The sequence below is a fragment of the Photorhabdus australis DSM 17609 genome (assembly GCF_000711895.1).
In the GTDB taxonomy this organism is placed as follows: Bacteria; Pseudomonadota; Gammaproteobacteria; order Enterobacterales; family Enterobacteriaceae; genus Photorhabdus; species Photorhabdus australis.
On the sequence record NZ_JONO01000009.1, the window covers coordinates 1 to 57671 of the forward strand.

General features: G+C 45.7%; 65 protein-coding genes (1 of these 65 running past the window's edge). 19 read left to right on the top strand and 46 right to left on the bottom strand.

From position 1 onward, the window contains the following. The 42 genes from BO26_RS04285 to BO26_RS04485 form a co-directional block, all read right to left on the bottom strand. Nucleotides 1-475, bottom strand: a 475-nt coding sequence (locus tag BO26_RS04285) for a tail fiber protein (RefSeq protein ID WP_036769149.1), incomplete at its 3' end; no start/stop codon positions are given. 2 nt (nt 476-477) lie between these two features. Beyond that, on the bottom strand, nt 478-1065 hold the full coding sequence (locus tag BO26_RS04290; RefSeq protein WP_036769151.1) for a YmfQ family protein: 588 nt from the start codon (nt 1063-1065) through the stop codon (nt 478-480). Further along, nucleotides 1056-2129 carry a baseplate J/gp47 family protein gene (locus tag BO26_RS04295; RefSeq protein ID WP_036769153.1) on the bottom strand — a complete coding sequence of 358 codons (1074 nt, stop codon included), beginning with the start codon at nt 2127-2129 and terminating at the stop codon, nt 1056-1058. The genes BO26_RS04290 and BO26_RS04295 overlap by 10 nt, the downstream gene beginning before the upstream one ends. After that, entirely contained in the window at nt 2130-2570 is a 441-nt protein-coding gene (locus BO26_RS04300; protein WP_036769155.1) for a phage GP46 family protein, read from the bottom strand. Further along, nucleotides 2567-3109, bottom strand: a complete 543-nt coding sequence (locus BO26_RS04305; RefSeq protein WP_036769157.1) for a phage baseplate assembly protein V — start codon at nt 3107-3109, stop codon at nt 2567-2569. The genes BO26_RS04300 and BO26_RS04305 overlap by 4 nt, the downstream gene beginning before the upstream one ends. Beyond that, nucleotides 3106-4188: a phage baseplate assembly protein gene (locus BO26_RS04310; protein WP_036769159.1), complete on the bottom strand. Its 1083-nt coding sequence runs from the start codon at nt 4186-4188 to the stop codon at nt 3106-3108. Before BO26_RS04310 ends, BO26_RS04305 begins: the two co-directional genes overlap by 4 nt. Beyond that, nucleotides 4181-5539, bottom strand: coding sequence for a DNA circularization protein (locus BO26_RS04315; RefSeq protein WP_236637303.1), 1359 nt, complete (start codon nt 5537-5539; stop codon nt 4181-4183). The genes BO26_RS04310 and BO26_RS04315 overlap by 8 nt, the downstream gene beginning before the upstream one ends. After that, entirely contained in the window at nt 5539-7389 is a 1851-nt protein-coding gene (locus tag BO26_RS04320) for a hypothetical protein (RefSeq protein WP_036769160.1), read from the bottom strand. The genes BO26_RS04315 and BO26_RS04320 overlap by 1 nt, the downstream gene beginning before the upstream one ends. Continuing rightward, complete coding sequence (locus BO26_RS24425; RefSeq protein WP_268870601.1) at nt 7390-7521, bottom strand: hypothetical protein; 132 nt, start codon at nt 7519-7521, stop codon at nt 7390-7392. It abuts the gene before it with no gap. Nucleotide 7522: 1 nt separating this feature from the next. Continuing rightward, nucleotides 7523-7873 (bottom strand): phage tail assembly protein, encoded by a 351-nt coding sequence (locus BO26_RS04325; protein ID WP_036769162.1) that lies wholly within the window; start codon nt 7871-7873, stop codon nt 7523-7525. A 2-nt stretch (nt 7874-7875) separates the two neighbouring features. Then, entirely contained in the window at nt 7876-8238 is a 363-nt protein-coding gene (locus BO26_RS04330) for a phage tail tube protein (protein ID WP_236637309.1), read from the bottom strand. A gap of 9 nt (nt 8239-8247) precedes the next feature. Beyond that, nucleotides 8248-9720, bottom strand: a complete 1473-nt coding sequence (locus BO26_RS04335; protein WP_036769167.1) for a phage tail sheath subtilisin-like domain-containing protein — start codon at nt 9718-9720, stop codon at nt 8248-8250. Next, complete coding sequence (locus BO26_RS04340) at nt 9721-9900, bottom strand: DUF2635 domain-containing protein (protein WP_036769171.1); 180 nt, start codon at nt 9898-9900, stop codon at nt 9721-9723. Continuing rightward, nucleotides 9897-10451 carry a DUF1834 family protein gene (locus tag BO26_RS04345; protein ID WP_036769174.1) on the bottom strand — a complete coding sequence of 185 codons (555 nt, stop codon included), beginning with the start codon at nt 10449-10451 and terminating at the stop codon, nt 9897-9899. Before BO26_RS04345 ends, BO26_RS04340 begins: the two co-directional genes overlap by 4 nt. Beyond that, nucleotides 10451-10903, bottom strand: a complete 453-nt coding sequence (locus BO26_RS04350; protein ID WP_036769176.1) for a gp436 family protein — start codon at nt 10901-10903, stop codon at nt 10451-10453. The genes BO26_RS04345 and BO26_RS04350 overlap by 1 nt, the downstream gene beginning before the upstream one ends. Next, nucleotides 10900-11181 carry an HI1506-related protein gene (locus BO26_RS04355; RefSeq protein ID WP_036769179.1) on the bottom strand — a complete coding sequence of 94 codons (282 nt, stop codon included), beginning with the start codon at nt 11179-11181 and terminating at the stop codon, nt 10900-10902. The genes BO26_RS04350 and BO26_RS04355 overlap by 4 nt, the downstream gene beginning before the upstream one ends. 59 nt (nt 11182-11240) lie before the next feature. After that, on the bottom strand, nt 11241-12164 hold the full coding sequence (locus BO26_RS04360) for a Mu-like prophage major head subunit gpT family protein (RefSeq protein WP_036769182.1): 924 nt from the start codon (nt 12162-12164) through the stop codon (nt 11241-11243). Further along, on the bottom strand, nt 12164-13372 hold the full coding sequence (locus BO26_RS04365; RefSeq protein WP_036769185.1) for a phage protease: 1209 nt from the start codon (nt 13370-13372) through the stop codon (nt 12164-12166). Before BO26_RS04365 ends, BO26_RS04360 begins: the two co-directional genes overlap by 1 nt. A 164-nt stretch (nt 13373-13536) precedes the next feature. Next, nucleotides 13537-14013, bottom strand: coding sequence for a phage virion morphogenesis protein (locus BO26_RS04370; protein ID WP_036769187.1), 477 nt, complete (start codon nt 14011-14013; stop codon nt 13537-13539). A gap of 135 nt (nt 14014-14148) precedes the next feature. After that, complete coding sequence (locus tag BO26_RS04375; RefSeq protein WP_036769189.1) at nt 14149-15474, bottom strand: phage head morphogenesis protein; 1326 nt, start codon at nt 15472-15474, stop codon at nt 14149-14151. After that, on the bottom strand, nt 15458-16975 hold the full coding sequence (locus BO26_RS04380) for a DUF935 domain-containing protein (protein WP_236637335.1): 1518 nt from the start codon (nt 16973-16975) through the stop codon (nt 15458-15460). The genes BO26_RS04375 and BO26_RS04380 overlap by 17 nt, the downstream gene beginning before the upstream one ends. 56 nt (nt 16976-17031) lie before the next feature. After that, a complete protein-coding gene (locus BO26_RS04385; RefSeq protein ID WP_110882673.1) occupies nt 17032-18591 on the bottom strand; it encodes a terminase large subunit domain-containing protein in 1560 nt (519 codons plus the stop codon). After that, the gene (locus BO26_RS04390; RefSeq protein ID WP_036769191.1) at nt 18591-19163 is read right to left on the bottom strand and encodes a DUF3486 family protein; all 573 of its coding nucleotides are present in this window, start codon (nt 19161-19163) and stop codon (nt 18591-18593) included. The genes BO26_RS04385 and BO26_RS04390 overlap by 1 nt, the downstream gene beginning before the upstream one ends. A 2-nt stretch (nt 19164-19165) precedes the next feature. Continuing rightward, nucleotides 19166-19453 (bottom strand): VpaChn25_0724 family phage protein, encoded by a 288-nt coding sequence (locus tag BO26_RS04395; RefSeq protein ID WP_036769409.1) that lies wholly within the window; start codon nt 19451-19453, stop codon nt 19166-19168. 8 nt (nt 19454-19461) lie between these two features. Further along, on the bottom strand, nt 19462-19734 hold the full coding sequence (locus tag BO26_RS23910) for a DUF2730 family protein (RefSeq protein ID WP_036769193.1): 273 nt from the start codon (nt 19732-19734) through the stop codon (nt 19462-19464). A 13-nt stretch (nt 19735-19747) separates the two neighbouring features. Then, nucleotides 19748-19975, bottom strand: a complete 228-nt coding sequence (locus tag BO26_RS23915; protein WP_036769195.1) for a TraR/DksA C4-type zinc finger protein — start codon at nt 19973-19975, stop codon at nt 19748-19750. After that, nucleotides 19972-20571: a hypothetical protein gene (locus BO26_RS04410; RefSeq protein WP_036769198.1), complete on the bottom strand. Its 600-nt coding sequence runs from the start codon at nt 20569-20571 to the stop codon at nt 19972-19974. Before BO26_RS04410 ends, BO26_RS23915 begins: the two co-directional genes overlap by 4 nt. Then, nucleotides 20564-20824 carry a hypothetical protein gene (locus tag BO26_RS04415; RefSeq protein WP_036769201.1) on the bottom strand — a complete coding sequence of 87 codons (261 nt, stop codon included), beginning with the start codon at nt 20822-20824 and terminating at the stop codon, nt 20564-20566. Before BO26_RS04415 ends, BO26_RS04410 begins: the two co-directional genes overlap by 8 nt. Further along, nucleotides 20818-21075 (bottom strand): hypothetical protein, encoded by a 258-nt coding sequence (locus BO26_RS04420; RefSeq protein WP_036769204.1) that lies wholly within the window; start codon nt 21073-21075, stop codon nt 20818-20820. Before BO26_RS04420 ends, BO26_RS04415 begins: the two co-directional genes overlap by 7 nt. Next, complete coding sequence (locus BO26_RS04425; RefSeq protein ID WP_036769207.1) at nt 21075-21584, bottom strand: glycoside hydrolase family 108 protein; 510 nt, start codon at nt 21582-21584, stop codon at nt 21075-21077. The genes BO26_RS04420 and BO26_RS04425 overlap by 1 nt, the downstream gene beginning before the upstream one ends. A gap of 99 nt (nt 21585-21683) precedes the next feature. Next, nucleotides 21684-22106, bottom strand: coding sequence for a Mor transcription activator family protein (locus BO26_RS04430; protein ID WP_036769210.1), 423 nt, complete (start codon nt 22104-22106; stop codon nt 21684-21686). Between the two features lie 13 nt (nt 22107-22119). Then, on the bottom strand, nt 22120-22428 hold the full coding sequence (locus tag BO26_RS04435) for a hypothetical protein (protein ID WP_036769213.1): 309 nt from the start codon (nt 22426-22428) through the stop codon (nt 22120-22122). Further along, nucleotides 22421-22936 (bottom strand): hypothetical protein, encoded by a 516-nt coding sequence (locus tag BO26_RS04440; RefSeq protein ID WP_036769216.1) that lies wholly within the window; start codon nt 22934-22936, stop codon nt 22421-22423. The genes BO26_RS04435 and BO26_RS04440 overlap by 8 nt, the downstream gene beginning before the upstream one ends. Further along, a complete protein-coding gene (locus BO26_RS04445) occupies nt 22933-23457 on the bottom strand; it encodes a gp16 family protein (protein WP_036769219.1) in 525 nt (174 codons plus the stop codon). Before BO26_RS04445 ends, BO26_RS04440 begins: the two co-directional genes overlap by 4 nt. After that, nucleotides 23450-23824, bottom strand: a complete 375-nt coding sequence (locus BO26_RS21490) for a hypothetical protein (RefSeq protein WP_051690871.1) — start codon at nt 23822-23824, stop codon at nt 23450-23452. The genes BO26_RS04445 and BO26_RS21490 overlap by 8 nt, the downstream gene beginning before the upstream one ends. Nucleotides 23825-23911: 87 nt before the next feature. Further along, nucleotides 23912-24100: a hypothetical protein gene (locus BO26_RS04455; RefSeq protein ID WP_036769223.1), complete on the bottom strand. Its 189-nt coding sequence runs from the start codon at nt 24098-24100 to the stop codon at nt 23912-23914. A gap of 1 nt (nt 24101) precedes the next feature. Then, the gene (locus tag BO26_RS04460; RefSeq protein WP_036769227.1) at nt 24102-24734 is read right to left on the bottom strand and encodes a DUF3164 family protein; all 633 of its coding nucleotides are present in this window, start codon (nt 24732-24734) and stop codon (nt 24102-24104) included. Next, nucleotides 24724-24921 (bottom strand): hypothetical protein, encoded by a 198-nt coding sequence (locus BO26_RS04465; protein ID WP_036769232.1) that lies wholly within the window; start codon nt 24919-24921, stop codon nt 24724-24726. The genes BO26_RS04460 and BO26_RS04465 overlap by 11 nt, the downstream gene beginning before the upstream one ends. 12 nt (nt 24922-24933) lie before the next feature. Further along, nucleotides 24934-25194 (bottom strand): hypothetical protein, encoded by a 261-nt coding sequence (locus tag BO26_RS04470; protein ID WP_036769235.1) that lies wholly within the window; start codon nt 25192-25194, stop codon nt 24934-24936. Continuing rightward, on the bottom strand, nt 25191-26144 hold the full coding sequence (locus tag BO26_RS04475) for an AAA family ATPase (RefSeq protein WP_051690872.1): 954 nt from the start codon (nt 26142-26144) through the stop codon (nt 25191-25193). Before BO26_RS04475 ends, BO26_RS04470 begins: the two co-directional genes overlap by 4 nt. 14 nt (nt 26145-26158) lie before the next feature. Next, complete coding sequence (locus tag BO26_RS04480) at nt 26159-28141, bottom strand: transposase domain-containing protein (RefSeq protein WP_036769414.1); 1983 nt, start codon at nt 28139-28141, stop codon at nt 26159-26161. A gap of 20 nt (nt 28142-28161) precedes the next feature. Continuing rightward, nucleotides 28162-28383: a helix-turn-helix domain-containing protein gene (locus BO26_RS04485; protein WP_036769237.1), complete on the bottom strand. Its 222-nt coding sequence runs from the start codon at nt 28381-28383 to the stop codon at nt 28162-28164. A 163-nt stretch (nt 28384-28546) separates the two neighbouring features. Between BO26_RS04485 and BO26_RS21495 the strand changes: the two genes are divergently transcribed. From BO26_RS21495 to BO26_RS23395, 6 genes are all read left to right on the top strand, one after another. After that, nucleotides 28547-29170, top strand: a complete 624-nt coding sequence (locus tag BO26_RS21495; protein ID WP_051690873.1) for a helix-turn-helix domain-containing protein — start codon at nt 28547-28549, stop codon at nt 29168-29170. A 224-nt stretch (nt 29171-29394) separates the two neighbouring features. After that, nucleotides 29395-30306 (top strand): PTS sugar transporter subunit IIC, encoded by a 912-nt coding sequence (locus BO26_RS04495; RefSeq protein ID WP_420864682.1) that lies wholly within the window; start codon nt 29395-29397, stop codon nt 30304-30306. A 15-nt stretch (nt 30307-30321) separates the two neighbouring features. Beyond that, nucleotides 30322-30645, top strand: coding sequence for a PTS lactose/cellobiose transporter subunit IIA (locus BO26_RS04500; protein WP_036769239.1), 324 nt, complete (start codon nt 30322-30324; stop codon nt 30643-30645). Then, complete coding sequence (locus tag BO26_RS04505) at nt 30642-31949, top strand: 6-phospho-beta-glucosidase (protein WP_036769241.1); 1308 nt, start codon at nt 30642-30644, stop codon at nt 31947-31949. Before BO26_RS04500 ends, BO26_RS04505 begins: the two co-directional genes overlap by 4 nt. A gap of 238 nt (nt 31950-32187) precedes the next feature. Further along, complete coding sequence (locus tag BO26_RS04510) at nt 32188-32631, top strand: hypothetical protein (protein ID WP_036769243.1); 444 nt, start codon at nt 32188-32190, stop codon at nt 32629-32631. Next, a complete protein-coding gene (locus BO26_RS23395) occupies nt 32615-32785 on the top strand; it encodes a hypothetical protein (RefSeq protein WP_157835526.1) in 171 nt (56 codons plus the stop codon). The genes BO26_RS04510 and BO26_RS23395 overlap by 17 nt, the downstream gene beginning before the upstream one ends. A 396-nt stretch (nt 32786-33181) precedes the next feature. On the opposite strand, the gene uraA is transcribed toward BO26_RS23395, so the two are convergent. Then, nucleotides 33182-34474 (bottom strand): uracil permease, encoded by a 1293-nt coding sequence (uraA, locus tag BO26_RS04515; protein WP_036769245.1) that lies wholly within the window; start codon nt 34472-34474, stop codon nt 33182-33184. A 68-nt stretch (nt 34475-34542) separates the two neighbouring features. Beyond that, on the bottom strand, nt 34543-35169 hold the full coding sequence (gene upp, locus BO26_RS04520; RefSeq protein WP_036769247.1) for a uracil phosphoribosyltransferase: 627 nt from the start codon (nt 35167-35169) through the stop codon (nt 34543-34545). 238 nt (nt 35170-35407) lie between these two features. Between upp and purM the strand changes: the two genes are divergently transcribed. From purM to ppx, 5 genes are all read left to right on the top strand, one after another. Continuing rightward, complete coding sequence (gene purM, locus BO26_RS04525; protein ID WP_036769250.1) at nt 35408-36448, top strand: phosphoribosylformylglycinamidine cyclo-ligase; 1041 nt, start codon at nt 35408-35410, stop codon at nt 36446-36448. Next, entirely contained in the window at nt 36445-37083 is a 639-nt protein-coding gene (gene purN / locus BO26_RS04530) for a phosphoribosylglycinamide formyltransferase (protein ID WP_036769252.1), read from the top strand. The genes purM and purN overlap by 4 nt, the downstream gene beginning before the upstream one ends. Before the next feature lie 209 nt (nt 37084-37292). Further along, nucleotides 37293-37838, top strand: coding sequence for a spermidine N1-acetyltransferase (gene speG / locus BO26_RS04535; protein WP_036769254.1), 546 nt, complete (start codon nt 37293-37295; stop codon nt 37836-37838). A gap of 157 nt (nt 37839-37995) precedes the next feature. Beyond that, the gene (gene ppk1, locus BO26_RS04540; RefSeq protein WP_036769256.1) at nt 37996-40065 is read left to right on the top strand and encodes a polyphosphate kinase 1; all 2070 of its coding nucleotides are present in this window, start codon (nt 37996-37998) and stop codon (nt 40063-40065) included. Nucleotides 40066-40068: 3 nt separating this feature from the next. Beyond that, complete coding sequence (ppx, locus tag BO26_RS04545; protein ID WP_036769258.1) at nt 40069-41601, top strand: exopolyphosphatase; 1533 nt, start codon at nt 40069-40071, stop codon at nt 41599-41601. A 524-nt stretch (nt 41602-42125) separates the two neighbouring features. Here ppx and BO26_RS04550 read toward each other — a convergent pair. Beyond that, nucleotides 42126-42704, bottom strand: a complete 579-nt coding sequence (locus BO26_RS04550; protein WP_338049093.1) for a nucleoside hydrolase — start codon at nt 42702-42704, stop codon at nt 42126-42128. 306 nt (nt 42705-43010) lie between these two features. Here BO26_RS04550 and BO26_RS04555 point away from each other — a divergent pair, with 306 nt between their 5' ends. The 8 genes from BO26_RS04555 (at nt 43011) to BO26_RS04590 (ending at nt 56829) form a co-directional block, all read left to right on the top strand. Next, complete coding sequence (locus tag BO26_RS04555; protein ID WP_036769261.1) at nt 43011-44234, top strand: MdtA/MuxA family multidrug efflux RND transporter periplasmic adaptor subunit; 1224 nt, start codon at nt 43011-43013, stop codon at nt 44232-44234. Next, a complete protein-coding gene (locus BO26_RS04560) occupies nt 44234-47380 on the top strand; it encodes an MdtB/MuxB family multidrug efflux RND transporter permease subunit (RefSeq protein ID WP_036769263.1) in 3147 nt (1048 codons plus the stop codon). The genes BO26_RS04555 and BO26_RS04560 overlap by 1 nt, the downstream gene beginning before the upstream one ends. Beyond that, nucleotides 47377-50460 carry a multidrug efflux RND transporter permease subunit MdtC gene (gene mdtC / locus BO26_RS04565; protein ID WP_036769265.1) on the top strand — a complete coding sequence of 1028 codons (3084 nt, stop codon included), beginning with the start codon at nt 47377-47379 and terminating at the stop codon, nt 50458-50460. Before BO26_RS04560 ends, mdtC begins: the two co-directional genes overlap by 4 nt. Further along, a complete protein-coding gene (gene baeS / locus BO26_RS04570; RefSeq protein WP_036769267.1) occupies nt 50457-51845 on the top strand; it encodes an envelope stress sensor histidine kinase BaeS in 1389 nt (462 codons plus the stop codon). Before mdtC ends, baeS begins: the two co-directional genes overlap by 4 nt. Further along, a complete protein-coding gene (gene baeR / locus BO26_RS04575; RefSeq protein ID WP_036769269.1) occupies nt 51842-52546 on the top strand; it encodes an envelope stress response regulator BaeR in 705 nt (234 codons plus the stop codon). The genes baeS and baeR overlap by 4 nt, the downstream gene beginning before the upstream one ends. A 97-nt stretch (nt 52547-52643) precedes the next feature. Next, the gene (locus BO26_RS04580) at nt 52644-52988 is read left to right on the top strand and encodes a YegP family protein (RefSeq protein WP_036769271.1); all 345 of its coding nucleotides are present in this window, start codon (nt 52644-52646) and stop codon (nt 52986-52988) included. A gap of 196 nt (nt 52989-53184) precedes the next feature. Beyond that, on the top strand, nt 53185-54552 hold the full coding sequence (trhP, locus tag BO26_RS04585) for a prephenate-dependent tRNA uridine(34) hydroxylase TrhP (protein ID WP_036769274.1): 1368 nt from the start codon (nt 53185-53187) through the stop codon (nt 54550-54552). 1449 nt (nt 54553-56001) lie between these two features. Then, complete coding sequence (locus BO26_RS04590) at nt 56002-56829, top strand: sce7726 family protein (RefSeq protein WP_036769276.1); 828 nt, start codon at nt 56002-56004, stop codon at nt 56827-56829. Between the two features lie 34 nt (nt 56830-56863). Here BO26_RS04590 and BO26_RS21500 read toward each other — a convergent pair whose 3' ends face one another. Continuing rightward, a protein-coding gene (locus BO26_RS21500; RefSeq protein WP_051690874.1) for a beta family protein crosses the window boundary here: on the bottom strand, nt 56864-57671 show its 3' portion. Its footprint extends 281 nt past the window's final position; only the last 808 of its 1089 coding nucleotides appear in the window; its start codon lies beyond the right edge, outside the window — the gene reads right to left on this strand; it ends in the stop codon at nt 56864-56866.

The following is a 57671-nucleotide window of genomic DNA, read 5'->3' on the forward strand; positions in this document are numbered from 1 at the left end:
ATGTATTGAGATTTACAGAAAGAGAAGACGCATAAACAGGCAACGCATTTTTCGCCAACACCACCGTATCCACCAAACCGAGGTTTTTCACAAACTCACTTTTGTTGGGAATGTCTGCGCCGTTTTGGTTTTTTGCCAGCTTACTATTGGCATTGTTATTAACTTCACTAACCAGCTTTTGTGATGCGGCTAATGCACTACTATTGCCGAGTTTGTCTGTCAGTCCAATGCTCTTTTCAGTGACAATACTTTTAATGGCTACAGCAAGTTGATCTAATTTGCTCTTGTCGGGCCTAACGTTTGCGGCTTGCAATACAGACAACAATTCAGCTTGCACAATGTTAAACCATTCTTGGCCGGGGTAGCTGACAGCAAGACCCGCGCCGCCCTCAGTAAACCAGAGCGGTGTCGGATTGCTTGCCGGGGTGACGGGCGGCATCACACTAACGCCAGAGGGGTTATCAAGTCCAAACATCGTTAATCCTCATGATAAATAAATACAAATTCAGTTTCGGCGGGGACATAGCGTTCTAATAAACACTCAAGGTCTGCCGCGTCAGCAACACGCAAGCGTTGCTTACAATTATCAAGCACAGTTGAAAAGCGCGAGGTTCTTTCAAAGACATGAACAAAAACACGAAACCAATTTTTTTCTGGATAAATGGGATAGTTGCATCCACGCAGGCAGTGATGAGGGTAATGCTCCTCGATTTTAATACGATAGCCGCGTTCTGCCGCTAAGTGCTCATAAAATTGATTGCAGAGACTGCCTGACATGATTAACTTTGCTTTTACTGCCTGCCGGCGACTGTCAATCGTTGACTCATCGTCAATACTGCAATCGGGAAGCCCGGCAAAGTCTTCCCAATCTTCAAGCAGCATAAAAGCCCGGTCTGCATAAATTTCATTTAAGATAGCGTCACTAATCACATCCACGCGGGCAAATTCTTCGCCTGATGCAAGCATTAATTTACCCAGATCGCTATCGGGATCTCTTACCCAGGCTTTGCCTGGGGGCAATAAATCAAGACCGGATTTTTGATAGTCTTTTGCTGTCATTGCCATTCGATATCTCCCAGGACAAAAATTTCATGTTCGGCGGCATACACGTCCGCAACAGGTGACATCACGGTGTTATCAATTTCACCCGGCGCGTTAGAAATGGTTGCCCGCATTTCTGACAGTAAAGCCAGTCCACCTGGCGGCAGATTTTCCAGATAACCTTTCAAATTGGTTTTTACAGCCTGTCTGACGACTTCTGTATTCGGCGATAAACGAATGCGAAAATTAATGACTTTAGCAACAGGACTTTCCACAATTAATTCCGCACCTGTTGTTTTGCCTTCTGCTTGGTTGGTCACCGGGTTGATATGCCCGGTCAGGTATTCTTTCACACGCACAAGATCCCCTGGTCGTGGAAATATATTGGTTTCTTCGTCCATCACGAATAAAACACCGACTGACCCATAGCCACGGTAGCGCGGGATACACCACGCACGAGTGACCCCTGCACATTCCTTAGCCCAGCGTTCATAGTCATATTTATTGCCCCCGGATGGCGGGTATTGCACTCTGAACAACAAACGAGAACGCAGTGAATCAATCGATTCCAGTTCTGCACCACCGCCAATGTAATGAGTCATGGCTTGGGTTTTCACACCGACAACCGGCGAAACCAATTCAAATTCAACCCCGGCTGCTGTATTTCCCCGCCTGCCGGGTTCGATGGCAATAACAGAAACTGGGTTCTCACCCGATGCGGCATACACATCATCAGTAGACTCAAACACAACCCCATCCGGGCGCTGAAAGCGTGTGCCTTTCGGTATCACGGTTTTATTTAGCACAGTCACTGTAATACTGCCTGTTGCCTGAGTGGCGGGTTTACGCCATACCCCCCAGAACTCACAATGTTCCAGGAGTTTGTCATCGTCTGAAAGATGAGGGACAACCTGCCGACTGGTCCATGCAAGATGATCATGCAATCCGGCTGCGTTACCCGCGTTAGCAAAAGCAATTGCCCCCGTGGTACTGAATGCAGAACGGGCAAATGTGCCGGGTAAACGACTCTCAATATCTGACTGAGTACGAGCCAGTAACGCGCTAAGAGATGGGGCTTTATACGGCATTTAAATCACACTTAAATGAGCTTTAAACGACAGGGGCAACACACTGCCGTTGAATAGGGTAATATTCACTGTCAGCAATAAAACCCCGCGTTCGGGTGCTGTTGCGGCAACAGTGATTTGCTTTGCATGGTTATCTTCAATCAGCCATGTCAGCGCTTCTTCTGCATAAGCTTTGGCACGATGCAAAACAGATGACAACTGTTTCTCTCGTGATAACAACCATAACCGGCTGCCGATTGGCCGCGCATTAAATGAGTCTCCCCACCAACCTCGTTTGTCAGTACCAGCCCCCGAAGGAAGTTCGTCAGAATCCAGCGCCCGACGGTCAGTAAATAATGAAATAATGACCGCAGTCGCTAATGAGTTATCCAGCACAATATCCGCGTGCTTGATAGCAATGTCTGCGTTGTTGGTTTGCCATTGAAGCGCAATGTCATTCATCTCGGTTTGCTCGTGCTGTATCCGTCATGCTCTGTGTGAATGTGGTCTTTACCGCTGGTTGAACCTGACATATGATTGTCAGCCGTACTGACACCTTTTATATCAACATTGCCGGTAAAGCGGGTTTGGGGAGCATCAAACACAATTTCATCCGCCACGACTTCAAGACGCTTGCACTGAATGCGAACAACCCCATTTTCAGTCAGTAAAACATGATGCCCTTCCTGGTGATAAAGCGCACTGTCACCCGCCTTTAACTTACCCATACGACTGTTTTTATTGTCGACGGCAATCGCAACCAGGTGCTGGCGAACGCCGCTCACCGACAATACAATCGCTTCACTGCCGACGGGCGGAACGCTACTGTGACCATAGTTTTGAAATCGTTCTACATCGTCAGCAGCTTCATCAGCCAGCAACGAAACTTGCAAGTTTTGCTGCTTCAGCGAGTCATTGACAATATTAACCACGCCACGCGAAATCAGCAGCCGGACCCGGCGCTGAATGCTGGCGGTGAGCTTATTAAGCTGATTAATCATTTCCATACCCCGTCATTGGTTTTAGGTTCAGGCTGTGCGGGTTCGTTAAAGCCGTCACTCGGCATCAGTTCGAGCTTTGTTACCGTGCCCGTATCGTTATCAAGTGTATGATTCACTGAGACAATCAACAGGACTTTCTCATTCAAGCCGGCTGGCTGGGCGTTTAACGTCACCAATTCGTTAGGCTGCCAGAGCTGACCATTTGGTTTGAACCAGCCAGTGACGCCAACTGTTGCAGTCATACCATGCGCCAATGCCCGTTTCTGTTCCCACGAGCCACGCGCATTGCCTTGGGCGGTAGTCAGGTTATCGTCAGCAAGAATAATAGTGGGGCGATAGCGGGTAATTTCAGCATCACGCACATCAATATTAATCGCGGTAGATTGTGCCGGGGTTTGGGTTTCTCCCCATAAGCCACCGGCGGCATTACTGCCTTTAACACGATACAGGCTGAACCGGTCAATCCAGGACAGATAAGTGTCAATCGTTTGAATTTTCACTCCCTGATTGTCTGCTGGTCCCAGCACTAAAATACCGGCTTTTTCCGTGCCAGCAGTGGTAAAAACCAGTTCACCCAGCGCATTACTGGTTACCAGCACCCCGCGATGCCGGGCAGCGCGTGACAAGTTATCAAACACGGTTTCGCCGGGTTCAATCTGCCATTGTTTGAATACGGTTGCCGCCGACACCGTTTTGACTTCCCAACGAACGGTGACACCGAACGGCTTGCATAAGTCTTTGGCGATAGTTTCCAGGGTGACATTACGCCACTGGCCTTTACCATGAATGGCCGCACAATCAACTAAATCACCAGTTTTATCCCGACCCGATACGGTAATGGTCCTTTCATCATCAATACTGGTTTCCACCGTATCCACATAACCGGTAATTACCCGCTGACCATTCATTTCAAGCTGGCATGATTGACCAGGTAAAAGCACAAGCGGAGAATCACCGCTTTTAACTGTGACGCCTAATGAGAATTGTCCTGCCATATCTTCAATGCTGCGGGTCACATCCAGCGTTTTCCAGCCGGAATAGATTTTATTACCCAAAATTAATTCGATGGTATTAGCCATTAATCACCTCAATGTCTACGCCGCCGGTGACGAACGCCGGGTGTCGGATACCGTTGCGGCGGATAAAACGGGCAAGTTGATGCACCTCGCCGGTTTCGCGATAAAGCGTGACTAACGCTGGCTCTGTTCCTGCCAGCGCAATATGTCTGGCGGTCGGTAACGCCCCCGCCGTGGCCTGCATTTGCTGCACAAAGGTAATGCGAAAATCCCGGAGCTGATTTGAGGTCTCGAACCAGCCCAGATCCCCGGTCGCTATCAGTAATTGCATCAGCTCATCATCCAATTGGGTACTGGCTTTTCGGGTATCATCCAGCGTTTCAATCAGCGGAATGGAAGTTACCGGGAGTTCAGCCCCAGACTTGGATGACTGAGCATCAACGGCTGACGAAGAAAAAACGGTGTAAGACGTTCCGGCCAGGGTTAATGAAGGCGCAGGCGGTTTGGTTTTCGCGGCTTCTGTCGCCGCATTTAACACTAACCCGGCAAGTTGAGCCGCAATAAAAACCGTGGTGGTGGTATTCACTACATGTTGTAAATGCGCCACTGCCGGCACATTCGATTTGGATTGCACCTGAATACTGCTGCCGGTTTTACGTAATGCCCGGCTGGCAACGGCAGGTGGGGCAACTTCCGCCATGCCGCTGACCAAATTAGCGATATCATCAAAGAGCTGATGCGGGGCATTAATCAGATTCTTTAAGGAGCCTTTCAGCGCCAGTGCGGAACCCAATAATTGGTTCATACCGGAGGTAGCCGGTAAGCTGCGAATACCATTAACTAGGGTGTTAACCGTCGCCTCAACGGTATTCAGCGTCTCGGTGACTTTAGCCATTGCGCCGGTTACGGTGTCCCATGCCGCTGTGACATCGGACAGAACGCGGTTCGTCAGGCTATCGCTGTTCAGTTCGGGCTTGTGCGCTTCAACCGGGGCGGTTTTATCCGCCGCCGGCACAAAGGTGACAGAAAACATCGCAACCCCACCGGTATAGCAGGATTCCCGCACAGTGTAGGTTTCGATTTGAATCCGCTGCTTGCCCCAATAAGGATGATCGATTTCGCCGGGTTCGGGAGCTTCAAGTGCCGTTATCAGCGCATCACGCTGACTAAAATAGTTATCACCAAACACTACGGCGGTAAATGCATACTCGCGGGTGGTCAGTCCCAGGTCTTCGGTTTCGCCGTCATCCCGCAAGGGGTATTCGTGACGAACCACACGACGACCGCCGGTCAGCGTCGCATCATCAATAATATAGAATGGGGTACCGCGAAATGTCCCTTTACCCGTCCCCACTTTTGAACGCCAGGAGGTATCATTAAACAGGGTTAACACACCATCAAAATCGGGCATCATCAGTAACTTCTCGCATAGCTGTAGCCGGTGTTCACCCGCAAATCGACATTCTCAGCCTTGACTGATTTCGTTTTCGCTTTGATATCCCCGGTCGTTTCAACCTGGATAGTAATCTTACCTTCCGGCGGTTTTTGCTGATTTTGCTGCGGTTGGGGCTGCGGGTTAGCAGGTTCTGCCAGCGACGGAGGAGACTTCTGTTCCCAGTTTCCGGTTAAGTAAGGGGAGGGCGTGATCCCTTCTTTCACTATCTGATCGTTATGTCCATACCACCAGTTTTTAAGGCTGACAGGGAATATTGGGGAGCCACGTTCTTGACCGCTTGTGTCGTAGGCATGGGGGTATTCTTCCTTCATTTGCTTTTTCCATCTTTCAAGGGTAACTTTTTTTTCCTCTTCGGATGGCAACAGAGCCTCAAGCTCACTGACTGTATTGATTACGGCACCGATCAGACCGCCGCGATTAAACTTTGACTTGTTATTACTGGGGCTGTTGTTATTATCCGATTGACCTTGTTCTGACCAGTTCGTGACATAAACCGGCACCACATCAGCACCACTTAATGCCCCCGAAGAGGTATCACCGCCCGCCGAACCCGCTGGGCCACCCTTAATATATTTAGCAAAATTGTATACCCCTTTACCGGCGCGATACACATAACGCGCCGCCACAGCCGCCCCGATCGCATACGCGGCTTTTTCAACGGCAGCAGCATATTCGTCTAATTCCTCTGGCGTCAGCGAATGAATGGCATCAGCTAAGTCCTGAACAGGTTTAGCCAGTTTCAGTTGAGCAAATCGCTCTCCGGTGTTTGTTAATGACGTTAATGCACCATTAAATGTCTGGACATTCTGTGTGGCTTTTTTCTCCAGCAATCCCTCTTCAATATTATCCGGGTGAGCAATTTTTTTTACCAAATCACGTTTTTTAGGGTCACCGAGTATCATGATAAATTTCAAGGTGTCGCCATCAAAAACATCTTTTAAATTGTGCTCCTTATTTTTGGCTGCGTTACTGATTTCAAACGCAAGATCAGCAGGGTGTTTTTGCTGCCCATTTTTATCTTTTACATTAATTCGGCCTTTTCGTTTTAAAATCTTCTGTTTTTCTTTATCATTAATGGTGTCGTAAAAACCCTGCATGGCAGAAAATGCCTGTTCTGGATCATTAAATTCGGCATTAGCAACACGCAGCATTGCCAACATTTGCTGTTGGTCTAATTGGGATTGCCATTTTGTGTCTTTTCCCAATCCCCTTAATGCCGTCAGTTGGTCGCCGATATTGCCAGTCCCCTCTTTGCTGGCAGAAACTACACCCTCAAGCCACTTACGCATTTTCTCCGGGGACTTAAAGCCCACATTAAACATCCCGCCCAGCTCATTCCCGGCAGCACTGGCTTCCAGTCTGATAGCGTTAATCGTTAGCGCGATATTGTCCAGTTGCGCTAAAGTAGCTTCAAGATCGTTAGTTTTTCCCAGGAACGCTTCTGCACCGGTCATTAAATCCGAGGTACTGAGTTTACGATGCGCGGCGACTTTGGTTACCGCAGCATCCAGTTTCATCACCTGGTCCGCCGTCAGATTATAGGTTGTACCCAGTTCGGTGATAGTCTGCTGATGGTCGGCAACTTGTTTGCCCGCCATTGCCAGCCCGCCGCCGGTGACAAATCCCACCATACGGTTATCAAATTTATCCAGAATACCGTTAGCCCCGGTTACCGCACTGGAAAACAGCCGCATTGAGCGGCTGCCTTCCGTGCCGAACCTGCGGATACTGGCCCCGAACTGACGGGATTTTTGCGTCACATTGCCGACCAGATTAACAATAAATTCGGCGCGATTTTTCGTTGTCATTTAGCGTTTCCCCAGCCAGTGTGAGTACAACAATAGTTTCGGTAACGGTAAGGCCAGCGCCCAGGCTGGCCCACCCTTAAGCCGAATACCGACGGATAAGGCAGTGCGTTCAATAGCCCGAACGCACTGCAAACTATCGCCCCTCGTCGGCGACTTGCCTCATCGTTTCCATCGCGACATGACGCTGTAAACCAGCTTGGCTGGCGATTAACTCCAAATCATCCTGATGCAGGGTTTTTAACAGTGCCATCGGTATCGGGCCGTTGATGTTGCCAACACGTGCGATAGTGCGGCGTAATAACTCATAGCCCATTAGCGCCGGACTGGAGAGTAGCATCGGGCCTTTTTCTGTCATCACGACCCGCTCACTGGCGGTTTCGGCATCAATCAAATCACCGGCAGTCAACTGGCGCAGTTCAACATCAAACTGCTTTTCGGCTTCGTCATCATGGCCGTATTGCAGGCCGTGCTTTAACTGAAACATGGTTAAATTTCCTTACATTCAATGCCGATAAATTCAGCGGATATCTCACCTTTGCTGGTGAGCGACACATTACCGTCACACCAGGCGTTAGCGAGCATAAAACGTTCGCCCGTATCGCATTCAAATTCGATAGTCGCATCCACCATATTTTTAATCACAAACAGACTGACACCGGGGCCTTGCGGAATAACACAGCTTAATCGGGCTTCTTTCGGTGTCTGCTGCCAGCCATAAACCCGGGCACCGATAACCGGGTCACGGGTTACGCCGCCCGGCGTCAGTTGTGCGCCGTCTTTGGTTGGGATCTCTTTGCCATTAAGCCGGATATACGCAATACCGGTATACTGATAGGGGCTTGCCATCATTTTTCCTTATTACAAAATAAACTGGATAGCGTGCGCATAAATACGGAACTGATTAACCAGATTCGGATTGCTGCGCACGTTAATGCGATTGCGATCACTGCTGTCGCGTTCAACAATCAGCGTCGCTTTAAACGCGTCGAAATCTTCCACCAGGCCGGCAAATTCATGTTCAGTAAATAAAGCTAATAACTCTGTTCTGATGACGGACGGCGTGACTATCGCTTGTCCGGCACTGAACGGCGTACCGTCATTGGCTAGCTTATGACGCGGATATTTTTGCGTGATACGTACCCGTGTTGAGTAACGCAGATACGAGAGAGTCGCGATAGTCTCGACATCCAGATAACTGGGGTCGGGGTCGCCGAAGCTGTTTTCACGATACATGGTTATCATGCGCTCAATCTGCACGACATTACCCGCCGCCACATTGAATGTTGATATCCCGTCATAGAGCAGCAAGTTACGCTCATTCAATGCCCAACGGTCGCTGGCGGCAGGCGGCAAAATACCGGGCAGTTGCAGCGTCTGGAGGGGACGAGCCGGGTCAATACTCAGTGAACCCACCGCCACACCTGCCAACGTGGCCGCCCAGATATAGGTCGGCTGTGGCGCAATCCCGGTTGCGAGGGTTGAAAACAGATAATCATTGCGTAACGTCCCGAACGTTGAGGCTTGCGCCAGTGTGCCGCGGCAGGCCATCCAGCAAATGCCGTCAATCATGCGCAGCGGTCCCCAGCGGGTTTTCAGTTCATCACGCAGTAAATCGAGATTCGGCGTATCCGTGAAGGGGTTAACAATATAGTTCCACCAGGTATCACCAAACGCCGTAATGGCCGCCGCTAAATCGGGGTTGCCCGTAGCACCACCCATCGGGGTGATCGCTAAGTTGATGCCCGCCGGCAGCATTTCCCCGTCGTAGTAGTTGACCCGGACATCAATATCATTGCCGGTTTCACCACCCCATTTGGCTTTCAATATCACGGTGTCAGCCAGGGCTTCCGCGCTCGCTGTGACCGGCAGTTTTTCATTTGCGTTAATCACATCGCGGATTTTACCGGCCATCGTGACTGCATCATCACCGGCCTTGACCGTGACACGCACGGGAACGCCGGTTATCATCAACGCAATTTGCCCGGTTTGGGCCACCTTACCGATAAACTGAATTTTCCCTTCGGCTTTGACACCATCCTCGGCATCATCCAGGGCGAGCGCCCACAGTTCGGCAAACGCGTTGCCTTTAATAAATGACGCAGCCATTTCAGCCAGCATAGAGCCACGCCCGAACGCGGTTTCAGCCGCACTTGCCGAGGTGACGCGAAAAGGTTGCCCGGCGGGCACCCGCCCGGTTTTCATGCGCAATCCCAAGAGGAGCGTCTTATGCAACATTTGCGGTGTGCCAGTCACCGCGGCACTGTTATCAAATTCGATATAGCACAGTGGCACCCGAATATTGGCCGGGATTTCATTAAATGAGAGCGCCATTTATTGCGATGCTCCTTTTTTCGTTGATACAGCAGGAATTTCAACTACATCACCGTCTTTCAGGCGACGTAACCAGTACCCGATACGGGGCTTTTTATCGCCTTTTTCAGTCAGCGGTTCGTATGTTTCAGGGTCACGAACAACCAACCCCGGTGTGGGTTTAATATGCAATTCAGTCATGGTTTATCCTGAATAGGTAAATGAATCAGGGCTTCCTGCTCAGGCGTCCCCGTTGGCTGCCCCCATTGCTGATAATGGGTGGCATAATCATCCAAATCATCAATCGCGATAGGGTCCGGCAGTGGCTGCGGCGCATCAAAATACAGCCCATACACTGCAATGCCTGCCTGACTTTGCGTATCGCTCCACAGGTTGCCAACCTGAGTCAGCGTGAAGTTACCCGCCGGGGCAATCCGGCGGTTGTTCAGCCAGGCGGTGAGCCGCTCAACAATCTGATAAATACCCGGCACCTGGGTTTGTTTACCGTTTAACACGGATGCGCTGACAAAAATGCCCCAGGTGCTGATGGCGGTGTGACGTATCTCGCCCTGGCGACTGCCTAACCAGGCGACGTAAACCGCCGGCGCGGTATTGATAATCAGCTTGACGGCGCTGTCGCTCCACTGGCCGGGGTGGGTATCCACTTTGCGCAGTGTCTTACCAAATAGCTGCTGGATGCCCGCCACCAACGAATCTGAAATATCACTGGTGATAGAAGCCGGTGTTTTCATCAGATAAATCCCCGCGATTTCTCGCGCTGCCAGACACTGCCGGCGCTGGTGATTTGCGCAATATCACCGCCCTCCGGGCGCTCAGCGTCTTTACTGAGTCCGAGACTGACATCCCCGGCGGCGACTTTTTCCAGCAGACGGATCGCATCTTCACTGTCTTTTGTGGCTTTTTCTGTTGCCGCGCCGTCTTCGAGCGAAAACCGCGCCAGCACACAGGCCACCCTGACCAGAACAGACGGCACCGTTTTCAGTGGCAAGGTCGCGCGACTGTCGATATAGCCGTCAATCGTCGCGCAAGCATCATCCAGCGCCGTTTGTATCAGTCGCTGACGTGCCGTCGTCAGTTCGTCATCGGTTAATGCCGCCCAGTTGTCAATCTTGACATCCGTCAGGGTGTTCAGACCGTCACGACTGTAACGCGCGTACATATCAGCAAGCCGGGCATAACTCATTTATTCGCCTTATCTTTCCTGGGGTTAGCTAACGCAGCTGTATCATCTTGATGAGCCAGCCGCCCCGGTTCGTCATTATCGGTATCTGTCGTAATAACCGTGACAGACAGACGGGGATCAGCTTCCAGCGCCTGGCGCTGGTCAACATCAACGGTCGACAACGTGTTTTCTCCCCGAACAAGCACAAACCCGGCACGGCGATAGCCATCATGGGCGGTATTAACCACGCAAACACCCATTGTTTCGGCGTTTTCAGCCATTGAAATTTTTTCTGACATAACATTTCACGTCCTTTAAACAAGGTTTAAACGGGGTTAACACCCCGTTTAACAGGGGATTAGAGGTAATCCGCGACAATCAGCTCAAGGCGGCCTTTCATCTCATTGCTGACAGTGCCGCCCTTAGCATCAATCGTCAGCTCACGCTCTAATAGCTGCGTGGCCTCTTTTTCCATTGCCGGCGGAACAACCAAATGCGTAGGCCGGATTGCCAGCGGACGCCCCCCATCGGCTTTAAACTGTCGCATGGCGGAAATCATTGCCCAAACGTTGTCAGCCGTTAATGGCGCTTTAGCGGCATAAGCCAATTGCCAGAATGAGTAACCCGCTTCACAGCGGGTATCGACGCCGTAGCGAATGAGCTTGCGCATAAAGTTCTGCTCATCATCGACTTTATCCATCGCGACCATTTCCGGCGCTTTACGTTGCTGGAAAATAATGGGTTTAATGGCCCTGGAATTATCAAGTACAAACCACGGCAACCCTTTATAGCCGTCGTCTGTCAGGATGTTACTGACTGATTTAGCCTCACCTTTGCCGTCTACATCGGGGTAGACCGGATGGTCAGCATCAAAGAAGTTCTGTTTGTCGTAACACAGATTGGAGAAGCCGTTTGACAGCGCACCGAATACCAACTCATCGGGCTGCACACCGGCGGCACGTCCCATCTCAGTAAACAGCGGCGAGTAAATGCCGACGTTATCGTCTTCAATATCATCCCGATCAACGCCCACTGTGCTTTCGAATGGCCGGTTAATGATTTGATAACCGTGTGATTGCATATCTTTAATAACCCGGTCACCAATCCATTCATGCATGCCCGGAAACTGCCCCAGCCAGCCGTAAGTGTTGGATTTTGTTGTACTGGGTACCACGGTAGCGATTTTTTCATACTGACTCGGTGCTTCATCCAGCCCATTTTGAAAATCGCCGTTCCAGCCGGTAAATAACGCTTTAATCAGCGCGGGGGTCACAATCGCCATTATTTGGCTCCTTTTTGTTTGCGTTTCAGGAATTCGGCCTCAGATAATCCCTGGAGCCTCGCCGCTTCTTTTTCAGACGCGGACAGGACGGCCATACGCGACGGTTGTTTCGCTCTCAGGGTTTGACGGCGGGTGAGTGCCGTAATGCCTTTCCGGCCCGCAATCGCGGCATTTAACTCCGCAATACCGTGCTGTCTCGCGACCGCCCGCAAATAAGGCACCTCCGCCGCGACAACTCGCCCTTGTCGGCGGGCAGTGGTAATAATCGACTCCGCACTTTGTGCACCCGCCCGGGCACTTAACACGGCGGCGCGGCGGGCCAGAATTTGATAGGCTTTAGCGGGAACAAATCGGGTTAAATCCACACCATTCAAAGCGGCGTCCTCAAGGATCTGTTCTGCTTCGGTGATATCGGTGGCGGCATCATCAACGATATCGGTCACGCCACTGGTCACACTGTCCGGGTCTGCCGTACTCTCAATCACCTCTTGCGTATCAACAGCCGCCTGGGCCGACGCTTTCAGGGTTTCAATCGCAGACAGCGCCTGATTCAGTAAATCATTGAGTACCTCTTCGCTGAGTTCGGCGGTATCGTCGGGCAGTTCAATACCCAGCTGCTCTAGCAACTGGAGAATAAGATCATTCATAACAATGTCCTGTTTTGATGGAGGTAAAAAGTCCGAAAGAGTTTGCGCCGCCAGCACAGCCAGAGGCCGCATACCGGTTAAACCGGGGTCATTGGTGAGTGCGCCCATCCTCAAATAAAGGGGATGGCCCAGCTCGTTATAAGGAAATACGGCGGACAAATAAGCCCATTCGCGGTTATCGATAGCGGTTTGAGCCGCGAGCGTTAACGACAGGCGAACAAACAGCCCCAAACCTTCGCGCCACTGCATATCTGTTGCGGGATTTTTCAGCCACGCCGCCGCAATAGCGTCTTTGCACGCCGCAGCATCGTCATTTTGTTTTAATGTCACATGGTTGTAGTCAAACAGCACGGGCTGACCAATAGACGCGGTAGCAGCGATAAACTGTTCAGCAATGGCGGCATCCATAAACCACTGCCCACCGACAACATCGTCTGGGCGGCCGTCACGGGCACTAAAATGACCCGCGGGCAGTAGCTGATACCAGCCATCGGCGGCCTGAGTCATCGAAGCATTCAGGATCGCTAAACGGGGGTTGGGGGTTGGGCTTTTCGTTTTCATGCTGCCATTCTGGACAGAATGAAAAAAAGGTGGGTTTGTGGGGGATCACACCTGCATGGGAAAGAAGAGATAGAACGGGGGCCAGCAGTGACACTATACCCCGTTTAAAACCCGTTTAAAAATGCCGGGAGGCGTTTAACTTTTTTTAGGTAAGAGCTAACACACTAACGCGCTTTCAATGCCGCTGCGTGCTGCGCATTGATATTGATAATGTCGATAATATCCGCAATTCCCTGCGCCGACAGTCCCATATACGGACGGGTGGGGACCGCAGCCGGGCCGGGCGGCATATCGGGCAACCCGCCCCATTGATGGATCGCTGCGTAAACTTTATTGGTGCCAATGGCCGCGCTCACTGCGTCATACGCTGTTGACAACGACATCGCCAGCCCCCCCTGTGAGCGTTGTAACATTCTGCCCGTTTTGCCTTTTTTTGCCAGGCGGGCTTTGTACTTTTCGGTTAACGGTTGCCAGGGGTTGCCTGTTGTCGGGTCAGCTTCTTGCGCAAACGCCTCTTCGCTTTCACTGGCGAGAACAGCAGCAATCGCACGGGTGATCGGCGTCGTATTCCGCCCCAACTTTTGCACCCGTTTAAAGGCCGCTTGTATCGCCGCATCATCAAATTGATAGTCAAGTTGCATTCAGATTCACTCATGGTAAAATAGGTTAAACAGTGTACGAATAACCGGTAATTCGACGTCAGCGCAGAGCGCCATACGTTTATGTGGGTTCAACTCCCACCACTGTAGCAAGCCCCGTTATTCGGGGCTTTGTTGTTATAGTATGCCTTTCAGCAACTCATAATTTCCGCCGGCGACGCCTTTTTTCAGTTCTGTTAACGGCACCCGGTACGTATTGATAACCACATCCAACGCATCAGGTTGTTTACGTACTGACCACGGCGCATTGACCACCGTTTTAATAGTGCGGTTATCATCATTGCGAATATACAATAAATTCTGATTCTGCTTATCCCAGAGGATAGCCGAGGGATTGGCAACCACCTGCGGCAACGTCTGATATTCGGCCATGGTCAGGGCGACGCCTTTTTTCTGATGCTTAAGACTGTCAGCATGCACCAGTTCTTTTTCACTGATAGCCAGCACGCGTGCCGCAGGCTTGCCGGTCCGTTCCTCCACGGCCACGGCAATATCCTCGGTCATAAACCCCAGCGGTTGAATGTTGTTGCCAGGACGCCGTTGCGTCAGCACCTGGCCGACCCATTGCGCGAATGCGTGTTGTCGTACCGGGGCGTTATTCAATGACTGAATAACCTGCTGACGGAGTTCACGGTTTTGCAACCCAATCAGCTTACGCGCAATACTGATATCCGACCCCATAGCCAATTGCCCGGCATTGTTTGACCAGCCCGCGCCGGTGGTCATGCGCTGCTTGCCGTTGCGGTACGTCGTGACTTCCGACTGATAAACTTCACCCGTCCGCTTATCAACCCCGGTTTCAACAAGTTGGGTGCTCACCGCACCGAGACTGGATTCTACAGTTAATCCCATTCGTTTGACCTGTGCAGCGGTTAGTGCGCGAACGCGGCAGCGACACCCCCAGTCGTTAGGTGGATAGAACGTGTCCCAGATTGGGTCATCAAAACGAAACACCCGCCCGTGCATGGCGGCATGGCTTTTCCGCGTGTTCTTGTCAATGACAGCAATATACTGCCAATAAGGGTGGGTCTCGGTGCTCGCCAATTGCTGTTGATATCGCCCGGCCTGATACGCGGTAGCCAGGTTAGTGCGATAAATCGTTGCCAGCCGGGCCGGGCTGCCTAACTGGACGGTTTCCGCATTACCGTCACCGTCAACCACAATTTGCTTACCCCACCAACCCTGTTCTTGCAAACGGGGTTTCAGGCTTTTAATAAAATCGCGTTCGGTGGTGCCCTGACTCAGCGCTTTATCCACCTCATCACGAATAGTCGTCAGAATATCCATCCGCGCCGCTTTTGCCACGGTGAACGCTCCCGCATGAGCGGCAGCATCGGTTTCCTGCCAGTTCCAGTTGACGTCATAGCCCTTGGCACGAAAATAATCCACGGCCAGTTTTGGCTCTAATTTAGCGGCAATACCTAAATCAACCGGTTGTGACATTCAGACGCCCCCAGAGTTCGGCGACAAACATCGCCCGATGTAACATATCAGCCAGTTGTTCATCGTCCATGTCAGCATAGAGTTCAGACGCTTTATTTTTTGCCGCCTCATAGCCCCTGGTTTCCAGTGCCATAAGAATAGGAACTAGCAGCGGGTCAACCGTGTTTTGCCATTCCTGGCCGCTTACCGCACCCGGCATCGTATTCACCGATGTCACCGGCTCCGCCGTTAATGCGGTCCATCCGGTTTTAGCGTTTAAAAAGGCTGAAGAGAAATCCGGGGCTGCGGGTGTTTCGGGGACTTTCAGGCAATCTTCATCATCGGCGGCAACAGGAATTTGCAGCTTATCATGCACCCATTGCACCGGAATTTTCATCCCCAGACCGACCAGCCCCGGCAGCGCGGCGGCATAGGCGCTCACATCTTCCGGCTCGGACAAATCAAACTCAAACACCGGCTTACGCCGTTGATTATCGAATGATTTGCAGTTCAAGGCATATAAAGGAAACACCAGATCCCGCGTGAGTGTGGCGGCCAGTTGCGTGGCGTCACTGTTGCGCACCTCGAAACGCACTTCATTATGCACGTTACCCAATGCGTTTGTACTTGTCGCGCCGTCTGCCTGGCTGGTCAGTGTGCCACCCAAAATGGCTTTAGACATGCTCAACTCAGCCCAATTCATCATCGCCATAAACGGGTCTGATGTGCCGTCTGCCGCCGCTTTAAAATCAATCAACATGGAGCGCGGAATAATCCCGCCGGCGTTATGACCGATTGACATGACCGCATGCAATAAAGTCTGTTTCTCTTTGTCAGTCGCGCCCGCCGGATATTGCCCAACTCTAATAGGCAGACCGTAGATTTCCAGAAACTCGGCCAGGTCCCGGACCGAATAGTTCTTGAAGATAAACGGCCAGACGAGAGTGCGGATTAACCCCGTTCGGGCAAGATAACCTGACTTTGATTTGGCGATATGCTGTATCCAGCCGAACGGCTGCAAATCTTCCCCGTCTGCCGTCCCGTTGCGTAAGCGTAATTGATTGCGCTCATACTGAGGCGTCTGAAACCAGGCCGGGTCGCGCCATTCAACCGCACGCGGAATAATCAGCTTGCCGGCATCTTCCCACTCGATTTCTTGGCAGCTGAACCCTTTTAATATCGCGTCTGTGGCATCGAAAAGGCAATCGGGTAACCAATCCGCATCTAACAATATTTCGGTTAATAGCTCGGCGTCGCTGATTTCTTCCCGGCTGGCATTGGGCGGCGGCTTAACTGACCAATCCAGCGACTGGATAGCCCGCCGACGCTTACCTAATTCTGACTGTAAATGCGCGTCTTTTTCTTCCATATCTTCCGCCAGTTCACACTGTGCCAGTAGCTGGCCGCGCTCGGCCTCAATCAGAATTTCAGCCGCGCGGGCAGGCGTCAAACCACTGACCGGATGATCACCGTAGTATCGGCGCAATTGCGACACACGGGATTCACCATCCCGAGTCTGCATCTCATGTTTAAACCAAAAGCGGCGGCCAACGGCATCCACTAACCTGTTGAATATTTTCACCAACACCCCCTCTCAAAAGTCGGTAAGTCATCATCGTTTTTGGCCGCGTGTTTCTCCGGTAGGGGAATAAATTCAATTAGCTGGCCGTCCATGTAACTGGCTCGGGTAAACATCAGGTAAGCCCCGGCACTGTCGCCGTGACGTTTTTGACCGTCTGTCCCGGCCCGGCGGGTTTTATCAATTTTGGGCACGCCCCGGATGTTCTGGATTTGGCGCTGGTCGGCAATGATGTCTTCATCTTTAGGAATACGGATGTCATTGGATTCATACAGCGCCTTGTATTTTGGTGACCATTCACGATAGAAATTATCCGTAATATGGATAGCATCGACCATATTTTCACCGTAGTGCAATAACACTGTTTCCCCTAAATAACCGCCGTTCCCTGTCGAGTCGATGGCAATCCCGACCAAACGGGGGAGTCGGTCAATCATAAAAAAGGCTATCTGGCGTTGCTGATTGTAAGGCACATCATGCAATTCAACGGTGATATGCAGAATGCGGCGGGTGTCCTGCTCAATACTCCCGGCCCCGATGACCGATAAATCGCCGGAACGGGCAAAATCCTGACCGAAAGCATGGCGGGTATCAGGATCCAGTTTTTGTAATGCAGGTAACAGCGTCTCTTCACAAAACGTCAACACTGTGTTTTTACGCTCGTCTTCCGTCCAGGTCATATGGCCCCTGGGCATAGCAAAACGGACAACAACACACTGGGCATTGGTTGCGCGGTCAATCAGCACCCGGGGGATATAGGCCCCGCTGCCTTGCTTCGGCACGCAATAATATTCTTCCAGTGCATCTTCTTCCGTCGCGGTGTCTTTGAGTAAATTAGCTTTCCATTCGTCTTCTTTTTCCTGCGACCAGGTTTGCCGGGAAACCTGGCAGATACGTTTATACAGCCCGTCATTGCAACCATCATCCAGCGTAATCGTATGAACAGAATAACGTTTACGCCCGGCGCGGGAATCCTGGATCAACTCGTTAAACAGGTTTTCATTGCCATTATGCGTCGAAATAATGCGCACTTTTGCGCCCCACATCGTCAAAGCCAGCGCGGCTTTCAGCACTTCGGCCAACCGTTCATGGAAAGCGGCCTCATCGATGGTGACATTCCCTTGCATCCCGCGTAAGTTCTTAGGGTTGCTGGATAATGCCTGGACTTTAAACCCGCTGCTAAAGTAAATAACAAACGTCAGAATATCTTTGTCTTCATCTTTAAAGACTTCTTCACCCACTTCACCCGCCGCCAGCCCGTAAGCCTTAGCCCACATGGCCGCCGCATCAATAAATTCCCGCGCCATTTCTTTATTGGAACCAATATAGAAATGGTTTGTGCCGCCGGCGTCACGGGCTTTGGCGGCGGTCAGTGACGCATCAGCGGCGTCAGCCCAGGTCAACCCGATCCGCCGCGATTTTTCTGCAATTTTTAAGACCGATTCATCGGCGATCCAGCGCTTTTGATAACCCAGCAGCACCGCATTGGGGTCAAACGTCTCATCGTTAACCGCATTGATAATAAACTCCGTTGCCGGGTTTAATTCCTGTACTAGCATTAAACAATCCCCAAGATTTGACGCTTGATATCTGCCGCCGCTTCCGCCGTGAGTCCGGCCTGTTTGACCAGGGTTTCAGTCTGCTCTGCGGCTTCCGCCGCAAACGCGGCCCGGATTTCTTTTTCGCGCTTCGTGCTGGTCATGGCGGCCTGCTCAATCCGGGCGGCGACCAGGGCTAACTGAGATAAGGCTTTCGGTTCAACCGGCTCATCCCCCTCGGCCAACTTCATACTGGTTTCAAATGCGAGGGATTTCACAAATTCTTGCAACAGCTTCCCGACGTCGGAAGAGGGCGCAGACCCCAGCCGGGAGACCCACACATCAGCAATTTCCCGCCCTTCACGAATACGGGCACCGAGGGTTTCCATCCGGGAGGCGTAACGATTCAGACCCGTCCGGGAGATTTTCAGCGCATCGGGTAAACCTTCTTCATCGATCAGCTCATTAATCGCGGTGCGGATATCTTCCTGGGTATGACGCTTATCACGCAGCAAACTGTGAAGCTGGTCCCGGATGGCCGGCGGCAACAAATCAATCTTCGACGGACGACCACGCGTCTGTTTATTACTCATGGCTATCCCCTTGGCCGAGGGCGCTTCACACCCGGTACGGTACTGCGACCTTCTGCCACATCCGCCCCGCGTCCGGTCAGGGTAGCAACCAGACAACCGGCAACATCCTTGATCGACACTAGCCTCTGTTCTTCCAGCCAGGACATATGAGAGCGCACCACGTCACGGCCAATACGATGACCGTAGGCATCAAGGCAGGTCTGCAAGACCGATTCATTGGCATCACCACCACATTCGGTCAGTGAACGCAGCAAAACCAGCCGTTGGTCAGCGTTCAAAATTTCACGCATGGATGACATTAATTCTTTTCCTTTAATTCATTTTGTAATAACAAATCGCTCAGATGGCGTAACTGACGCAGCTCCGGCAAGGCGGCTTTTAAATCGCCGCGCAGGTTCGCCATCTCCAGCTGCAAAGCGTGTAATTCTTTCTGATTCGGCAAAGTCGATAATGACCCTTCAAGCTGTCGCACCTGCACTTTAAGTAATTCAACATCATCACGTTTGGCATAAGTTTTACTGAGCAACACCAGTGCCACGTTAAAGGTGACCGTGACCGCCGCCCACACCATCGACCAGTTCTCTTTAAGAAATGCCAGCACCGAATTTTTTCTCCCATAATTCAACCTGTTTTTGACAGTCAACACAGCGTTCAAACGCCGGATTAATGGCAAGCCGGGCGGGATCAATCGCGTCGCCACAGTGACAGCAAATGCCGTCTCCTGTCTGAATTGGCCGCTCAACATGGGCTTTTAGAGCTAATTCCCGCTGACATTGTTCTACTTCACAGGCTTTATCAATCAGTCTGCTCATTTTGTTGTTTTCCCCGTTGTTGGTCGGTCCATGCTTTGATTGCCGACAGCTTTTGCGCCAGTTCCTGGCTCCATTGCCCGTATTGGCTGGCGTGAGTCAGCAGCGCATGCGGCTCCCCGGAACGGGGCATCGGCGGTTTCGCGGGCAGTTGTAACAGCTGGGAAGGAATTGCCGGGCAGGCTGAAATCACCAGGGGCGGCGTGGCGGTAACCGAGAGCGGCTTGGTAGAGCCGCAACCCGTTAGGGCCAATGCCGGTGTAAGCACTCCCATCACGCCTAAGAGCCTCAGGAATACTTTGCTCAATACGTTGCGTGGTTTGTGATAAGCGCGTGATAGCGGCGTATAAGTCATTTGATATCTTTTCGTTTGCATGTTGCTGTGCCTGCTGTTTTTCAATCAAATCGTGCAGTACGCCGGCATTTAATTCGGCGGTGGCTTTTTGTGCCCGATAAAAAGACAGTTCTGCTTCTTTGCGGTTTTCAATTTCCTGATTGATTTGAGGTTGCAAACGTGATTCGGCCCACCTATCCCCTAGCCAAATGCACAGTGAACCCCATACCACAATGAGCCAATAACGTCGGATAAGATTAATCACGGGCAAACACCTCGCGGTTTTCTGTCACATTGAGTTCTTTGTCACGCTTAATGGCGGCTTGTTTTGATGCCTGAGAATGCGTAACCCAGGCGGCGAGATAGCCGACGAACAGATATTCATCCATCTTGCCGGCAAGCGCACACCACAACAGAACGGCTGTACTGGCAACAAATGCCCCAAATAAGGTGGTATCAGAGGTTGAGAGGCGACCGGTTGCCGGGTTGCTGATAAGCTGCTTTAAGTGCGCTAACATACCGGCCCCCTGTCGCATTCAGCCCGCAATAAGCGGATATCTTGAGCAGAAACGGATTGCCAGCCCCGGCAAAATAGCGATTGATAAGTGGCGTTATAGCTATAAATTGGAATGTCGCTGATATCGTTGCCGGCCAATGCTTGCTGTAAACAACGTTCCCGCCCGGCTTCATAGATACCGAGATAGCGCGGGTTACGCAATTCAGCAATTTGTCTTTTTAATAAATAGTCTGAAATCGGCGGCGGCAGCATCACAACACCTCTAACACCGCAGGCGTCAGCTTATCCAGGCGGTTAAACCAGCCGTCAAGAAAGACTTTTTGTGTCGGGTTCACGGCAATAATACGGGCGTAAGCCAGTGCACGCCGATTCAGTAGTCGGATAAACAGATATTGCGGCGCAAGGGTTTCGACGGCATTGAGGGTGCCAGGGCCGATAACGCCGTCATCCCGGACACCTACTGCACGTTGTAATTGCTGTACGGCGGGCTTGATGCCGTGCTGAACGGCGGCATCAAATACCGCCAGCGAGATACCTGCCGGTAACTTATCGCAACCGGCTTTCAGCCAGAAATCCCGGTAATAGATTTCGGTGGCATCGTCTTCGGTTAATGCGGCAATATTGAGGTGAGGGTAGCTGCGCTGACTGATACCCAATTTTGTCTGGCCGCCGGTGTCGTTGGGGTTATTGACATAGCCGCCCTCTACGGACAGTAAGTAATGGATAGCATGGATAAAGGAAACGCTGTAACGGTAAGTCATGATAGCTACCTTTGTTGATAATCGGTAGCTCATCATCATGTTTTAGGCGGGACAATTGGGTTTGTGGGAGGTCAAACAAACCCCATCAGAACAGGTAGATTACTTGAAAAGCTCACCTTGATAACGTTTACGATGGAGCGCTAATTGCTGACGCAGAATAGCATATACCGTCGAATGGGTAAGGTGATATTTTTTTGCTAACTGCACAACCTCACCGCGAGAACAACTCCACTCATTAAATAACTGGTTATCACGTAATGCGATTTTTAATGTGTCGCCAGTGGGTAAATAAACAGCTCTGCCACCATAATAATGGGCCAAAACGCCCGCAAGTTTACTAGCTGACAATCGCGTATCTTTTATATAACCTTGGCGTTGTAACTCAGTGCTAAATAAATCAATGATATCAGCAAGTAGCTGCGGCCAACGTGCTTGTAGCTCTGTTTCTGGTATATCATCTAATTGATCTAATATTTGTCCCAATTCGTCATAATTATCGGCAAAAAGTGATAGGTTTTTCATATCGACAACCCGTTTAATAGCTCAAGTGAAAATACCAAATAAAGAGTCCACTCAATATTGACAGAATTAAAATCCCCAAGCTCTTATCGCTTTTAACCGGATTATCTTGTGCAACAGACAACAATGTTTTCCTTCGAATAAGATACAAAGGGAGAAAGATTATTGTTAGAACTAAAGTCAATGTTCCCCACCAAATTGGTGAACGTCCATGAACTTTTTGTTGTTCATCGCGGTATGGACCAATAAGATTGTGGCATGCATCAAAAAACACCCAGAAAGAACATGCAATCGGCACTAATGTAAAAAAGTAATCGCTATCCATTTAACCCTCCAGCTTGTTGCTCTAACCACTCTTTGCCTCCTGGTAGTGTAACTAAATCAATACCGTATTGCTGCATTTGTTTAAAATATGAGTCACGACTATCAGAACCTGACACTTGTTGTTTCTCCCGTGTATTGATATTGCTGCTTTGTGCAAAAACTTGTTCGGCTGACTGATAGACAGTTTTCAGGTAGTTGTGGTTGGATAACGGTTTCTTGTCTCCCTGTGCCCGTTTTTCACGGATGCGTTCAACGGTTTCACTCAAGGCGTGAGCCAGTACCCGACTGGGTTTGTAAAGCGCCAGCACTTCCCCGGCCAGTTTTAATGCCCGGCTATTGGACAGGTTTTGTTTCTCACGGCGAAATAAGCCGATATAGGCCACCAAATGCCGGGCACAACTGCCCGGTAATTCAGACAGCATTTTTAATAACTGACGGCTGGCGTCATCTTCACATAACGCTTCTAAGTGCCAGTCTGAGTGGCAAATTGGGCAACGGGCTATTTTCATGATGATTTCCTCATATTAAAGGCGTGACATATCGCATCGTATCCCCGGCGTGCCGGCAGTGGTTGTTTGCGGACAGCCATGCCTTCTGTCATCAGCCTGATATGCCATTTTTTCAAACTCTCAATAACTGGATAAACCAGTGCGGGGGTTAGCCAGCCGACTTCTGCGACCCCGGCACCATTGACTTTAGCTGTTTGTCGCATCACAAATTTATTCAATGCTGACTCTGAACCATCATCAATAAACCCCTGCTGATACATGGTGATCCAAATGGCCCGAATTTTGTTAATTTCTGCTGTGCGCACACGGCCTTTAACATGCTGATAATCAGGTTTAAAACGGCGTTTAAATCCCCGTCCAACAAACGCCGCATACACCTGTTTTAATTCATGATGGGACATATCACTGCATGATGTTTTCCCGCCGGTTGCTGTCGCCAGGGCCGCGCAATAAGTGTCATCGTCAAGCTTAAGCGTCGTTTTGGCGATATGAATAAGACGAATGAGCTGTTGTTTATTCATCGTTCATTCTCCCACGCTGTTGGCGACTTCGGATAGAATTGAGCACGATAAAGCCCCGGCTCTTAATAATGCCCTCCTCCCGTAACTGATTGAGATACCTGTTACCTTCTAACGTGGTGACGCCAGCTAATACTTCTACTTGCACGTTAACCATAACGGGTTCTAGATGAGTAATACTGACACCACCGGTCATTCCCTCAAATGATACCACTATGTTACCATGTCCTAGTTTCCACGCAGCAGAACGAGTTACAACATGCCGGATATTATCTTTGTCAATAAGTGAAGAATAATAAAACTCAGAACCTATCGGGTATTTTTTATTAAATTCTTTTACAGTCATTTTTGAAGATAAATAGTGATTCATTTTTTCTATTTCCTGTTTTTGGCGTAAGCGCGCCCCTGGCGGGTTTACGCCATATTTAAACCGTCTTTAATTTTGTGGTGTGTTAAATCACGCTGGAGTTAAATAATCTATTCTGACAAAATAAGGTTCAGTACTAATTTCAACTACCGTGCAATGGGTTAAGTCTTTCGCTTTATCCACTGTCTTAACCAGCGTTCCACCACGTAATATTTTGTTGGGCTGATAGATAAAACTGCCACCAACCCGATAACGTTGATTAAACTGTGTTGCTTTCATATCAAACCCCGGCGATATCCAATGGTATCGGTTTATACTGGTCAGTATCCCCCACACGTTCATAAACCCGAATATAGGATTTACTGCCGATAACCTGCAAGGCTTCGCCGATGGCAACCATCGCTTTATTCCAGCGCTCGTCATCAATATCCAGCCGACGCAGTGCCAGAACACGACCCGTATTGATATCGCCCTCTTTGTCGGTGGAAAACGCCTGATTAATTAGCGCATGAATTTCAGGACGCGCACCCTCTGTCCAGTCTACAAGACATGCATCAATCAGGGATTTAGCCGCCTGCAAACGCTCATCAAAAGCAATACGGTCCTGCATTGCACGTTGAATTTTAAAACGGCCATCATAAGAATAGAGTGTCACATTGCCTTTTTTCCCGCCTTTCGTGGCACCGTATTTCTCTGCTGACAAATCAACAAAAGCCTGGATATCAGCAAAAGCACGCAGCTTCAACTCAGCTAATGCCGAGTTAACCGTGATGGCCTGCTCAACGATTTCTCCGACTAAATTATCCCGTTCCAGGTCAATCGCTTTGATGATACTGACGGGCGTCAGTACGCCTTTAACATCGACCCAATAACTCTCCGGTGCCTGCTGTGTTGTGTATTGTTTAGTGGACATGTTGATTAACCTCCTGAGTGTGAAAACATAAATCGTATTGCTGCGCGAGGTGATGCTTAATAACCTGTACCAGCGCCATGACCTCTTGCTTTTCATTGGCTGTGTAGACAGCGCCGCCTGACGCTTTAACGTCATGCATTAATTTCCCCTGATGAGTGGTAATAACAATTTCGATTTTAACAGCCATATATTCCCCTAATTAATGTAATGATTCCGACCAAAAGACCTGACAGCCGCAATGTACAAACATCCCCTGCCGATAATCACTATTGCGCCCCAGGTATCGGTAAGTAGCCTTGCCGTTACGAATTAACTGCTCACAATGCTGATGCCGGGCAATTTGAATACGCGGCGCACTATCCCGTATCATGATACTCATCACAGTAAACCCCTGTTCTGTCAGCGCAGATACCGCATCGCCAGCACGATTAAATACTGAAACCAGTGAATCCTTTGTCATAATGTCGCCCCCTCTAAATCTTTAACCGCCGCGCGGATATGTTTCTCAGAAAGTAGTTCGTTGTTGCCTTTGGCAAACATGGCTGCCAGTCGCAGGGTATGGGATACGGTACGCAGTGCGCCGGGACGTTCTGATAACTGCTGAACTAACGCGCGTTCCTGTTGGCCCAACCCCCAAGCCTCAGCAATGGCGATAACGTCATCTTTTTTGGTTTTCAGTATGGCGACTTTTTTCGCTATCCGGCTGAACAGTCGTGCAAAGTCCACACTGCGGGAACTGCCGCCAGTCAGCCGGGCATAGACTTGATGATTGCCGACCAGCGCCAGACCAATACCGGTCTCCTCCTGCAAGATGCGCAATTCCTCTAATACCGGATAATCAAGATGGTCGGCCTCATCAATCACCAATAACCCCGACGTGCCGCGCAATTTTCTGCGTACTGCCCGCCCCAGCTGACCCGCCCGGCGTGGCGCATCTCCCAGCCCCAGCTCCAGGGCCAGCTCGTACAGGCATTCGCTCAGGCTGGCGCGGGAGGGTGACACGGTGATCAGCCACACGTTAGGGCGCTCAGCGACAAACTGTTGCAAGGCTTTGGTTTTACCGACTCCCGGACTGCCATAGATGACACTGATACATTGCGCCAGTTGAGCATATTGCAACGCGCTCCAGATTTGCCGCACAGTCTTCGTCTGGACAAAATCCGGGGCGGCCGGCATTTCATTGGTACGCTTGCTGCGGTTCTCCAGCCAGACAGACAATTGCCCGGCCACTTTGCTGTTATCACCTTTGTAGCTTTCATTCATAAACTGAGATAACGCGGTACTGGATATGCCACTTTCGCGGGCGACATTGCTGTAAGTCAGGCCGTCACTTTCAACAATGGTTCGGATAGCGGCACGAACGTCAGCCAGCTCTGTTTGTGTTTGAGTCAACGCGATAATATTGGTCATCGTAGTCTCCTAAATTAAATTGTGTTTTTCTGCTGTTGCTCATGCAGTTGTACCACGGCATTTTCAAACGCGTAGTCATAATCGGTGTCCGGCTCAGTCTGTGCTTCAACCTGTACACGCCGCAGGGTATTACCCGCCGGGTGATAGATTTCGACTACCCGACTTTCAGGCGGTGCTGGCGGCACGGTTTCCGGCATCAGTTCCGCGACTTCCAGCGCGGTCATGCGGCGCTGTGCAGCAGTGGCTTCTTTTGTGCGCTTAACAAACCGGGTCCGGTTACGGTCATGCTCACGAGCGGCCTGGGTATCACCAAACCCGGATTTTTCAATGCAGGTGGCTTCACAGATAAAACGTCCGTCCAGGGTGTAACACAGCACGGAGTCATGCAGTGCTGCCGGGTCAAAACGGATAACAATTTTGTTAGGCTTAACCCCCAGTAAATGCTCGTGATAGTAACGGTTTTTACGAGACTGTATTTTGCCGCCGGCATTTAAAGTAAAGGTGCCATTGGTGACCGTGACAGCTTCACCCGGTAACAATAATAAATGGCGTTGCTCTGCTGTTGCCTTGCGTACTGTGCTTTCTTGGTAGCTCTGTTCAAACGCATCATCAAACGACCCTTTACCAAGGCACACCTCTGTATCGCGCCCTTGCCGACGGTTCCAGAATGCAATCCCTTCGGCAAGGGCGTTTAAAAATGTTTCCGCATCAACAACCCGGTCACCATAATTATCCGGCTTTGCCATCGGGTTAGCGCCGGTATAAGCCCCAGCTAAAGCGGGATGCTTATCAACCACTTCACCCAGCCCCCCATGAGAGAATGCCCGTTCAACTGGTTTGGCCTGTCCATGACCTCGACCAAATAGCACGCTCGTCCAATGCAGCTGAATGCCCAATAGCGGAATGATGCCTTTAGGGTCATCTTCTTTAACTTTGAATCGATAGCGGTTCGGTACACCGCCAGTCATCCATTTGTTGGCCGCGGCGCGCGTGTTATCAATAGTGATGTGTTTGGGAATGCCGTATTGCTCAATCACATCAGCCAGTGCCAGGCGGATACTGTCGCTGTTCTCGGACACATCAGTCCGCCAGGCTAGAATCTTGCGGGTACGGATATCTTGCCAAATCCACGTCTTGGGCCGGATAACCTCACCGTTAAACCATTTAACAAAAACGTTATGCTGATAACCGTCGCCGTTAATCCATTCCATCGCATCCAGTTCAAGCACAGTGCGTTCTTGCGCGGGATAAAGCCGCATTAATGCGTGCTCACCCTGCCGCAATAGCACCACCTGTTCGGCTGGTACTTCACGTTCAAGCTTCCGCCGCAGGGATGACAGACTCGGTATTATCCAGCCATGTGCCGCAGCCACTTCCTCAAGGCGGGCATAGCAGGTCCGCAGCGCCGGTTGCTCCGGGCGCAGATAATCCGCTAAGAAGAAATCCCAGGCCGCAGACGTACAATCAGCTTCTTTCTTCTTACGGGTTGACATACTGTGACCATGTTTACCCACTAATGCTGCCAGCCAGTCAGAGCGGTCAAAAGGTTTAGCCTGGTAGTACCAGCGGCGGATGCTCGCAGGAGGAACCTGTAGCGCATCACTGACAGAATCAAATGCGGTCAGTGTGTCGATACCCGTTTCAATCATCCCCGCCACGGCAATCACGGCCTCACACTTTTGGCGTGCTTTTTCACGCTGCTTATTGCTTGCAGCATTAAATTGTTGCCAGAGTGATTCCCGGCAGTAGCTTTCAGTCTGACGTTGTTTTATTTCAAACTGGCGATCGTTAATTTCTATCGTGCCTTGTTTTTTCAGTATTGCGGCACGGGCGACAGGAGGCAGGCAATTAATATGAAACTCAAATGCCTTAGAACCTTCACGCTTACGGACCATCTCTGTTGTTGCATTTTTCTTTAAGCGGTTAGAAATGTTAAAAGGGGCTGTTGGTAAATTCGGTAGCCCGACACACTCTTGCGCTGTAACCCAAATATCCATCAGCTTCATACTCCCTGACATTATGAATTTTGATAACGACTCGGCCAGATAACAGCCGGATCAACACCGATTGCCTGAGCAATCAATCTTTCCCCCTTGGGCCAAGGGCGAACTAGCGCATTACGCAAAGTATCTTTAGCCAAACCGGCGCTGATAGACAATGCGCGTAGATTTGTGCCGCGTTTTTCTAATGCTGCGCGAATATCTGCACGATGCCAATCTGCTTGCTTGCTTGTCTGCATTGTGAAATCCTTATAAGTTTATCGGCGTGGATAATCACTGCTGATTATCTGTGTGAGTATGAATATAGCGTATAAAAACACGCTTGTAAACATCATTGCGTGTTTTTATACGCAGTGGTTTATTTTCAACAAACCTTTTGTTTAGCCTGTAATGGTGGGATTTATGACTGAAAAATATAATGAAGGAATAAAAAACACAGATCATGTTTTTCTTGAGAGTGTAATAACACGCTTTGGGGAGAGGTTATCCACCCTCATTAATGGAGAACCATACAAGTCATTTGCAAAAAAGTGCAATATGTCTGACAAAGCGATAAGGGACTATGTGAGTGGAAAAACATACCCAGCTTTAGATAAGATTGCTCATATAGCAAAAGTCACGGGATGCTCATTTGAATGGCTAGTGACAGGCCACGATATCAATGAACAAACAATTACTGAAACCCAAGAAATACGCACGGCTGTTACACCAGAGCAACAACAATCATGGCTATCCATATTAGGCAGAATGACCCCATCAGAAAGAGAATCGGTTATTGACAGGGTTTTCAGACAAGGCATTAGCACATTACTAGTACCTCCCCAGACAAGTACTCAACAACAAGAGTCGCAATTTCCATGGCCGGAAGACCTGCCTGCCAAACTAGGGGTATCTAACAACTCATTGGCGTTTGCTCAACTGTATGCATCTTTAACTGATGAACAACGACAGAGATTTTTGGAGTCTATCAATGACAAAGAACACGTCCCGGCAAACCACAACAAAATGAGCAGCAAAGCAGGTTAACATGGGCTAAAGTAGCCTATGTTTTAAAGCGTATTTAAAGATGTTTTAAATGACTGATAGTGTGCGTCCTGGTTTTATTAAAATAAATGGCACAAAAGCGGCAACCACAAAAATTTTCTCATTTTAGTTAGTCTGCCCGTTAGGGCAGGGATAAACTTATCACACCCACTCAACACCGTACCAGCGCTGAATTTACACCCGTGAATTCCCGTTTATTTTGACCAATTCCCTATTTCTTTTTGTTTCTCATTACTTGTGGTTCAATACATGAGCTGACACGTTTACTAAAAAAATATAGCATCACCATCCGCATGCCGACACAAGTACCACCCGCGATTGCTCGTTCTTTCGAACTTCTGTATCCAGTCATAGGTATCCTGTTAACCGTTTATCCTGCCAGCTTGCTATTGCAGAGTGAATTCAATCTACTCATTCCCGCTGCCATAATGCAGATGTTCCAACCCCTTATTTCCGTCAGTGATACTCTGCCTGCCATTATGCTGACACTATTCATTGCTAACCTACTGTGGTTTGCTGGTATTCATGGCGCCAATATCGTTACGGGCCTGGTGACACCTATTTTTATTGCCAATCTTGCTACCAATGCAACATTAATGGCGCAAGGTATTGCACCAACACAGATTCTTACCGATCCTTACTGGTCATTTTATGTATGTATTGGCGGTTCTGGTTCTACTCTGGTTCTAGCTATTCTTTATCTGCGTAGCCGTTCTATACACTTGCGTACAATCGGAAAACTGAGTGTAGTTCCAGTCATGTTCAATATTAACGAACCTCTGTTATTTGGTTCACCGATTGTTATGAATCCAGCCCTATTTATTCCGCTATTGGTTGTACCATTAGTTAATGCAGTATTGTCCTACGGCGCTTTGCATCTTGACATTGTACATAAAATGGTCGCCATCTCCCCCTGGACCACTCCGGCCCCCCTTGGTGCAATGATTTCTGCCGCCTGGGATTACCGCGCGGCAGTGCTGGTTATCATATTAATAATAATCGATCTATTCATCTGGTATCCCTTCTTCAAAATTTATGAAAAGCAATTAGTCAACGAAGAAAGTAAACAGCAAGAAAGCACGGAATCCATCGAGGTAAAAACTCGATCTCAACCATAATCGGAGGATTCACTCATGGATTTGGAACAAACGATCATAGAACTACTGGTTCATGCCGGGAGCGCACGCAGCCATGCACTGATGGCACTACAGCATGCCAGAAATGGTAACTTCCAAGCCGCACAAACAATGATGGATGAATCCCAACAGGCAATCAAAGAAGCACACACTATTCAAACTACCCTGATCGGATTAGATGAAGGCTGCGGTAAATTGCCTGTCAATCTCATCACTATCCATGCGCAAGATCATTTAATGAACGCGATGGTTATTCAGGATCTTGCCAGCGACATGATTGAACTTTACCACCGAATGTCGTTACAGGAGAAAAATATATGAAACAAATCAAAATAGCCGTTATTGGCGGCGGTAGTAGCTACACACCTGAATTAGTCGAAGGGCTTATTCAGCGCCACAAAAGTATTCCACTATCTGAATTGGCATTAGTTGACATTGACAGCGGAAAACAAAAAGTAGAAATCATCGCTGCACTTACCCGCCGTATGTTAGCCCGTCATGGCCTGGAACAAATTATCGTCAGCGTACATTTCACACCAGATAATGCAATTCGCGGTGCCAGTTTCATTTTGACTCAATTACGTGTTGGCCAACTTCCAGCACGCGTTGCCGACGAGCGTCTGGGATTAAAATATGACTTGATCGGCCAGGAAACTACCGGCGTAGGTGGATTCGCCAAAGCATTACGCACCATTCCCGTTTTGCTGGATATCGCCCACCGAGTTGAGCAACTTGCACCAGAAGCGTGGGTTATTAACTTTACCAATCCAGCTGGGATCGTTACCGAAGCAATTTCCCGTTATAGCAAGACAAAAGTTATTGGCCTATGTAATGTCCCGGTCACAATGCATCACATGATAGCCAATATACTGCAACGTCCCTACCAAGATGTGCAACTGCACTTTGCGGGACTTAATCACATGGTCTGGGTACATCAGGTGTTAGTCTCAGGGAAAAATGAAACTCAGCGGGTGCTTGATATGCTATGCAATGGCGCCGCCTTAACCATGAACAATATTAAAGAAGCGCCCTGGCCTCCACCACTACTCAAAGCATTAAACGCAATCCCTTGCCCTTATCATCGTTATTTCTATCAAACCCGCAATATGTTACAGGAAGAGCGCGAAGCCGCAGCCAAACAAGGCACGCGAGCAGAACAGGTCATAAAAGTAGAACGGGAACTATTTGAACTATATTCTGATCCAGAACTTACCCACAAACCAGAACAACTTAGTTTCCGTGGTGGTTCATTCTACTCAGAGGTTGCCCTGGATCTAATTTGCGCCATCCATAATAACCTCAACAGCCAAGTAGTGGTCAATACTGCTAACCACGGTACTATTCGAGGTTTGCCGGATGATGCAGTCATTGAAACCAACTGTATTATTAATGCGGAAGGCGCTCATCCACTAACATTTGGTCGCCTGTCCGACAGCATGTATTCTTTGACACAACAAATAAAAACCTACGAGCGTTTAACGATTAAAGCAGCAGTTCATGGCGATCGTGACGCTGCACTATTAGCACTAATCACCAACCCACTGGTTGCCGATGCAGACATTGCTTCACCACTACTGGATGATGTATTGGCAATCAATCGTGATTATTTGCCACAATTTCAATAAACAATCTAAGTCTGGTTAATTAATTTGAGAATAGACATAAAATTAAAGCGATATCCGTTACTTCTGACTAACAGATATCGCTAATTGACTTTTATAACCTCTTTTTTTGCGGCGCTGCGCGCATTTATCTTTCACGCTAAGTTTGCACAAGAGATTCTGTATTATACTACGCTGAAATCAATTGATTGAAAAATACCAAAAATAACAGTTTCAACACATTGAAATTTTGAGAAATTCTATGTCTTTTAAGATAGAGAACTTGGGATTTGGCGAAGCACATATCTCAGACTTTAAGGTATCTGGCGTGGAATATACCTTGATTATAATGGAAATTATCTCAAAGGGAGATTCCTCTGTCGTTTTGCTTGAAAATTACAAACTCGGCCTAAGTCGTTTTTTTGAAGTTTCATTTGATACAAAGAACAATTTAAACAGTAACACACTATTTGCGAGGCATCCCACAAATAACCATAATCAAATGATAGGGATTATGTACGAAGTTGAAAGGCTGATTAACGAGCACTATAATGCGGTTAGTCCTAGTGGATACATTTTGCTAGCCGCAGATGAGCGACTGAATAGGGTCTATAAACGATATATTAATCGATTTGTGACACAAAACGGTTTTACCATGACAGATAGATTAGATCCAAACGGGAGGGGTTATGTCATACATACATAATAAACAAGCTGAGAAAGAAAAGCTTGAACTCGAACAAGCTATAAATAAAAAGGCTGAACGTATGAGAGCTGCTTACAACGCCCTAAAAAAATCCGAAAAAGAGGGTACTATTCAGTATCTCAATGAAAAACGAAACTGGTACGTAGTTCGATAATCATTTAAAAAGGGGCTTTTTGCTCCTTTTTCATTCCATAACAACCAGGCTAATTAATTATACCCGTCATCTTTCAAGTTTCCTCTTTGTTGGCTGCGCTCACCCCGGTCACAGAGTTATCTATGCTCCCGGGAATTCGCTCCCTTGCCGTCGCGATACATCTTGAAATCTATAAGGTATATACTCAAGACACTTCAAAGTGCATGTTTGAAAAACGATTATGTTGTTGAATTTAAATGTTTTTATGTCTGACAACTCAAGCATCTTGAAGTTCATTCGGTATATATTATTAAAATGACAATTAATTTAAGTCACTTAAAATAACCAGTAAAATATATTCTTTCACTGGTTATTTAAAACTCTCTTAACGATTATCTATTAAAAAAGAAAGCGACGTTATTTATCTCGCTTAACAGACTCAACGGAAGATTCAATATATTGTGCTTCGGGACGAATAATACTAACCAGGCGAAAAATCAAGCTCATACCAATCCCTACAATGGTTGCCAGCGCCATACCTTTAAGTTCAGCAACACCAATATTAATTTTCGCGCCACTGACACCAATAATAAGAATAACGGAAGTCAGGATCAGATTTTGTGCTTTATTGTAATCCACTTTGGAATCAATCAACACACGAATACCTGATGCACCAATAACCCCATAAAGCAACAGCGAAACACCGCCCATTACTGGAACCGGCACGGCCTGAATTGCTGCCGCCAGTTTACCAACACAAGAGAGCAGAATCGCCAGGATTGCCGCACCTCCAATAACCCAAGTGCTGTAAACCTTGGTAATTGCCATGACACCAATATTCTCACCATAAGTCGTATTAGGCGTTGAACCAAAAAAACCGGAAATCACGGTTGAAAAACCATTTGCGAACATAGAACAATGCAATCCAGGCTCTTTCAACAAATCTTTCTTCACAATATTCGCTGTTACAACTAAATGACCCACATGTTCCGCTATAACAACCAGTGCCGCAGGTAGAATCGTCATAATGGCGAACCATTCAAAACGTGGCGTATAGAAAGTGGGCAATGCAAACCACGGCGCTTCACGTACTGGTGTTAGATCGACTTCCCCCATCAAAAATGCCAGTGCATAACCCACCAATACCCCAATCAGAATTGGGATGATAGCCAGGAATCCACGGAACATAACGGAACCAAGGATAGTCACGGCCAATGTGACCAGAGAGATTATCAACGTTGTTGTATTAACGTCAGAACCCTCTGCCGGACGCAGACCCGCCATTTCAGCCGCAACCCCCGCAAGCTCCAAACCGATAACGGCAACAATGGCCCCCATTGCCGCAGGTGGAAACAGCACATTAATCCAGTTCCGTCCTGCCACTTTCACAATCAGCGAAACCAAACAAAACAACACACCGCATACAATAAAACCACCCAAAGCCAATTCATATCCTAATGGCAACAGCAATAAGACCGGCGAAATAAAAGCAAAACTTGATCCCAAATAAGCCGGAATTTTTCCTTTACAGATAATCAAATACAATAATGTACCAATACCGTTAAATAGCAGGATCGTCGCCGGGTTGACTTTAAACAGAATCGGCACCAATACCGTCGCCCCAAACATAGCAAAAAGATGCTGTAAGCTCAGCGGAATGGTTTGTAAAAATGGAGGCCGTTCATCTACCCCAATAGTGCGACGGGTCATTTATTTATCCTCTTTAAATGCATCACGAGCCAAAAAAAAGCCGACTCAAAAGTCGGCTATCTAACTTACTATTTCGTACCAAATATTTTATCGCCAGCATCTCCCAGACCGGGAACAATGTAACCTTGCTCATTGAGTCTCTCATCAATGGAAGCGGTATACAGTTCTATATCTGGGTGAGCTTTCTCTAGCGCTGCAATACCTTCAGGTGCTGCAACCAGAACCAAAACTTTAATCGACTGACAGCCTGCTTTTTTTAGTAAATCAATAGTCGCAATCATGGAACCCCCGGTTGCCAACATTGGGTCAACAACCAGAGCCATACGTTCATCAATATTGGAGGCAAGTTTTTGAAAATAAGGGACAGGTTCTAATGTTTCTTCATCGCGGTAGACACCTACGACACTGATCCGGGCACTTGGGACATTCTCTAATACCCCATCCATCATTCCCAGTCCTGCACGCAGAATAGGCACAACTGTTATTTTTTTACCTTTAATCTGTTCAACTGCTACCGGGCCACACCAGCCATCAATAGTGACTTTCTCCGTTTCTAAATCAGCAGTTGCTTCATAAGTCAGAAGGCTCCCAACCTCCGCAGCCAGTTCACGAAAGCGTTTGGTGCTGATATCATGCGCTCGCATCAGGCCGAGTTTATGTTTAACAAGTGGGTGTTTCACCTCAACGATCTTCATGGACCTTCTCCTACTGTATATCATGTCACCGGCAGACAAAAAAACCGCGAGATTATACCCTCTTTTAAACATAACACCACTATCAATCTGTTGATTCTAATCAAGGATAAACCCTTTATTACTTTCCACTCTAATATTTGAGATCCTGAACAAGGACCTCGCAAACGTTTGCTTAGACTGATAGAATTGCTAATACTCTATCTTAATTTATCAAATGCAACCGCCTGGGGACTTCGCAGTGACCAACAAAACCTCTCTTAGCTATAAAGATGCCGGTGTAGATATTGACGCTGGTAATACCTTGGTAGACCGTATTAAAGGTGTTGTAAAACAGACCCGTCGTCCAGAAGTCATGGGCGGTTTAGGTGGGTTTGGTGCTTTATGTGCATTACCACAAAAATACCGCGAACCCATTCTGGTCTCTGGTACCGACGGTGTTGGTACTAAGTTACGTTTGGCAATGGATCTCAAACGCCACGACACTATCGGCATTGACTTAGTTGCAATGTGCGTCAATGACCTGGTTGTCCAGGGCGCCGAACCCCTGTTCTTCCTTGATTATTATGCAACCGGGAGGCTGGATGTTGATACAGCAGCCAGTGTTATCACCGGTATCGCAGAAGGCTGTAAATTATCTGGCTGCGCTCTGGTGGGCGGTGAAACTGCAGAAATGCCAGGAATGTATCATGGTGAAGATTACGATGTTGCTGGCTTTTGTGTTGGTGTCGTTGAAAAATCAGAAATCATTGACGGTAACAAAGTCCAGGCAGGTGATGCCCTGATCGCTCTAGCCGCCAGTGGCCCACACTCAAACGGCTATTCTCTGATACGCAAAATTCTGTCAGTCAGTAATACAAATCCAGAAGTAACAGAGCTTGAAGGCAAACCACTGGCAGAACACCTACTTGCCCCAACAAAAATTTATGTTAAATCCATTTTATCCCTGATTGAAAAAGCTGATGTTCACGCTATTGCTCATCTGACGGGAGGGGGGTTCTGGGAAAATATCCCGCGTGTCTTGCCCGAAAATACCCAGGCACAGATTAATGAATCCAGTTGGCAATGGCCTGCAATATTTAACTGGCTACAACAGACCGGTAATGTCAGCCGTCATGAAATGTATCGTACATTCAACTGTGGTGTCGGCATGGTAATTGCACTGCCACAAGCAGCAGCAAAACATGCTATTGAATTGCTCAATGCAGCTGGTGAGCAAGCCTGGCAAATCGGTACAATTGCTGCACTGAAAGAAGGTGAACAACAGGTTGTTATTAAATGAAAAACATCGTTGTATTAATCTCTGGCAACGGCAGCAATCTCCAGGCGGTGATTGATGGCTGTCAACAGAATAAAATCGATGGGCGAATTTGTGCGGTATTTAGTAATAAAGCAGACGCTTACGGCTTGTTGCGAGCTAAACAGGCCGATATTCCAGCCCATGTCATCAGCCCCAAAAACTATGCAGATCGTCAAGCTTACGATGAAGCGTTGAAACACACCATTGATCAGTATCAGCCAGATTTAGTTGTCCTTGCAGGTTATATGCGCATTCTGACATCTGACTTTGTTCAGCACTACCTTGGCCGTCTACTGAATATCCATCCCTCTTTATTGCCCAAATATCCCGGCCTGCATACTCACCGCAAGGCAATGGAAAATTGTGATACAGAGCACGGGACTTCGGTCCATTTTGTGACAGAAGAGTTGGATGGCGGTCCCGTGATCCTGCAAGCCAAAGTTCCTATTTTCGCAGATGATCAGGAAGAGGACGTTATTAAACGGGTTCAAACTCAGGAACACAATATTTATCCATTAGTTATCAACTGGTTTGTCGAAGGACGCCTGAGTATGATCAATGGCAAAGCGTATTTGGATGGGAATTCTCTTCCCCCACAAGGTTACGCTGTAGAATAATCTATTTACTAACCGCTAATTACAGTGCTGTGGTAAGATACCCAGCACTGCAAACTATATATACCGAATGAACTTCAAGATGCTTGAGCCGTCAGACGTAAAAACATTTAAATTCAACAACATAATCGTTTTTCAAACATGCACTTTGAAGTGTCTTGAGTATATACCATATTAATAATATCCTTTTACTAAAAACACCGAGGTGTCAAATGTCTGGTGGCTCTCATATTCCACCTGTCAGGTTACTTCCACTTGAACGGGAAGATTTGCCTTTCGTCCATCAATTAGATAACAACGCTAGCGTAATGCGTTACTGGTTTGAAGAACCTTATGAAGCTTTCGTTGAACTACGCGATCTCTATGACAAACATATCCACGACCAGAACGAGCGCCGGTTTATTATTGAGAGTTCTAATTCTAAAGTTGGATTGGTCGAACTAGTTGAAATCGACTATATCCATCGCCGGGCAGAATTCCAAATCATTATCGCTCCAACATATCAAGGTCAGGGACATGCAACCAAAGCGGCAAAACTCGCGATGGAATACGCATTTTCCGTCCTCAATCTGTATAAACTCTACCTGATTGTTGACAAAGAGAATGCCAAAGCCATTTATATCTATAATAAGCTGGGTTTCTGTATTGAAGGCGAATTAATAGATGAATTCTTTATTAATGGCGGTTACCGCACGGCAATTCGCATGTGTATTTTCCAACATCAATATTTTGCATCTAAGGCGGGAGAAAAAGCCTAAGCCAGCAATTATGACCGGAATTTTAGCGACTGGCAGCGACCAAATTTGATACTTTTATACCCAATAGATTTCAAGTTGCAGGGCGGCGGCAAGTGAACGCAGCCAACAAAGAGGCAACTTGAAAGATAACAGGTATACTTTAACATCTGGAGTAACAATGTCCCAAGACAGGCTCTATACCGAGAAAGAACTTAGTTGGTTATCATTCAACGAACGTGTGCTTCAGGAAGCGGCGGATAAGAGCAATCCATTAATTGAAAGGATGCGGTTCTTGGGCATTTACTCTAATAATTTGGATGAATTCTACAAAGTCCGGTTTGCTGATGTAAAACGACGAATCCTGATTAATGAAGAACGAGGATCAGCCAGCAGCGCCCGGCACGTACTGAAAAAGATTCAAACTAAAGTAGCCAAAACCGATCAAGAATTTGATGTGCTCTATAACGAATTATTGCTGGAAATGGCCCGCAATCAAATTTTCCTGATCAATGAACGACAAATTTCACCTAATCAACAAATCTGGCTAAGACAATATTTCCGTCAACATCTGCGGCCACATATTACTCCTATCCTGATCAACCCAGAAACAAATCTGGTTGAATTCTTGAAAGATGATTACACCTATTTGGCAATCGAAATTATACGTGGTCAAAATATTCAATATGCATTACTGGAGCTGCCATCAGATAAAGTTCCCCGTTTCGTTAATTTACCGCCTGAAATGCCACGCCGCCGCAAGTCAATGATCTTGCTCGACAATATTCTACGCTACTGTCTTGATGAAATTTTCAAAGGCTTCTTCGATTATGATTCACTGAACGCCTATTCCATGAAAATGACCCGAGATTCTGAATATGATTTGGCAACAGAGATGGAATCCAGTTTACTTGAATTGATGTCATCTACATTGAAACAACGACTGACAGCGGAACCGGTAAGATTCGTTTACCAGAGGGAAATGCCAGATGAAATGGTGGAATTACTGCGTAACAAACTTGGTTTATCGAATGATGACTCCGTAATTGCTGGTGGACGCTATCACAACTTTAAAGACTTCATTAAATTTCCCAATGAGGGAAAGAAAAACTTACTGAATAAACCATTACCGAGATTACGGCACATCTGGTTTGATAATTTCCGCAATGGTTTTGATGCCATCCGTGAACAGGATGTTCTACTCTATTATCCTTATCATACCTTTGAACACGTGCTGGAATTACTACGCCAGGCTTCTTTCGACCCGAGCGTGCTTTCCATTAAAATCAATATTTACCGGGTGGCAAAAGATTCTCGCATTATTGATTCAATGATTCATGCTGCTCATAACGGTAAAAAAGTTACCGTTGTTGTTGAGCTGCAAGCACGATTTGATGAAGAGGCCAATATTCACTGGGCTAAACGACTCACCGAAGCGGGAGTGCATGTTATCTTCTCCGCACCGGGGCTAAAGATTCACGCAAAACTATTTTTTATTTCCCGTCTGGAAGGCGAAGAAATTGTTCGTTATGCCCATATCGGTACCGGTAACTTTAATGAAAAAACAGCACGTCTCTATACAGACTATTCCCTGCTGACAGCGAATCCAAAAATTACCAACGAAGTACGCCGCGTATTCAATTTCATTGAAAACCCTTATCGTCCGGTTAAATTTGAAAATCTGATGGTTTCGCCACAAAATTCTCGTGCCATGCTCAACCAACTTATTTCACAAGAAATAAAAAATGCCAAAGCAGCTAAACCTGCGGGGATTACGCTAAAAATCAATAACCTTGTTGATAAAGAATTGGTAGATCGTCTATACGATGCTTCAGAAGCGGGTGTCAAAATACGCCTGCTGATACGCGGTATGTGTTCACTAGTACCCAATCAGCCAGGATTTAGCGAAAACATTCAGATTACCAGTATTGTTGACCGCTTCCTTGAACATGATCGAGTTTATGTATTTACCAATAACGGAGACGAAAAGGTCTTTCTCTCCTCTGCCGACTGGATGACCCGTAATATCGACTATCGGATTGAAGTTGCCGTCTGTCTGCTTGATCCACAGTTGAAACAACGTGTATTAGATATTCTCGAATTGCAATTCAATGATACGGTGAAAGCCCGTTATGTCGATAAAGAATTGAGCAACCGTTATGTGCCACGGGGCAATAAACGGAAGATCCGCGCGCAAATGGCGATTTATGATTACATAAAATCCCTCGAACAACCTGAAGCAAGAGTTTAATTTATGCCGCTAACACACGATAAGTCCACACCCAGGCCAATGGAAATTGCAGCTATCGATTTGGGTTCAAACAGTTTCCATATGGTCATTGCACGAATTGTTAACGGCGCCTTACAGATCCTTGGTCGTTTAAAGCAACGTGTTTACCTTGCTTACGGCCTTAATCATAAAAATGAATTAAGCGAAGAAGCAATGGAACGCGGTCTGGCCTGTCTTGCGTTGTTTGCTGAACGGTTACAAGGCTTTCCGGCGGACAATGTTTGTCTGGTAGGGACTCACAGCTTACGTGAAGCCAGTAACGCAAAAGAGTTTATCAGACGAGCAAAAGAAGTAATCCCTTACCCAATTGAAATTATTTCCGGCCATGAAGAAGCCCGTCTGATCTATATGGGAGTGGAGCATACTCAACCAGAGCAAGATCGTAAACTGGTGATTGACATTGGTGGCGGTTCCACCGAATTAGTGATTGGTGAAAATTTTAACCCTTTATTGGTTGAAAGTCGCCGAATGGGGTGCATCAATTTCGCTCACCAATTTTTTCCTGACGAAGAAATCAGTGCAGAAAGATTCAGCAGAGCACGACTTGAAGCAGCCCAAAAACTGGAAAATCTCTCATGGCAGTACCGCATTACAGGCTGGAATTCGGCACTTGGGGCATCCGGGACAATCAAAGCGGTTTATGAAGTACTGGTCGCAATGGGAGAAAAAGACGGGTTAATCACACCAGAACGACTAGAAATACTAGTCAAAGAAGTTCTTAAATTTAAAAAGGTTAAAACCCTCAGTCTGCCCGAATTATCCGATGATCGTAAACACGTTTTCGTTCCCGGTCTGGCCATCTTATGCGGCGTATTTGATGCCCTGCATATAAAAGAATTACAACTATCAGATGGCGCTCTGCGCGAAGGTGTTTTATATGAAATGGAAGGCCGCTTTCGCCATCAGGATATTCGCCAGAGAACCGCAAAAAGCCTGGCTGAGCACTATAATATCGATAGAGAACAGGCAAAGCGTGTACTTGATACAACAGAAGTGCTTTATAACCAGTGGGCAACCCAAAACTCAAAATTAGTGCAACCTCAACTCGAGGCTATTTTACATTGGGCAGCAATGTTACATGAAGTTGGGTTAAACATTAACTTAAGCGGATTACAGCGACATTCCGCTTACATTCTCCAACATACAAATTTACCTGGCTTTAATCAGGAACAACAATTGTTACTGGCGACACTGGTTCGCTATCATCGCAAAACAATAAAACTGGACGATTTACCAAAATTCAATTTATTCAAGAAAAAACAATATTTGCCATTAATTCAAATCCTGCGCCTGGCTACTTTACTTAACAATCAGCGCCAATCCACAACAACCCCTAAATCACTCAGGCTGGCAACTGATGATAGTCATTGGACACTCTATCTGCCTCACAATTATTTATCAGAAAATACCCTGATGCAGCTTGATTTAGAAAAAGAGCAGGACTACTGGAACAGTGTTACTGGTTGGCAACTGGAAATAAAAGAAGAATCAGCATAATGGCCTAAATTTATGAACAAAAAACACGTTCTCAAATTACCAAACTGGTTTTACTTATCAGTTTCCTAATTTTACTCGGTCGCTTTATTTATTCATCGATTGCGGCATTGGATCATCATCAGAAAAGTAAACAGACTACACCAGAGAAAAGCAAAAATCGTCAAACGAAATAAAAGCACAGAAAAATATATTTCACATAAAACATTTAAAGGAAAAAATTGGAATGTATCATTGACAAACCAATAATACCAGATAGTAATAGCGTAAATAACACCATCATTGATTACACTAAATTCAATTCGCCAAATAAGATTGGTTAATAATCTCAATCCTATTTGGGTAAAAAGTAAAATCTCGCAATATTTATTGCTAAATTATTTATCCTGTTAACAATTCAGTCATCTGACAAGTTGCTTCTTTGTTGGCTACACTCACTCCGGTCACATAGTTACCTATGCGCCCGGGGATTCGTTCCCTTGCCGTCGCGATGCATCTTGAAATCCATTGGGTATATATCATTAAAATTATGATAACAATGTAAATAGTTTATTTTTAAAGACACCATCTTTAATTTTAGTCACCACAGTCATATTATTAGAATTATTGAGCAGATGAGTTGAATCAATAACTAAATGTCCATATGAACGCGTACTTTGATATTCAACATAACCATACACTTCTAATTTATCCTCTATCATTTCATTAGGATATAAAGCAACAGCCATGGTTATAAGGTCAGGCAGGTCAAATCCTTTTTTATTAGTTATTCCCGCATTGAATTCAATCAATGTCTTATTACATCTCACGGCAAACCGACCAAGATCACTTAAAGAGTTTAATTTATCTATATCAAGTTCATTAATAAAAGCGTTCTCCATACCTAGATCCCACCCACAGAATATAAGAGGAAGCCCAGAATTTAATACTATATGTGCTGCTTCAGCATCTACATAAATATTGAACTTAGCTAATGGTGTAATATTCCCAGCTTTCAATCCAGCTCCGACCATAATATAAATCATTTTGAAAAACTTATGCAAATCTGGCTCTTTTAAGACCGCCATTGCTATATTCGTCAATGGTCCCAAAGTGATTATTTCTATCCTTTCTCCTTCACCAGTGTTTTATAATTGGCCTGAATCTTTATCAAAAAATAAATATATGTTCTAATAATTGCGAAAAAATTAAAGCAACACAATCATCAGTTACACAATTTTTGGAGCCGTCTCGAAAAAAATGACAAAAAATGCCTTAATTTACCTTAAAAAGTGCTTCCTTGACATATTTTCCACATTTCCTCCATTTTTTAGTCTATCCTCACTGGCTAAACTAATAGCATACGATTAAATCAATAATACAGCCGTACATAAATCAGGTCATACCTTGAGCTTTGAGAGAATGCCGAAGAAATGAATAAAAACAATAAACACCGCCTTTTCCGTACAATATTAGCCACCATTACGGTAGCTACAGCTATATTTGTCTGGTACCAATTTAAAACATCTTCTGCCCCTCAAACGAAAAATGCACAATCCAGTGTATCTGGCCAATCCTCTGTCTCAAGGCGTCCTCCTTTACCTCCTGTTCAGGCTGCGATTGCCCAAAAACAGACGGTACCCCGTTTTCTAACCGGACTTGGCACCATTCAAGCGGCAAAGACAGTCACCGTGACCAGCAGGGTAGAGGGTCAGCTTATGGCGCTACACTTTCAAGAAGGTCAACAAATTAAACAAGGTGATTTACTGGCAGAAATTGATCCACGTCCGTTTCAAGTTCAATTAGCACAAGCTGAAGGCCAACTTGCCAAAGATCAAGCCACACTGGCTAATGCTCGTCAGGATCTGAAGCGCTATCAGAAGCTGGCAAACACCAAGCTCATTTCCCAGCAAGAAATGGATAATCAGCATGCACTTGTTCGCCAATATGAAGCCAGCCTAAAAGTCGACCAAGCCATCATTGATAATGCAAAACTTCAACTCACTTACAGCCGTATTACTGCACCTATTTCTGGCCGAGTGGGCCTGAAACAGATCGATGTGGGAAATTTTATCTCCAGTGGCAACAATTCCCCTATTGTGGTTATTACACAAACTGATCCCGTCGATGCGCTCTTTTCACTACCTGAAAACGATATCAATGCGGTTTTGCAGGCTCAAAAAAGGAATCATGACGTTGCTGTCAGTGCATGGGATCGCAGTAATCAACAACAACTTGCCGAGGGAAAACTGTTAAGTATTGATAATCAAATCGATACCGCTACCGGCACAATTAAGCTCAAAGCGCGATTTTCCAATCAGGACGAAATTCTGTTCCCAAATCAGTTCGTTAATATTCGTATCAAAGTCGATACATTGGAAAACTCAGTCGTGATCCCAAGTGCCGCGCTGCAAATGAGCAATGAAGGAAACTTTGTTTGGATACTGGATGAAGATAACAAAGTTAGCAAACATTTGGTCACGGTTAAATTACAGGATGCCCAACGCGTTGTTATCAGCACTGGCCTGACAGAAGGTGACAAAGTGGTTACCGATGGTATCGATCGCCTGACAGACGGCGATAAGGTGGATATCGTTACTCCGATGGTAAATAAAACGAAAATCCAACCACATAATAGCAAGGCGGAGAATTCCTGATGCAGGTAAGCGCCCAGATCCCAGGAGGCGGGCCATCTCGCCAATTTATCCTGCGTCCCGTCGCGACCACGTTGTTTATGGTAGCGATCTTACTAGCAGGAATTATCGGCTATCACATGTTGCCCGTGTCCGCTTTACCGGAAGTAGACTATCCCACAATTCAAGTAGTCACATTCTACCCTGGTGCAAGCCCTGATGTGATGACCTCTGCGGTAACCGCCCCATTGGAACGCCAACTTGGGCAAATGTCAGGTCTTAAACAAATGGCATCCCAAAGTTCCGGCGGTGCTTCAGTTATCACATTACAATTTCAACTTACATTGCCATTGGATGTCGCCGAACAGGAAGTACAGGCTGCTATTAACGCTGCCAGCAATTTATTACCCAATGACCTGCCCTATCCGCCTATTTACAACAAAGTTAACCCCGCTGATCCCCCTATTTTGACGCTGGCAGTAACCTCCAATGCCATGCCAATGACTCAGATTCAAGATATGGTAGAAACCCGCGTCGCACAGAAAATTTCACAGGTAAATGGTGTTGGGTTGGTGACACTCGCCGGCGGTCAACGCCCAGCTGTTAGAGTGAAACTGAATGCTCAAACTGTCGCTGCTCAGGGATTAGATAGCGAAACGATTCGTACCGCCATCAACAACGCCAATGTTAACTCAGCCAAAGGCAGTCTTGACGGACCAACCCGTTCTGTCACGCTTTCAGCCAATGATCAGATAAAATCCGTTGATAATTATCGCAAACTGATTATTGCCTATAAAAATGGCGCACCAGTACGATTACAAGATGTAGCAACTATTGAACAAGGAGCCGAAAATAGCAAACTAGGTGCATGGGCAAATGGTAAACAGGCCATTGTGATTAATGTTCAGCGCCAGCCGGGTGTCAACGTCATTGAAACCACAGATAACATTCGTCAAATGTTACCGGAACTCATTAGCAACTTGCCAAAATCTGTCGATATAAAAATCCTGACTGACCGCACAACGACTATTCGAGCCTCAGTAAAAGATGTTCAGTTTGAGCTGCTACTGGCAATTGTGCTAGTTGTTATGGTGATTTATCTATTTCTGCGTAACGGTATCGCAACACTCATTCCTAGTATCGCCGTTCCCCTTTCACTGGTCGGTACATTCGCCGTAATGTATTTCTGCGGTTTCTCCATTAATAACCTGACACTTATGGCTCTCACCATTGCCACTGGGTTTGTTGTGGATGATGCCATTGTGGTGATCGAGAATATCTCCCGTTATATAGAACAAGGTGAGAAACCGATAGCCGCAGCATTGAAAGGGGCAGGTGAAATTGGTTTTACCATTATCTCCCTAACTTTCTCTTTAATCGCCGTGTTGATCCCGTTATTTTTCATGGGCGACATCGTTGGCCGTCTTTTCCGTGAGTTTGCCATTACTTTAGCCATTGCAATTCTGATTTCTGCCGTCGTCTCGCTGACATTAACACCTATGATGTGCGCCAGAATGCTCAAATCAGAATCACAGGTAAAGCACAATCGCTTTGAACGGGCCAGTGAACACTTTTTTGAACGGATAATTGCTGGTTATGCAATATGGCTGAAAAAGGCACTAAACCACCCACAGATCACACTTGGTATCGCTCTAAGTACACTAGCGCTAACAGCCCTGCTCTATGTCATTATTCCAAAAGGTTTTTTTCCATTACAAGATAATGGGCTGATTCAGGGAACTCTGGAAGCTCCACAATCAATATCCTTCGCTGCAATGGCAGATAAACAGCAACAAGTTTCATCCTTATTGTTGCAAGATCCAGCAGTAGAAAATATCACCACATTCGTCGGCGTTGACGGCAGTAACCCAACGCTAAATAACAGTCGGCTACAAATTACGCTGAAACCAATTAACCAACGTAACGACAGAATCTCTGAAATTATCCCACGTCTACAGGAAAAAATTGCTTCCATACCAGACGCAAAACTCTACTTGCAACCCATGCAAGATCTGACAATTGATACTCAAGTTACACGTAACCAATATCAGTTCACATTGCAAGCAACTTCCCTGGATGAATTGAGTATATGGGTACCGAAATTATTAACTGAATTGAAACAGCGATCAGAACTGGTTGATATCAGCAGTGACTGGCAAGCGCAAGGGCTAATCGCCTATATCAAGGTCGACAGAGACATTGCTAGTCGGTTAGGTATTTCAATGGCTGCTATAGATAATGCCCTCTACAATGCGTTCGGTCAGCGACTGATTTCAACCATTTATACTCAGGCAAACCAGTATCGAATTGTTCTAGAGCATGATGTGAAATCGACTCCGGGACTCGCGGCATTTGATAACATTCGTCTCAACGGAACTGATGGCAATATCGTACCACTCAGTACTATCGCTACTGTTGAACAAAGATTTGGCCCGTTAGCAATTAACCATCTGGCCCAATTCCCCGCAGCAACATTTTCTTTTAACGTTTCGGAAAATGCTTCTCTTGAGCAGTCAGTCAATGCTGTTCGCAATGCAGCGCAATTAATTGAAATGCCCAAAGATATGACGATTAAATTTCAGGGAACAACACTGGCATTTGAAAGCGCACTCGGTAATACATTGTGGCTAATCGCTGCCGCTGTTATCGCCATGTATATTGTGCTGGGAATACTGTACGAAAGTTTTATCCATCCGGTAACGATTCTCTCCACGCTGCCAACAGCTGGCGTTGGTGCACTGCTAGCACTAATGATGACGGGTCAAGAACTGGATGTGATTGCAATCATCGGCATTATCCTACTGATAGGTATTGTGAAGAAAAACGCTATCATGATGATCGACTTTGCTCTGGCCGCAGAACGCGAACAGGGGTTATCCCCTTATGAAGCGATTTATCAGGCTTGTTTATTGCGTTTCCGTCCGATCCTGATGACCACAATGGCCGCGTTGTTTGGTGCCTTACCATTGATGCTCAGTGCCGGTGTCGGCGCCGAATTACGCCGTCCATTGGGAATTTGCATGGTTGGTGGACTGATTATGAGCCAGATCCTGACACTGTTTACAACTCCGGTTGTCTATTTACTGTTTGACAAACTGGCGCACTATCGTCGTAATCGCAAACCTAACGAGCAAGACAATTCATCTATTAATAATCAGGAGCTACGGTGAAGTTTTTTGCTTTATTTATCCAGCGCCCTGTTGCCACAACGCTGCTCAGTTTAGCTATAACCCTATGCGGATTATTAGGATTTACCCTATTGCCAGTTTCCCCTTTACCGCAAATGGATTTCCCGGTAATCACCGTTTATGCCTCATTGCCGGGAGCATCACCGGAAACAATGGCATCATCTATTGCTACTCCGCTAGAGCGGGCATTAGGCCGAATTGCCGGTGTCAATGAGATGACATCTAATAGTTCACTTGGCAGTACAAATATCACGCTTGAATTTGACCTGAGCCGTGATATTAATAGCGCCGCACGGGATGTACAGGCAGCCCTGAATGCCGCCCAAAATATGTTACCTTCCGGTATGCACAGCAGACCTCGTTACTACAAAGCCAATCCGTCCGATGCCCCCATTATGATCCTGACACTGACTTCTGATACCTACAATCAGGGGCAGCTTTACGATTTAGCATCTACTCAACTTGCACAGAAAATTGCACAAGTCGAAGGGGTCAGTGAAGTTTCTGTTGGAGGAAGTTCTCTACCCGCAGTGAGGATTGAATTGAATCCTAACGCTCTGTTTAATCAGGGAGTTTCTCTAGATGCAGTACGCAAAGCTATCAGCAATGCAAATGTCCGCCGTCCACAAGGATATGTGGATTCAGATCAACAACGCTGGCAGATCCAAACCAACGATGAGCTAAAAACCGCTGAAAGTTATCGCCCGATAATCGTCCATTACAAAAACGGCTCACCCGTGCGACTACAAGATGTCGCGAATATAAAAGACTCGGTTCAGAATGTCAGAGCAGCCGGTATGTCTGACGGTGAACCGGCTATTTTACTCATCATTCGCCGTGAAGCTGGTGAAAATATCATCGCCACGGTAAACCGTATTCGTGAACAATTACCTGCATTACGTGAATCCCTCCCCACCTCTATTCAACTTAAAGTTGCCCAGGATCGCACTCCAACCATTCGCGCTTCATTAGCAGAAGTAGAGCGTGCGCTAGTAATTGCTATCGGACTGGTGATTCTGGTGGTGTTCCTGTTCCTGCGTTCTGGCCGGGCAACATTAATCCCAGCGATTGCCGTACCTGTTTCACTCATTGGAACTTTTACCGCCATGTATTTGTGCGGTTTTAGCCTTAACAACCTTTCCCTGATGGCATTGACGATTGCAACAGGATTCGTAGTCGATGATGCTATTGTGGTATTGGAGAACATTTCCCGCCACCTTGAAGCAGGCATTAAGCCTATGCAAGCGGCGCTACGTGGTGTTCAAGAAGTCGGCTTTACCGTCCTTTCCATGAGCATTTCGCTGGTCGCGGTCTTTATACCTCTTCTGCTCATGGATGGGTTGGTTGGTCGGCTGTTCCGTGAATTTGCTATTACGCTAACAACAGCAATCAGTATCTCATTGTTGGTCTCTTTAACATTGACTCCAATGATGTGTGCTCACTTGCTGAAATCCCAACGCATCAAAGCACAGAAAAAAATCCGCGGGTTTGGTAAAGTCCTGCTAAAAATTCAGCAAGGTTATGGACGCTCCCTGACATGGGTGCTCAATCATAGTCGCTGGGTGCTATTAATTCTGGCGGGCACTATCGCCCTAAATGTCTGGCTCTATATCAATATTCCAAAAACTTTCTTCCCGGAACAGGATACTGGCCGATTGTTAGGATTCGTCCGAGCAGATCAAAGTATCTCTTTCCAGTCTATGCGTGAAAAAATGAAAAATTTTATGCAGATAATCAATGCCGACCCTGCGGTAGACAGCGTTACTGGTTTTACTGGCGGCGGGCAGGTAAACAGAGGTTTTATGTTTATCTCTTTGAAGCCGCTAAAAGAACGTTCAAACAGCGCAGAACAAGTTATTTCACGCCTGAGAATCAAACTAGCTAATGAGCCGGGGGCAAATCTGTTTCTCATTCCAGTACAAGACATCATGGCAGGTGGTCGTCAAAGTAATGCAAGTTACCAGTTTACATTACTGGCAGATGACCTCAATGATCTACGCAAATGGGAACCTGTTATCCGTAAAGCATTAGGGCAATTACCCCAGCTAGCCGATGTGAATTCGGACAAAGAAGACAAGGGTGCTGAAATGGCAATAACCTATAACCGCGATACCATGTCACAGCTGGGAATTAATGTCAGTGAAGCAAATAGTTTATTGAATAACGCTTTTGGTCAACGACAAATATCGACTATTTATCAGCCTCTAAATCAGTACAAAGTCGTCATGGAAGTTGCCCCGGAATATACGCAAGATGTTAGCGCATTGGAAAAAATGTTTATGATTAACAATAAAGGAGAGGCCATTCCACTTTCCTATTTTGCTCACTGGCAACCCGCTAATGCGCCGCTAAGTGTGAATCATCAGGGGCTTTCTGCTGCTTCTACCATTTCCTTTAACGTACCAGAAGGTTATACCCTTTCCGATGCTATCAATGCTATTGAAAGGACCATCACTGAACTTGGTGTGCCTCCAACTGTTCGCAGCACTTTTGCAGGCACGGCTCAAATTTTTCAAGAAACAGCGAAATCACAGTTATTCCTGATTCTGGCTGCGGTTATCACCGTTTATCTGGTGTTAGGAATATTGTATGAAAGTTATATCCACCCACTGACCATTCTCTCTACTTTGCCTTCTGCCGGTATTGGTGCTTTGTTGGCATTAGAACTATTTAACACTCCATTCAGCCTGATAGCCTTAATAGGCATCATGTTGTTAATTGGTATCGTGAAAAAAAATGCCATTATTATGGTGGATTTTGCCATTGAAGCTCAACGTAACGGCAATATCTGCGCCCGTGATGCGATATTCCAGGCTAGCCTGTTACGTTTCCGCCCAATTCTAATGACGACACTTGCAGCCCTGTTTGGTGCCCTGCCATTAGTGTTGAGCAATGGCGATGGTTCGGAGCTGCGCCAACCATTAGGCATTACTATTGTTGGTGGCCTGGTCATGAGCCAGCTTTTGACGTTATATACCACACCGGTGGTCTATCTCTGTTTTGATCGATTAAGAGAAAAGTGGCAACAACGGCGTGTCACCCAAACTGCGGGGCAACCATGAAACCAGGTATCAGCGGGAAACTATTTATAGCTATTTTTGCCACTTGTATGCTGGTACTTATCACCATGCACTGGGGTGTCAGAAGCAGCTTTCAACATGGTTTTATTGGTTATATCAAACAAAATATTCAGTTACGTACTTCTATGCTGGCTGAAGCACTCGCTGAACAATATCAACAATATGGTAGCTGGAAATTCTTAAAGCAGAATAATCGGATAATTTTTCAAATCATCCGTTCCATTGAACAAACCAGTGAAAGCCACCAAGGTCCACCGCCCCGTGGCTGGCGAACTCAGTTTTGGGTCGTGGACAGAGATATGAAATTATTGGTCGGTCATGAAGGTAAAATTCCATCAGATACCTATCACGAACCAATTAACTATAATAATCAGATAGTTGGATGGGTCATTGTCAGTACGTCTGACAAAATTACCCGCCAGGCTGATATCAGTTTTGATCGCCAGCAACAACTGACAAGCTGGATAATTGCTGGCTTATCTACCTTACTGGCAATCATAGCCACATTACTGTTGTCCCGCGGTATGCTGAAACCCGTTAAGCGCCTGGTTGAAGGAACGCATAAACTAGCAGCAGGCGATTTTAGTGCCCGAGTTACATCATCAAGTAGAGATGAAATCGGTCAGCTTGCCTATAATTTCAACCAACTCGCCTGTACACTGGAAAAAAATGAGCAAATGCGCCGCGATTATATGGCAGATATTTCCCATGAACTGCGCACTCCTCTTTCTGTATTACGGGGTGAATTGGAAGCTTTACAAGACGGTGTGCGCAAACCAACACCTGAAACATTGAATTCGTTACTGGCAGAAATCACCACATTAACCAAACTCGTTGATGATTTGCACCAGCTATCTCTGTCAGATCGTGGGGCGTTGGCATATCGGAAAGAATTTATCAATATCAGTGAATCACTTGAGGTTGCCATAGCATCTTACCGTGGACGTTTTATTGATAAGCAAATTCAGGTGGATGTTAAGCTACCTGACATTGTCATAATGTTTGCTGATCCAGACAGATTGACTCAACTATTTCATAATTTACTGGAAAACAGCCTTCGCTATACCGCTAAAAATGGAAAACTGATGATTGAAGGCAACGCTGATGATAGCCATTTTATACTGAGCTGGCAGGACAGTGAGCCTGGCCTGTTACCAGAACAATGTCAGCGGGTTTTTGAACGTTTCTATCGCAGTGAATCCTCACGAAACCGCGCCAGTGGTGGATCAGGGCTTGGTCTAGCTATCTGCTATAACATCACTGAAGCACATAATGGTACGATCCGTGCTGAGCCTTCACCTTTAGGTGGCCTGAGAATTAACATAGAATTACCGCTAATAAAATCTCCTGATTGTGAAACGCTATGAATGCAGAATTTGAACATCATACTGTTTTAATTGTTGAAGATGAGCCAAAGCTTGGCCAATTACTGGTTGATTATCTCAACGCGGCTGATTACAAGACCCAGTGGCTATTGCGTGGTGATGAAGTCGTTCCTTACGTACAGCAACATAATCCAGATATTATATTACTGGATCTAATGCTTCCAGGTTGTGATGGCTTATCTGTCTGCCGTGAAATCCGCTGTTTTTCTGACGTACCTATTATTATGGTCACCGCTAAGACTGAAGAGATTGACCGATTACTGGGGTTAGAAATCGGGGCAGATGATTACATCTGTAAACCGTACAGTCCACGTGAAATTGTTGCACGAGTGAAAACCATTCTCCGTCGCTGTTACCGACCTCAGGATATTGTCAAGCAAAGTGACTTACACATTGATGAGGCCTGCTTTCAGGCACGTTACCACGATAAAATATTGGATTTAACTCCCGTTGAATTTCGGTTACTAAAAACAATGGCGATCCAGCCTGGGCGAGTGTTTTCCCGCGATCAATTACTGAATAATCTGTATGACGATTACCGCATCGTTACAGACCGTACTATTGATAGCCATATTAAGAACCTACGTCGCAAATTGGAGCAATTAGACAGCAACAAAACATTCATCCGCTCCATTTATGGGCTTGGTTACCGATGGGAAGCCGATATATGCCGTTTGTTATAACTGTCACACTTTAATTGAATTAAATTTCTCTCAACCTCTCACCGGTCAGAAATTCAGCTATATTAAAAATACTCATCTTTAATTGGAGGAATTATCTATGGCTATAGGTCACTATGATCTTAAAAGGACAAAAAACAAGCAGTACTTTTTCAACTTAAAAACATCGAACGGTGAAGTTATTCTCACCAGTGAAATGTACACTACAAAGGCAGCAGCGAATAAAGGGATTCGTTCTATCCAGGCAAATTCCCCTGAAGAAAAAAACTTCGAAATTAGAGAAAACAAATCTGGTAAGTCTTATTTCGTGCTTAAAGCGAGAAATTATCAAGTTATCGGGCTAAGCGAGTTGTACGATGATGAAATTGCTGCCAAAAAAGGCATTCAGTCGGCGGTTAAAAACGGCTCCAGTGTGAATGTTCGTGATCTAACAAAGTCAGAGTAACGACTTTTCATAATGAAATGCACCTTATCAGTTTGAATAAATATTCAGCTTTTAGGTGCACCTTATCGCTCTGCACAGCCAAACCCTGCATACCAATAAATTTGTATCCTCAATAGATTAAGCGTTAGAATCCTCACTTTATCCTTACTTTTTGTAGTGAAAACTGCCTTGAATTCAGATCGAGAATTTTTTAAATATGTTTACTCCAGAATTACTTTCCCCTGCCGGCTCACTGAAAAATATGCGCTATGCCTTTGCTTATGGTGCGGACGCAGTATATGCCGGTCAACCACGTTATAGCCTCCGCGTTCGTAATAATGAATTCAATCACGAAAATCTGGCACAAGGCATTAAAGAAGCCCACGAACTTGGTAAACGCTTTTACGTTGTAGTTAATATTGCTCCGCACAATGCCAAACTGAAAACCTTTATCCGTGATCTGAAACCTGTCGTTGAAATGGGACCTGATGCCTTGATTATGTCGGATCCCGGACTCATTATGATGGTTCGTGAGGCTTTCCCTGAAATAGAAATCCATCTTTCCGTTCAGGCTAATGCAGTCAACTGGGCAACAGTAAAATTCTGGCAACAAATGGGACTAACCAGAGTCATTCTTTCCCGTGAACTTTCGCTAGATGAAATTAACGAGATTCGCCAACATGTCCCTGATATGGAGCTGGAAGTTTTCGTACATGGCGCACTGTGCATGGCCTATTCCGGTCGCTGCCTGCTATCCGGTTATATTAACAAGCGTGACCCAAATCAGGGAACATGTACTAATGCCTGCCGCTGGGAATACAACGTTCAGGAAGGTAAAGAAGATGATATTGGTAATATTGTGCATATACACGAACCGATACCGGCAAAAAATATCGAGCCGACATTAGGAAAAGGTGCACCAACAGATAAAGTATTTACCTTCGAAGATATGAAGCGTCAAGGCGAATATATGTCTGCTTTTGAAGATGAACATGGTACTTACATCATGAATTCTAAAGACTTACGCGCAATTGAACACGTTGAAAGATTAACCAAAATGGGCGTTCACTCTTTAAAAATTGAAGGACGCACAAAATCTTTCTATTACTGCGCCCGCACAGCACAAGTGTATCGCAGGGCTATTGATGATGCTGTAGCAGGAAAGCCTTTTAATCCAACCTTGCTAACAACCCTGGAAGGGCTTGCTCACCGTGGATATACCGAAGGATTTCTACGCCGTCATACCCATGATACCTATCAGACTTATGAATACGGCTATTCGGTATCGGATACACAGCAATTTGTTGGTGAATTTACTGGTAAACGAGTCAACGGATTAGCTGAGGTTGCTGTCAAAAATAAATTCATAATCGGAGACAGTCTCGAATTAATGACACCATCAGGCAATATCCAGTTCACTCTGGAAGCTATGCAGGATAAAAAAGGTCAGCCAATGGAAGTTGCCCCTGGTGATGGATATATTGTCTATTTATCAATTCCTAAACAAATTGATATTAATTACGCCTTATTAATTCGTAATCTAAATGGTATTAATTCTCAATTCCCTCATGTGAACCGAGATTAAGACAAATAATCATCAATATACCATCTTGATGATGGTATATTTCTTTTTTTAGAAACAGATCACATCAATACTATTTTATTTACCGTAGTATTGCTGACGAAAAATAAAAAACTAAAAAAGTATTACAGTAAGACTAGGAACCACCTCCTTGGCCGGCTCAATCTCCCTTGAGCTGGCCTTTTCTTTTTATCCCATGAGAATAAAATCAACAAGTTGTAGAATTCATTTACATGATTAATTAAATAGATTAACTTAACTATTAAATTAATAAATCTTTGTATTAATATGTTTTCGATACCCCTTGCATTAATAAGAAAATATTTATAGTTACTGAAATATCACACTATCCAAAGAAATGTAATTAAAATTTTTCACTATTCAATAATTCAGAAAATCCATCATATTTAGACCAAATATTATACGATTTGATAAAATCGATTAGGTGAAAATTATGAAATAAGATAATTACAATTTACTTATTGTTAAAACTATTAGTTCAACATTTACCTGATTATTCTCGTTATCCACACTCACATCAGGCTGCTGATTCACAGACAACAAAAATCCCTGAATTAGCTAGCTGACTATCATTACCCTATCCCAATTGATTTAGCACAGAATTTTTACTGTCTTACATATCCACAACTTGAACAGGGAAAATAGAGATAATCAATTCATAAAACATCAATTAGCTGTAAGTACTATCCCGCATTCCAAGAGGATAAAATTAATATTTATCTTAACGCTACAATAAAAAATTGACCAGAAAATCAAAGGACAGTAGAAAAACATTCTTACATTAGCTTCAAAATGAGAAATATTACCTGATAATAATATTCAAAAAAGGTTAGTCAAATGAGTAATAACAACAAATATTCAACTTCACTATCAAACTCAATAGCCTATATAAGAAAAACATGATTTTATGGAATGCTACTCGCAAAAGAACTAACAAGAAATCAATGTAACAGTGAAATTATTTTTGGTGAATAAAATAAAACTCAATCTCAACATTTGCAATAAAAAAACAGCGAGAAATTTTCTATCTGTGACAAAATCAAACTGCACTTATGCACTTATCAATCAATTAATTTATTAAAAAATACAGAATATAGTTAAAAATTTAGAACAATTACTATTGCCATTATGGTTATCTTTAAAAAAGAACAAATAACCACATTAATGGTTCCCTGTAGAATTATATAACTTTAAAAACATAAATAGCCGAAAGATCTATTTATCATATATAGTGATATAAAATAATAAATCATTTACTAAAATAGAAATTTTATTTATATAATAATGAATTGCCTGTTATATTTATATAAACACTCAAAAATCAACAAATAACATTACAGAATTCACTAAAATGAAATCAAGATATATTGCATTTCATCATAAAGCGCATATAATCAATAGAACTTATTACAATATCAATTGGACTATAAAATGGCTAGTTTATCTATAAAAAAAGAAGATAGTATAAAGGCAGCTCTTATTGATTGGTTAATAGAACGAGACGAATTAAACGATAATGCAGTATTAATCAATGAACTCCCTATTGCAAATTTCAGCAGACGCGTTGATCTCGCAGTTGTAAATGGTAAGCTCCATGCATATGAAATTAAAAGTGACTCTGACAGTCTAGCCAGACTTGAAGGACAAATATCTACATACAGACTCTATTTTGATAAAGTAACCTTAGTTTGTGCACCAAAGTTTACTGAGAAAGCCTTATCAATTCTACCCACAGATATTGAAATATTAGAAATTAAGAAAAACAATAGTGGAACAATTAACTCTTTTATAAAAAAGAGACGCGGACATACATGCAAAATTTCTGAAGATAATTTCATTTTGTCCTTTGTCGAAAAAAAAGAAATCGTTAAATTCGTCAGAAAAAATGGTTATAGATGTCATCCCTCTGAGATAAGAGAAAACATATATAACTTGACAAAAAAAATCTCAATTGAGAAGAAAAGGAATTTCACAATAAATTATTTAAAAATAAAATATAAACTTTCTTTTGAAAATTTCATAAACAATAAGAATTCTAATTCAACTTCTGCTGAAAATGTTTCATTACTAAGCAATAATAAAATCAAAAGGAATATTAATAAAGTTAACAAAGATGAAGAACTTAAACATATTGATATTTCAGTTTATCAAAAACCCATAAATTCCTATGCTATAGATATATCGAAAAATTTATCACTTATAGGTATTAAATCTCATACTCCTATTTATATTATTCCAAGAAATAAAATTGCCTCTTAAAGAGGCAATTGCAAAAAATCATAGCAATATATTACTATTCAACAAAATTATATTCATCTGTATCATCATTGATATGAGACAATACATCATCTTCTATAAACCTAATCATTCTTTCTATATGTAAATTTACTCGTACCGAAATCCATTTAGATGGTGACTTAAAACCACTCACATTACCTTCACTAACAGATTTAATAATTTCTGTCCCCCAAACTGCCAATGAATCATCCCATCCCTCATCTGTAACAATATCTCTTGCTGCTAATTGATATAATTCATCTCTCTGTTCACTACCAGAGCGACGCTCAAAGCGCCAAACTCCTGGTGTAGGATAATCTATTCGCGCAACGAACTTCGCGTAACTTCCTGGATAAAATTCTCCGTGGATACTTGCTGCATCTCCATATAAAGCAATTTTTTCACCACCTATTGCAAGATAGTTTTGCCACTCCAACATGCTAATAGCTCCACTTTCTTTACCATATTCAGCAAATGTACGTGGAAAACTGGTACCAGAACTAACGATCTCTATTCTAGGATCAATATCCCTAAGCATATTAATTCCGCTAATAGTTGCATCTAAACATAGATCTTGATGAGAGCTATTTATTTGCCCCACATCCAATATAAATAATACATTACTTATATCGTCAACTATTGATGCTGCCGTTATCGCAGCCAGTAACTCATGCGACTTTAACGGATTAATTTTAACTACAAATCTACCAAAATAAGATTCTAACTTCTCAAGCTGCTTAACATAATCCCGTTTCCCCAAATCCTTATGGAAAATCGCTGCGGGAATAATTTTATTATATTTTTCTTTCTGATTTTTTAAAAAA

Coding starts and splice junctions, on each gene's coding strand:
- BO26_RS04290 (WP_036769151.1), bottom strand. CDS start 1,065: ATGGCAATGACAGCAAAAGACTATCAAAAATCCGGTCTTGATTTATTG.
- BO26_RS04295 (WP_036769153.1), bottom strand. CDS start 2,129: ATGCCGTATAAAGCCCCATCTCTTAGCGCGTTACTGGCTCGTACTCAG.
- BO26_RS04300 (WP_036769155.1), bottom strand. CDS start 2,570: ATGAATGACATTGCGCTTCAATGGCAAACCAACAACGCAGACATTGCT.
- BO26_RS04305 (WP_036769157.1), bottom strand. CDS start 3,109: ATGATTAATCAGCTTAATAAGCTCACCGCCAGCATTCAGCGCCGGGTC.
- BO26_RS04310 (WP_036769159.1), bottom strand. CDS start 4,188: ATGGCTAATACCATCGAATTAATTTTGGGTAATAAAATCTATTCCGGC.
- BO26_RS04315 (WP_236637303.1), bottom strand. CDS start 5,539: ATGATGCCCGATTTTGATGGTGTGTTAACCCTGTTTAATGATACCTCC.
- BO26_RS04320 (WP_036769160.1), bottom strand. CDS start 7,389: ATGACAACGAAAAATCGCGCCGAATTTATTGTTAATCTGGTCGGCAAT.
- BO26_RS04325 (WP_036769162.1), bottom strand. CDS start 7,873: ATGTTTCAGTTAAAGCACGGCCTGCAATACGGCCATGATGACGAAGCC.
- BO26_RS04330 (WP_236637309.1), bottom strand. CDS start 8,238: ATGATGGCAAGCCCCTATCAGTATACCGGTATTGCGTATATCCGGCTT.
- BO26_RS04335 (WP_036769167.1), bottom strand. CDS start 9,720: ATGGCGCTCTCATTTAATGAAATCCCGGCCAATATTCGGGTGCCACTG.
- BO26_RS04340 (WP_036769171.1), bottom strand. CDS start 9,900: ATGACTGAATTGCATATTAAACCCACACCGGGGTTGGTTGTTCGTGAC.
- BO26_RS04345 (WP_036769174.1), bottom strand. CDS start 10,451: ATGAAAACACCGGCTTCTATCACCAGTGATATTTCAGATTCGTTGGTG.
- BO26_RS04350 (WP_036769176.1), bottom strand. CDS start 10,903: ATGAGTTATGCCCGGCTTGCTGATATGTACGCGCGTTACAGTCGTGAC.
- BO26_RS04355 (WP_036769179.1), bottom strand. CDS start 11,181: ATGTCAGAAAAAATTTCAATGGCTGAAAACGCCGAAACAATGGGTGTT.
- BO26_RS04360 (WP_036769182.1), bottom strand. CDS start 12,164: ATGGCGATTGTGACCCCCGCGCTGATTAAAGCGTTATTTACCGGCTGG.
- BO26_RS04365 (WP_036769185.1), bottom strand. CDS start 13,372: ATGAAAACGAAAAGCCCAACCCCCAACCCCCGTTTAGCGATCCTGAAT.
- BO26_RS04370 (WP_036769187.1), bottom strand. CDS start 14,013: ATGCAACTTGACTATCAATTTGATGATGCGGCGATACAAGCGGCCTTT.
- BO26_RS04375 (WP_036769189.1), bottom strand. CDS start 15,474: ATGTCACAACCGGTTGATTTAGGTATTGCCGCTAAATTAGAGCCAAAA.
- BO26_RS04380 (WP_236637335.1), bottom strand. CDS start 16,975: ATGCAGACTCGGGATGGTGAATCCCGTGTGTCGCAATTGCGCCGATAC.
- BO26_RS04385 (WP_110882673.1), bottom strand. CDS start 18,591: ATGCTAGTACAGGAATTAAACCCGGCAACGGAGTTTATTATCAATGCG.
- BO26_RS04390 (WP_036769191.1), bottom strand. CDS start 19,163: ATGAGTAATAAACAGACGCGTGGTCGTCCGTCGAAGATTGATTTGTTG.
- BO26_RS04395 (WP_036769409.1), bottom strand. CDS start 19,453: ATGCGTGAAATTTTGAACGCTGACCAACGGCTGGTTTTGCTGCGTTCA.
- BO26_RS23910 (WP_036769193.1), bottom strand. CDS start 19,734: ATGGTGTGGGCGGCGGTCACGGTCACCTTTAACGTGGCACTGGTGTTG.
- BO26_RS23915 (WP_036769195.1), bottom strand. CDS start 19,975: ATGAGCAGACTGATTGATAAAGCCTGTGAAGTAGAACAATGTCAGCGG.
- BO26_RS04415 (WP_036769201.1), bottom strand. CDS start 20,824: ATGTTAGCGCACTTAAAGCAGCTTATCAGCAACCCGGCAACCGGTCGC.
- BO26_RS04420 (WP_036769204.1), bottom strand. CDS start 21,075: ATGCTGCCGCCGCCGATTTCAGACTATTTATTAAAAAGACAAATTGCT.
- BO26_RS04425 (WP_036769207.1), bottom strand. CDS start 21,584: ATGACTTACCGTTACAGCGTTTCCTTTATCCATGCTATCCATTACTTA.
- BO26_RS04430 (WP_036769210.1), bottom strand. CDS start 22,106: ATGAAAAACCTATCACTTTTTGCCGATAATTATGACGAATTGGGACAA.
- BO26_RS04435 (WP_036769213.1), bottom strand. CDS start 22,428: ATGGATAGCGATTACTTTTTTACATTAGTGCCGATTGCATGTTCTTTC.
- BO26_RS04440 (WP_036769216.1), bottom strand. CDS start 22,936: ATGAAAATAGCCCGTTGCCCAATTTGCCACTCAGACTGGCACTTAGAA.
- BO26_RS04445 (WP_036769219.1), bottom strand. CDS start 23,457: ATGAATAAACAACAGCTCATTCGTCTTATTCATATCGCCAAAACGACG.
- BO26_RS21490 (WP_051690871.1), bottom strand. CDS start 23,824: ATGAATCACTATTTATCTTCAAAAATGACTGTAAAAGAATTTAATAAA.
- BO26_RS04455 (WP_036769223.1), bottom strand. CDS start 24,100: ATGAAAGCAACACAGTTTAATCAACGTTATCGGGTTGGTGGCAGTTTT.
- BO26_RS04460 (WP_036769227.1), bottom strand. CDS start 24,734: ATGTCCACTAAACAATACACAACACAGCAGGCACCGGAGAGTTATTGG.
- BO26_RS04465 (WP_036769232.1), bottom strand. CDS start 24,921: ATGGCTGTTAAAATCGAAATTGTTATTACCACTCATCAGGGGAAATTA.
- BO26_RS04470 (WP_036769235.1), bottom strand. CDS start 25,194: ATGACAAAGGATTCACTGGTTTCAGTATTTAATCGTGCTGGCGATGCG.
- BO26_RS04475 (WP_051690872.1), bottom strand. CDS start 26,144: ATGACCAATATTATCGCGTTGACTCAAACACAAACAGAGCTGGCTGAC.
- BO26_RS04480 (WP_036769414.1), bottom strand. CDS start 28,141: ATGGATATTTGGGTTACAGCGCAAGAGTGTGTCGGGCTACCGAATTTA.
- BO26_RS04485 (WP_036769237.1), bottom strand. CDS start 28,383: ATGCAGACAAGCAAGCAAGCAGATTGGCATCGTGCAGATATTCGCGCA.
- BO26_RS21495 (WP_051690873.1), top strand. CDS start 28,547: ATGACTGAAAAATATAATGAAGGAATAAAAAACACAGATCATGTTTTT.
- BO26_RS04500 (WP_036769239.1), top strand. CDS start 30,322: ATGGATTTGGAACAAACGATCATAGAACTACTGGTTCATGCCGGGAGC.
- BO26_RS04505 (WP_036769241.1), top strand. CDS start 30,642: ATGAAACAAATCAAAATAGCCGTTATTGGCGGCGGTAGTAGCTACACA.
- BO26_RS04510 (WP_036769243.1), top strand. CDS start 32,188: ATGTCTTTTAAGATAGAGAACTTGGGATTTGGCGAAGCACATATCTCA.
- BO26_RS23395 (WP_157835526.1), top strand. CDS start 32,615: ATGTCATACATACATAATAAACAAGCTGAGAAAGAAAAGCTTGAACTC.
- uraA (WP_036769245.1), bottom strand. CDS start 34,474: ATGACCCGTCGCACTATTGGGGTAGATGAACGGCCTCCATTTTTACAA.
- upp (WP_036769247.1), bottom strand. CDS start 35,169: ATGAAGATCGTTGAGGTGAAACACCCACTTGTTAAACATAAACTCGGC.
- purN (WP_036769252.1), top strand. CDS start 36,445: ATGAAAAACATCGTTGTATTAATCTCTGGCAACGGCAGCAATCTCCAG.
- speG (WP_036769254.1), top strand. CDS start 37,293: ATGTCTGGTGGCTCTCATATTCCACCTGTCAGGTTACTTCCACTTGAA.
- ppk1 (WP_036769256.1), top strand. CDS start 37,996: ATGTCCCAAGACAGGCTCTATACCGAGAAAGAACTTAGTTGGTTATCA.
- ppx (WP_036769258.1), top strand. CDS start 40,069: ATGCCGCTAACACACGATAAGTCCACACCCAGGCCAATGGAAATTGCA.
- BO26_RS04555 (WP_036769261.1), top strand. CDS start 43,011: ATGAATAAAAACAATAAACACCGCCTTTTCCGTACAATATTAGCCACC.
- BO26_RS04560 (WP_036769263.1), top strand. CDS start 44,234: ATGCAGGTAAGCGCCCAGATCCCAGGAGGCGGGCCATCTCGCCAATTT.
- baeS (WP_036769267.1), top strand. CDS start 50,457: ATGAAACCAGGTATCAGCGGGAAACTATTTATAGCTATTTTTGCCACT.
- baeR (WP_036769269.1), top strand. CDS start 51,842: ATGAATGCAGAATTTGAACATCATACTGTTTTAATTGTTGAAGATGAG.
- BO26_RS04580 (WP_036769271.1), top strand. CDS start 52,644: ATGGCTATAGGTCACTATGATCTTAAAAGGACAAAAAACAAGCAGTAC.
- trhP (WP_036769274.1), top strand. CDS start 53,185: ATGTTTACTCCAGAATTACTTTCCCCTGCCGGCTCACTGAAAAATATG.
- BO26_RS04590 (WP_036769276.1), top strand. CDS start 56,002: ATGGCTAGTTTATCTATAAAAAAAGAAGATAGTATAAAGGCAGCTCTT.